Annotated in this window: 60 protein-coding genes and 1 pseudogene (2 of these 61 running past the window's edge); 42 read left to right on the forward strand and 19 right to left on the reverse strand. The window is 67.4% G+C overall.

Annotated features, from left to right (window positions below):
- Positions 1-321, reverse strand: the start of a protein-coding gene (locus ACO073_RS26145) for an EamA family transporter (RefSeq protein ID WP_422001668.1). The gene continues 558 nt to the left of window position 1, outside the view; only the first 321 of its 879 coding nucleotides appear in the window; it begins with the start codon at positions 319-321; its stop codon lies beyond the left edge, outside the window.
- A 43-nt stretch (positions 322-364) separates the two neighbouring features.
- On the opposite strand from ACO073_RS26145, the gene ACO073_RS26150 reads away from it, so the two are divergent.
- Complete coding sequence (locus ACO073_RS26150; protein ID WP_422001670.1) at positions 365-1,222, forward strand: branched-chain amino acid aminotransferase; 858 nt, start codon at positions 365-367, stop codon at positions 1,220-1,222.
- Positions 1,223-1,255: 33 nt separating this feature from the next.
- On the opposite strand, the gene ACO073_RS26155 is transcribed toward ACO073_RS26150, so the two are convergent.
- From ACO073_RS26155 to ACO073_RS26175, 5 genes are all read right to left on the reverse strand, one after another.
- Positions 1,256-1,750, reverse strand: coding sequence for an isoprenylcysteine carboxyl methyltransferase family protein (locus tag ACO073_RS26155; protein ID WP_422002221.1), 495 nt, complete (start codon positions 1,748-1,750; stop codon positions 1,256-1,258).
- Positions 1,729-2,787 carry a type III polyketide synthase gene (locus ACO073_RS26160; RefSeq protein WP_422001672.1) on the reverse strand — a complete coding sequence of 353 codons (1,059 nt, stop codon included), beginning with the start codon at positions 2,785-2,787 and terminating at the stop codon, positions 1,729-1,731. The genes ACO073_RS26155 and ACO073_RS26160 overlap by 22 nt, the downstream gene beginning before the upstream one ends.
- Before the next feature lie 140 nt (positions 2,788-2,927).
- Positions 2,928-3,941, reverse strand: a complete 1,014-nt coding sequence (locus tag ACO073_RS26165; protein ID WP_422001674.1) for a patatin-like phospholipase family protein — start codon at positions 3,939-3,941, stop codon at positions 2,928-2,930.
- A gap of 13 nt (positions 3,942-3,954) precedes the next feature.
- Positions 3,955-4,737 (reverse strand): 3-hydroxybutyrate dehydrogenase, encoded by a 783-nt coding sequence (locus ACO073_RS26170; RefSeq protein ID WP_422001676.1) that lies wholly within the window; start codon positions 4,735-4,737, stop codon positions 3,955-3,957.
- A gap of 68 nt (positions 4,738-4,805) precedes the next feature.
- Positions 4,806-5,477, reverse strand: a complete 672-nt coding sequence (locus ACO073_RS26175) for a peroxiredoxin-like family protein (protein ID WP_422001678.1) — start codon at positions 5,475-5,477, stop codon at positions 4,806-4,808.
- 139 nt (positions 5,478-5,616) lie between these two features.
- Between ACO073_RS26175 and ACO073_RS26180 the strand changes: the two genes are divergently transcribed.
- The 4 genes from ACO073_RS26180 to ACO073_RS26195 all read left to right on the forward strand — a co-directional run bounded on the left by ACO073_RS26180 (position 5,617) and on the right by ACO073_RS26195 (position 8,966).
- The gene (locus tag ACO073_RS26180; protein ID WP_422001680.1) at positions 5,617-6,495 is read left to right on the forward strand and encodes a LysR family transcriptional regulator; all 879 of its coding nucleotides are present in this window, start codon (positions 5,617-5,619) and stop codon (positions 6,493-6,495) included.
- A 246-nt stretch (positions 6,496-6,741) separates the two neighbouring features.
- Positions 6,742-7,206 (forward strand): cupin domain-containing protein, encoded by a 465-nt coding sequence (locus tag ACO073_RS26185; protein ID WP_422001682.1) that lies wholly within the window; start codon positions 6,742-6,744, stop codon positions 7,204-7,206.
- 14 nt (positions 7,207-7,220) lie between these two features.
- Positions 7,221-8,441 carry an MFS transporter gene (locus tag ACO073_RS26190; RefSeq protein WP_422001684.1) on the forward strand — a complete coding sequence of 407 codons (1,221 nt, stop codon included), beginning with the start codon at positions 7,221-7,223 and terminating at the stop codon, positions 8,439-8,441.
- Between the two features lie 24 nt (positions 8,442-8,465).
- Positions 8,466-8,966 carry a DUF302 domain-containing protein gene (locus tag ACO073_RS26195; protein WP_422001686.1) on the forward strand — a complete coding sequence of 167 codons (501 nt, stop codon included), beginning with the start codon at positions 8,466-8,468 and terminating at the stop codon, positions 8,964-8,966.
- Here ACO073_RS26195 and ACO073_RS26200 read toward each other — a convergent pair.
- Positions 8,953-9,876: a DMT family transporter gene (locus tag ACO073_RS26200; protein WP_422001688.1), complete on the reverse strand. Its 924-nt coding sequence runs from the start codon at positions 9,874-9,876 to the stop codon at positions 8,953-8,955. The genes ACO073_RS26195 and ACO073_RS26200 overlap by 14 nt on opposite strands.
- 79 nt (positions 9,877-9,955) lie before the next feature.
- Between ACO073_RS26200 and ACO073_RS26205 the strand changes: the two genes are divergently transcribed.
- From ACO073_RS26205 to ACO073_RS26235, 7 genes and pseudogenes are all read left to right on the forward strand, one after another.
- Positions 9,956-10,546, forward strand: a complete 591-nt coding sequence (locus tag ACO073_RS26205) for a TetR/AcrR family transcriptional regulator (protein WP_422001690.1) — start codon at positions 9,956-9,958, stop codon at positions 10,544-10,546.
- Positions 10,543-10,938, forward strand: coding sequence for a DUF1330 domain-containing protein (locus ACO073_RS26210; RefSeq protein ID WP_422001692.1), 396 nt, complete (start codon positions 10,543-10,545; stop codon positions 10,936-10,938). The genes ACO073_RS26205 and ACO073_RS26210 overlap by 4 nt, the downstream gene beginning before the upstream one ends.
- A gap of 11 nt (positions 10,939-10,949) precedes the next feature.
- Complete coding sequence (locus ACO073_RS26215; RefSeq protein ID WP_422001694.1) at positions 10,950-11,198, forward strand: hypothetical protein; 249 nt, start codon at positions 10,950-10,952, stop codon at positions 11,196-11,198.
- A gap of 12 nt (positions 11,199-11,210) precedes the next feature.
- Positions 11,211-11,606: pseudogene (locus tag ACO073_RS26220) on the forward strand (redoxin domain-containing protein); the annotation flags it as partial.
- Positions 11,607-11,635: 29 nt separating this feature from the next.
- Positions 11,636-12,100 (forward strand): glycine/sarcosine/betaine reductase selenoprotein B family protein, encoded by a 465-nt coding sequence (locus tag ACO073_RS26225; protein WP_422001696.1) that lies wholly within the window; start codon positions 11,636-11,638, stop codon positions 12,098-12,100.
- Positions 12,101-12,118: 18 nt separating this feature from the next.
- A complete protein-coding gene (locus ACO073_RS26230) occupies positions 12,119-12,802 on the forward strand; it encodes a hypothetical protein (RefSeq protein ID WP_422001698.1) in 684 nt (227 codons plus the stop codon).
- 123 nt (positions 12,803-12,925) lie between these two features.
- Positions 12,926-13,447 (forward strand): MgtC/SapB family protein, encoded by a 522-nt coding sequence (locus ACO073_RS26235; RefSeq protein ID WP_422001700.1) that lies wholly within the window; start codon positions 12,926-12,928, stop codon positions 13,445-13,447.
- A gap of 8 nt (positions 13,448-13,455) precedes the next feature.
- Here the strand turns inward: ACO073_RS26235 and ACO073_RS26240 are convergent, their stop codons facing one another.
- Positions 13,456-14,649 (reverse strand): acyltransferase family protein, encoded by a 1,194-nt coding sequence (locus tag ACO073_RS26240; RefSeq protein WP_422001702.1) that lies wholly within the window; start codon positions 14,647-14,649, stop codon positions 13,456-13,458.
- 335 nt (positions 14,650-14,984) lie between these two features.
- On the opposite strand from ACO073_RS26240, the gene ACO073_RS26245 reads away from it, so the two are divergent.
- Together ACO073_RS26245 and ACO073_RS26250 are read left to right on the forward strand one after the other, a co-directional pair.
- Entirely contained in the window at positions 14,985-15,827 is an 843-nt protein-coding gene (locus tag ACO073_RS26245; protein ID WP_422001704.1) for an LLM class F420-dependent oxidoreductase, read from the forward strand.
- A 310-nt stretch (positions 15,828-16,137) separates the two neighbouring features.
- On the forward strand, positions 16,138-19,596 hold the full coding sequence (locus ACO073_RS26250; protein WP_422001706.1) for a hypothetical protein: 3,459 nt from the start codon (positions 16,138-16,140) through the stop codon (positions 19,594-19,596).
- A gap of 63 nt (positions 19,597-19,659) precedes the next feature.
- On the opposite strand, the gene ACO073_RS26255 is transcribed toward ACO073_RS26250, so the two are convergent.
- Positions 19,660-20,049 (reverse strand): response regulator, encoded by a 390-nt coding sequence (locus ACO073_RS26255; RefSeq protein ID WP_422001708.1) that lies wholly within the window; start codon positions 20,047-20,049, stop codon positions 19,660-19,662.
- Positions 20,046-21,110 carry a sensor histidine kinase gene (locus ACO073_RS26260; protein WP_422001709.1) on the reverse strand — a complete coding sequence of 355 codons (1,065 nt, stop codon included), beginning with the start codon at positions 21,108-21,110 and terminating at the stop codon, positions 20,046-20,048. Before ACO073_RS26260 ends, ACO073_RS26255 begins: the two co-directional genes overlap by 4 nt.
- A 111-nt stretch (positions 21,111-21,221) precedes the next feature.
- Here ACO073_RS26260 and ACO073_RS26265 point away from each other — a divergent pair, with 111 nt between their 5' ends.
- Positions 21,222-22,121: a metal-dependent phosphohydrolase gene (locus ACO073_RS26265; RefSeq protein WP_422001711.1), complete on the forward strand. Its 900-nt coding sequence runs from the start codon at positions 21,222-21,224 to the stop codon at positions 22,119-22,121.
- A 39-nt stretch (positions 22,122-22,160) separates the two neighbouring features.
- On the opposite strand, the gene ACO073_RS26270 is transcribed toward ACO073_RS26265, so the two are convergent.
- Positions 22,161-22,613 carry a hypothetical protein gene (locus ACO073_RS26270; RefSeq protein WP_422001713.1) on the reverse strand — a complete coding sequence of 151 codons (453 nt, stop codon included), beginning with the start codon at positions 22,611-22,613 and terminating at the stop codon, positions 22,161-22,163.
- 351 nt (positions 22,614-22,964) lie between these two features.
- Here ACO073_RS26270 and ACO073_RS26275 point away from each other — a divergent pair, with 351 nt between their 5' ends.
- Both ACO073_RS26275 and ACO073_RS26280 read left to right on the forward strand, forming a co-directional pair.
- Entirely contained in the window at positions 22,965-23,120 is a 156-nt protein-coding gene (locus ACO073_RS26275) for a hypothetical protein (RefSeq protein ID WP_422001714.1), read from the forward strand.
- A gap of 266 nt (positions 23,121-23,386) precedes the next feature.
- The gene (locus tag ACO073_RS26280) at positions 23,387-23,599 is read left to right on the forward strand and encodes a hypothetical protein (protein WP_422001715.1); all 213 of its coding nucleotides are present in this window, start codon (positions 23,387-23,389) and stop codon (positions 23,597-23,599) included.
- Between the two features lie 64 nt (positions 23,600-23,663).
- On the opposite strand, the gene ACO073_RS26285 is transcribed toward ACO073_RS26280, so the two are convergent.
- The gene (locus tag ACO073_RS26285) at positions 23,664-24,392 is read right to left on the reverse strand and encodes an XRE family transcriptional regulator (RefSeq protein ID WP_422001717.1); all 729 of its coding nucleotides are present in this window, start codon (positions 24,390-24,392) and stop codon (positions 23,664-23,666) included.
- A 297-nt stretch (positions 24,393-24,689) separates the two neighbouring features.
- On the opposite strand from ACO073_RS26285, the gene ACO073_RS26290 reads away from it, so the two are divergent.
- Complete coding sequence (locus tag ACO073_RS26290; protein ID WP_422001719.1) at positions 24,690-25,121, forward strand: hypothetical protein; 432 nt, start codon at positions 24,690-24,692, stop codon at positions 25,119-25,121.
- Here the strand turns inward: ACO073_RS26290 and ACO073_RS26295 are convergent.
- The gene (locus ACO073_RS26295) at positions 25,096-25,668 is read right to left on the reverse strand and encodes a hypothetical protein (RefSeq protein WP_422001720.1); all 573 of its coding nucleotides are present in this window, start codon (positions 25,666-25,668) and stop codon (positions 25,096-25,098) included. The two genes, ACO073_RS26290 and ACO073_RS26295, sit on opposite strands and share 26 nt — an antisense overlap.
- A 72-nt stretch (positions 25,669-25,740) precedes the next feature.
- Here ACO073_RS26295 and ACO073_RS26300 point away from each other — a divergent pair, with 72 nt between their 5' ends.
- The 3 genes from ACO073_RS26300 to ACO073_RS26310 all read left to right on the forward strand — a co-directional run bounded on the left by ACO073_RS26300 (position 25,741) and on the right by ACO073_RS26310 (position 28,265).
- Positions 25,741-26,118, forward strand: coding sequence for a hypothetical protein (locus ACO073_RS26300; RefSeq protein ID WP_422001721.1), 378 nt, complete (start codon positions 25,741-25,743; stop codon positions 26,116-26,118).
- Positions 26,119-26,209: 91 nt separating this feature from the next.
- Positions 26,210-26,773, forward strand: coding sequence for a hypothetical protein (locus ACO073_RS26305; protein WP_422001722.1), 564 nt, complete (start codon positions 26,210-26,212; stop codon positions 26,771-26,773).
- Positions 26,757-28,265 carry a terminase gene (locus ACO073_RS26310; protein ID WP_422001724.1) on the forward strand — a complete coding sequence of 503 codons (1,509 nt, stop codon included), beginning with the start codon at positions 26,757-26,759 and terminating at the stop codon, positions 28,263-28,265. Before ACO073_RS26305 ends, ACO073_RS26310 begins: the two co-directional genes overlap by 17 nt.
- A gap of 39 nt (positions 28,266-28,304) precedes the next feature.
- Here the strand turns inward: ACO073_RS26310 and ACO073_RS26315 are convergent, their stop codons facing one another.
- Both ACO073_RS26315 and ACO073_RS26320 read right to left on the reverse strand, forming a co-directional pair.
- Positions 28,305-28,775 carry a hypothetical protein gene (locus tag ACO073_RS26315; RefSeq protein ID WP_422001726.1) on the reverse strand — a complete coding sequence of 157 codons (471 nt, stop codon included), beginning with the start codon at positions 28,773-28,775 and terminating at the stop codon, positions 28,305-28,307.
- A gap of 67 nt (positions 28,776-28,842) precedes the next feature.
- Positions 28,843-29,001, reverse strand: a complete 159-nt coding sequence (locus ACO073_RS26320; protein WP_422001728.1) for a hypothetical protein — start codon at positions 28,999-29,001, stop codon at positions 28,843-28,845.
- A 576-nt stretch (positions 29,002-29,577) separates the two neighbouring features.
- On the opposite strand from ACO073_RS26320, the gene ACO073_RS26325 reads away from it, so the two are divergent.
- Complete coding sequence (locus ACO073_RS26325) at positions 29,578-31,542, forward strand: portal protein (protein WP_422001730.1); 1,965 nt, start codon at positions 29,578-29,580, stop codon at positions 31,540-31,542.
- A gap of 47 nt (positions 31,543-31,589) precedes the next feature.
- Here ACO073_RS26325 and ACO073_RS26330 read toward each other — a convergent pair whose 3' ends face one another.
- Positions 31,590-32,879 carry a hypothetical protein gene (locus ACO073_RS26330; protein WP_422001732.1) on the reverse strand — a complete coding sequence of 430 codons (1,290 nt, stop codon included), beginning with the start codon at positions 32,877-32,879 and terminating at the stop codon, positions 31,590-31,592.
- 249 nt (positions 32,880-33,128) lie between these two features.
- On the opposite strand from ACO073_RS26330, the gene ACO073_RS26335 reads away from it, so the two are divergent.
- The 3 genes from ACO073_RS26335 (at position 33,129) to ACO073_RS26345 (ending at position 35,027) form a co-directional block, all read left to right on the forward strand.
- Positions 33,129-33,704: a hypothetical protein gene (locus tag ACO073_RS26335; RefSeq protein WP_422001733.1), complete on the forward strand. Its 576-nt coding sequence runs from the start codon at positions 33,129-33,131 to the stop codon at positions 33,702-33,704.
- 208 nt (positions 33,705-33,912) lie between these two features.
- Positions 33,913-34,602 carry a Kiwa anti-phage protein KwaB-like domain-containing protein gene (locus ACO073_RS26340; protein WP_422001735.1) on the forward strand — a complete coding sequence of 230 codons (690 nt, stop codon included), beginning with the start codon at positions 33,913-33,915 and terminating at the stop codon, positions 34,600-34,602.
- Positions 34,603-34,643: 41 nt separating this feature from the next.
- On the forward strand, positions 34,644-35,027 hold the full coding sequence (locus ACO073_RS26345; RefSeq protein ID WP_422001737.1) for a hypothetical protein: 384 nt from the start codon (positions 34,644-34,646) through the stop codon (positions 35,025-35,027).
- A gap of 397 nt (positions 35,028-35,424) precedes the next feature.
- Here the strand turns inward: ACO073_RS26345 and ACO073_RS26350 are convergent, their stop codons facing one another.
- Entirely contained in the window at positions 35,425-38,817 is a 3,393-nt protein-coding gene (locus ACO073_RS26350) for a TM0106 family RecB-like putative nuclease (RefSeq protein ID WP_422001739.1), read from the reverse strand.
- A gap of 662 nt (positions 38,818-39,479) precedes the next feature.
- Entirely contained in the window at positions 39,480-41,405 is a 1,926-nt protein-coding gene (locus ACO073_RS26355) for an ATP-dependent nuclease (RefSeq protein ID WP_422001741.1), read from the reverse strand.
- A 346-nt stretch (positions 41,406-41,751) separates the two neighbouring features.
- On the opposite strand from ACO073_RS26355, the gene ACO073_RS26360 reads away from it, so the two are divergent.
- Genes ACO073_RS26360 through ACO073_RS26385 form a run of 6 tightly spaced genes read left to right on the forward strand, consistent with a single transcriptional unit; the run spans position 41,752 to position 45,406 of the window.
- On the forward strand, positions 41,752-42,078 hold the full coding sequence (locus ACO073_RS26360; protein ID WP_422001742.1) for a hypothetical protein: 327 nt from the start codon (positions 41,752-41,754) through the stop codon (positions 42,076-42,078).
- Positions 42,062-43,069 carry a hypothetical protein gene (locus ACO073_RS26365; RefSeq protein WP_422001743.1) on the forward strand — a complete coding sequence of 336 codons (1,008 nt, stop codon included), beginning with the start codon at positions 42,062-42,064 and terminating at the stop codon, positions 43,067-43,069. The genes ACO073_RS26360 and ACO073_RS26365 overlap by 17 nt, the downstream gene beginning before the upstream one ends.
- Positions 43,070-43,106: 37 nt before the next feature.
- Complete coding sequence (locus tag ACO073_RS26370; protein ID WP_422001744.1) at positions 43,107-44,057, forward strand: DUF5309 domain-containing protein; 951 nt, start codon at positions 43,107-43,109, stop codon at positions 44,055-44,057.
- Between the two features lie 10 nt (positions 44,058-44,067).
- Positions 44,068-44,304 (forward strand): hypothetical protein, encoded by a 237-nt coding sequence (locus tag ACO073_RS26375; protein WP_422001746.1) that lies wholly within the window; start codon positions 44,068-44,070, stop codon positions 44,302-44,304.
- Positions 44,301-44,732: a hypothetical protein gene (locus tag ACO073_RS26380; RefSeq protein WP_422001748.1), complete on the forward strand. Its 432-nt coding sequence runs from the start codon at positions 44,301-44,303 to the stop codon at positions 44,730-44,732. Before ACO073_RS26375 ends, ACO073_RS26380 begins: the two co-directional genes overlap by 4 nt.
- Complete coding sequence (locus ACO073_RS26385) at positions 44,732-45,406, forward strand: phage adaptor protein (RefSeq protein WP_422001750.1); 675 nt, start codon at positions 44,732-44,734, stop codon at positions 45,404-45,406. Before ACO073_RS26380 ends, ACO073_RS26385 begins: the two co-directional genes overlap by 1 nt.
- A 40-nt stretch (positions 45,407-45,446) precedes the next feature.
- Here ACO073_RS26385 and ACO073_RS26390 read toward each other — a convergent pair whose 3' ends face one another.
- Complete coding sequence (locus ACO073_RS26390) at positions 45,447-45,731, reverse strand: hypothetical protein (protein WP_422001752.1); 285 nt, start codon at positions 45,729-45,731, stop codon at positions 45,447-45,449.
- Positions 45,732-45,785: 54 nt separating this feature from the next.
- On the opposite strand from ACO073_RS26390, the gene ACO073_RS26395 reads away from it, so the two are divergent.
- The 11 genes from ACO073_RS26395 to ACO073_RS26445 form a co-directional block, all read left to right on the forward strand.
- Positions 45,786-47,246 (forward strand): hypothetical protein, encoded by a 1,461-nt coding sequence (locus ACO073_RS26395; RefSeq protein WP_422001754.1) that lies wholly within the window; start codon positions 45,786-45,788, stop codon positions 47,244-47,246.
- Positions 47,243-47,869, forward strand: a complete 627-nt coding sequence (locus ACO073_RS26400) for a phage tail protein (protein WP_422001756.1) — start codon at positions 47,243-47,245, stop codon at positions 47,867-47,869. Before ACO073_RS26395 ends, ACO073_RS26400 begins: the two co-directional genes overlap by 4 nt.
- Positions 47,866-48,288 carry a hypothetical protein gene (locus ACO073_RS26405; RefSeq protein ID WP_422001757.1) on the forward strand — a complete coding sequence of 141 codons (423 nt, stop codon included), beginning with the start codon at positions 47,866-47,868 and terminating at the stop codon, positions 48,286-48,288. Before ACO073_RS26400 ends, ACO073_RS26405 begins: the two co-directional genes overlap by 4 nt.
- Complete coding sequence (locus tag ACO073_RS26410; RefSeq protein WP_422001758.1) at positions 48,285-49,355, forward strand: tail fiber domain-containing protein; 1,071 nt, start codon at positions 48,285-48,287, stop codon at positions 49,353-49,355. The genes ACO073_RS26405 and ACO073_RS26410 overlap by 4 nt, the downstream gene beginning before the upstream one ends.
- 91 nt (positions 49,356-49,446) lie before the next feature.
- A complete protein-coding gene (locus ACO073_RS26415; protein WP_422001759.1) occupies positions 49,447-50,376 on the forward strand; it encodes a phage tail protein in 930 nt (309 codons plus the stop codon).
- Positions 50,377-50,388: 12 nt separating this feature from the next.
- Positions 50,389-50,682, forward strand: a complete 294-nt coding sequence (locus tag ACO073_RS26420; RefSeq protein ID WP_422001760.1) for a hypothetical protein — start codon at positions 50,389-50,391, stop codon at positions 50,680-50,682.
- Between the two features lie 9 nt (positions 50,683-50,691).
- Positions 50,692-51,606: a hypothetical protein gene (locus tag ACO073_RS26425; RefSeq protein ID WP_422001762.1), complete on the forward strand. Its 915-nt coding sequence runs from the start codon at positions 50,692-50,694 to the stop codon at positions 51,604-51,606.
- A 9-nt stretch (positions 51,607-51,615) separates the two neighbouring features.
- The gene (locus ACO073_RS26430) at positions 51,616-51,819 is read left to right on the forward strand and encodes a hypothetical protein (protein ID WP_422001763.1); all 204 of its coding nucleotides are present in this window, start codon (positions 51,616-51,618) and stop codon (positions 51,817-51,819) included.
- The gene (locus ACO073_RS26435; RefSeq protein WP_422001764.1) at positions 51,816-51,995 is read left to right on the forward strand and encodes a hypothetical protein; all 180 of its coding nucleotides are present in this window, start codon (positions 51,816-51,818) and stop codon (positions 51,993-51,995) included. The genes ACO073_RS26430 and ACO073_RS26435 overlap by 4 nt, the downstream gene beginning before the upstream one ends.
- Before the next feature lie 9 nt (positions 51,996-52,004).
- Positions 52,005-52,274, forward strand: a complete 270-nt coding sequence (locus ACO073_RS26440) for a DUF6127 family protein (RefSeq protein WP_422001766.1) — start codon at positions 52,005-52,007, stop codon at positions 52,272-52,274.
- Positions 52,274-52,820 carry the 5' portion of a lysozyme gene (locus ACO073_RS26445; RefSeq protein ID WP_422001767.1) on the forward strand. Its footprint extends 221 nt past the window's final position, so 547 of the gene's 768 nt are visible here — the first part of the coding sequence; it begins with the start codon at positions 52,274-52,276; its stop codon lies beyond the right edge, outside the window. The genes ACO073_RS26440 and ACO073_RS26445 overlap by 1 nt, the downstream gene beginning before the upstream one ends.

Below are 52,820 nucleotides of genomic sequence, written 5' to 3' on the forward strand. Positions count from 1 at the left end.
CGGGGTGACGTTGCCGGCGGCGCCGGCCACCGCCGGTCCCAGCCGCTCGTTCGAGCGCACCGCCAGGATGGAGACGAAGACCGGGAAGACGCAGCCGACGGCGGCAAAGATGAGGGCTGCCGGCCAGTTGAAGGCCCGCCAGTCCACGAAGAAAGCGGCCGCCAGACAGGCCGCCACCATCGAGCCGCCGATCGAGTAGAGGGGCGAGCGCCACGACGGCACGGTCCGCAGCCCGTACTGGGTCAGGATCAGCGCCAGGGCGAAGCAGAAGGCCGCCCCCAGGGCGAGCAGCCCGGGGGCCAGGTTGGCCGGGTCGGTCATGGTCTGCTAGAAGCGCCGGCTTCCGAGGCGGAGACGAGAGACAATGGACACGCTCACCTACTGGAACGGCACCTGGCACGAGGGCAACCCGGCGATCCTGGGGCCCCGGGACCACGCCTTCTGGCTGGGCTCGATGGTATTCGACGGCGGCCGCGTCTTCGAGGGCTGCGGCCCCGATCTCGACCTCCATGCGGAACGGGTCGTACGATCGGCCCGGGCGCTCGGCCTGAAGCCGACCAAGACCGCCGGGGAGATTCTCGCGTTGATGCACGAGGGCGTCCGCCGCTTCGGTCCCAAGGCCGAGCTCTATGTCCGGCCGATGTTCTGGGCCACCAAGGGCGGTCCCGGACCGATCTCGGTCGACGGCGATTCCACCCAGTTCCTGCTCTGCGTCTATCACTCGCCGATGCGCGCCGGCACCCCGCTCACGCTCGGCCTGTGCCGCTCGATTCGCCGGCCGACGCCGGAGAGTGCGCCGACGGATGCCAAGGCCTCGTGCCTCTATCCCAACTCGAGCCGCGGCGTCGCCGAGATGCTGGCGCGCGGCTTCCAGAATGGCATCGTGCTCGACGCGGCCGGCAACGTCGCCGAGACCTGCAGTTCCAACCTCTTCCTGGCCAAGGACGGCACCGTGTCGACGCCGGTTCCCAACGGCTGCTTCCTGGCCGGCATCACCCGCAACCGCGTCGTCAAGCTGCTGCGCAACGCCGGCATCACGGTCGAGGAGCGCACGGTGACGCTGGCCGACCTCGACGATTGCGACGAGATGTTCACCACCGGCAACGCCGGCAAGGTCCAGCCGGTCAGCCGCTACGAGAGCCGCGACCTCCAGCCCGGCCCGATCGGCCGCCAGGCGCACGAGCTCTACATGACGTTCTCGCGCACGCAGCGGGTGATGTGAGGCGCGGAAGCGCGATGAAACCAGGAAGGTTGATCAGCGGAGCGCACCCCCTTCGGCTCGGACGCGCATCCACAGCACAGCGGCGTTGAGCAGCGAGAAGACCACGCCGAACCAGACCAGGCCGAAGGCCAGCGGCAGGACCAGTATCTCGCCGGCCACGACCGCGTAGTTGGGATGCGCCAGGAAGCGGTAGGGGCCGCGCCGCACCAGCGGTGCGCCCGGAAGGACGACGATGCGCGTCGTCCAGCGCTCGCCCAGAGTCGCGATCACCCAGACGCGAAGTGCCTGCAGGACGAGGAAGACGGCGAGCCACGGCCAGCTTACGTCGCCGTGCCCGTATCCGACGACGAGCAGCCACAGTCCGATCAGCCACGCGGCGTGCAGCAGCACGATCAGCGGATAGTGGCCGGGCGCCACCTCGCGGGCGCCGCGCGCCAGCAGGCGCGCGGTATTGCGGCGGGCCAGCACCAGCTCGCCCAGCCGCTGAAGCGTGACCAGCGCCAGGATCAGGCCGCCAAGGACAGGCAACTGCACGTGAAACCCGGACCCAGCGCGGTCAGCACGGTGCGGTGCGGCATGCCGCTGCGCACCAGCCGCTCCAGCACGAACAGCACGGTCGGTGCGGACATATTGCCGTACTCTTCGAGCACAGCGCGCTCATGGTCGAGAGCCCCCTGTCCCAGGCGCAGCGTCGCCTCCAGCGCCGTGATCACCTTGGCGCCGCCGGGATGGCAGGCGAAGCGGTCGACCGCCGCGCGGTCGACGCCGATCCGTGCCAGGATGCCCTCGACCGCCGCGCCGACCCTCTCCTCGGCGAAGGGCGGAATGGCGCGGTCGAAGATCACGCCCAGCCCCGTCGGGTCGACCTTCCAGCCCATGATGTCCAGACTGTCGGCCCACAGATGTTCCCCTGCCCCCTCGATCTGCGCCAGGCCATCCTCGCCGGTCCGCACGACGGCGGCCGCAGCGCCATCACCGAACAGCGCCGTCGCCACCATGTTGGCGCTGGTGAGCTGGTCCATGCGGAAGGCAGCAGTGCAGATCTCGATGGCCACCATCAGCACCGTGGCGCCGGGCCTTGCCCGCGCCAGCCGGCTGGCGATGGCGAGACCCGATACGCCGCCCGCGCAGCCCAGCCCGAACACCGGCACGCGCTCGACGTCGGCGCGGAAGCCAAGCCGGCCGGCGACGCGCGCCTCCAGGCTCGGCGTGGCGATGCCGGTGGACGAGATCGTGACGATCGTGTCGACCTCGGACGCCGCGATGCCGGCCTGGTCGAGGGCAGCGCCTGCTGCCGCGACGAATAACTCCTGGGCACCCTCGAGGTAGGCCGCGTTGCGCTCGGGCCAATCGAGATCGCCGAGATACCAGTCGAGCGGCTTCACCGTGTAGCGGCTGCGGATTCCCGCCGTGTCGAACACCGGCGCCATCCGTTCGAAGGCGGCATAGCGGTGGGAGAAGATCCGCCGCGCCGCCGCCGCAGCGTCCGACTGCAAGAGGCGGTGCGGCGGCATGGCCGGCGCGACGGAGAGAAGGGCGACGGGCAGGCACGAATCGGTCGGCATCGGCTTCCTTGCAAGGAGGGACAGTCAGGCCGGGCCCTCCTTCCCTAGGCCGGTCGGCCTTTCGATGCCAGACATTCCGCAAATCGGCCGGGCCGCCGCGCCATCAACTTAGCGCGACTCGGCGGACGCGCTGACGCCTTTCACAGGAACTTCTCCTTGATGTCGATGGTCGAGCGCTGGCCGATCGCATCGAAATGGCTGGCCAGCCAGCTTTCGGCGACGTCCCGGCCGATCTCCTTGAGATGGAGCAGGAAATCCATGCGGGCGTTCAGCTTGCTCGACACGCCGAGCCCGCGCATCCGCTGCTCCGCCTCGATCCAGTGCACGTTGACGCGCTTATACTGGTTGTTGTCGAGCTTGCCCTCGTCGATCAGGTCGGTGACGAAGGCGATGGCGCGCATCTCGCGCATCAGCGACGAGTTGAAGCTGATTTCGTTCAGCCGGTTCATGATCTCCGCCGCCGTCGTCGGCACGCGGTCGCAGCCCAGCGGATTGACCTGGACGATCACCACGTCGGCAGCTTCGGCACCATAGATCAGGGGAAAGATCGCGGGGTTGCCCATGTAGCCGCCGTCCCAGTAGGGCTCGCCCTCGACGGTGACGGCCTGGAACAGGAACGGCAGGCAGGCCGAGGCCAGCAGCACGTCGGGCGTGATCTCGCCCGACTTGAACACCCGCACCTTGCCGGTCTTCACGTTGCTCGCCGAGATGAAGAGCTTGACCGCCCGGCAGCCTTCGAGCCGCTTGAAGTCGACCGAGTTCTCCAGCACGCGGCGCAGCGGGTTGTAGTTCATCGGGTTGAACTGGTAGGGCGAAAGCATGCGGGTCAGCATGTCGAACGCCACGAAGGCGGTGGAATGGTCGAGGTTCCAGCCGGCCGTGGCGCGGTCGAAGGCACTGGGCTGGAGCGGCCCGTACTGCGCCGCCTGGCTGATGTTGCGCCAGAAGGCCTCGAGCGCGCGCCGCGCCTCGTCCCGGCCGCCGCGGCCCATTCCGTCGGCGAACACCGCAGCGTTCATGGCCCCCGCCGACGTACCGGAGATGGCCTCGACCTCGATCCGATCGTCCTCGAGCAGGCGGTCGAGGACGCCCCAGGTATAGGCCCCATGGGCGCCGCCGCCCTGCAGGGCGAGGTTGATGCGCTTGACCGACATGGCTTCGTCTCCGTCAGTGGGCGGTCCAGCCGCCGTCCATGGGCAGGGCCGCGCCGGTCACCGAGGCGCCGTTGTCCGAGCACAGGAACAGGGCGAGCGCCGCCAGCTCCGCAACCTCGACGAAGCGGCGGTTGGGCTGCTCCTTGAGCAGGACGTCCGACACGACCTTCTCGCGCGGGATGTCATGCGCGGCCGCCTGGTCGTCGATCTGCTTCTCGACGAGCGGCGTGCGCACGTAGCCCGGGCAGATGGCGTTGCAGGTGATGCCGTCCTCGGCCGTCTCCAGCGCCGTCACCCGGGTCAGGCCGAGCACGCCGTGCTTGGCGGCGACATAGGCCGCCTTGTAGGGCGAGGCGACCAGCGCATGGGCGGACGCGACGTTGATGACGCGTCCCCAGCCGCGCTGGCGCATGCCGGGCAGCACCATCTTGGTGGCGTGGAAGGCCGAGCTGAGGTTGATCGCCATGATGGCGTCCCACTTCTCCTCGGGGAATTCCTCGATCGGTGCCACGTGCTGGATTCCGGCATTGTTCACCATGATGTCGACGGCGCCGAACGTGTCGGCGGCCTGCCGCACCATGAGCTCGATCGCCCTGGGCTTGCTCATGTCGGCGGGCGAATAGACGATGCGGGCGTTGGTGCGCTGCGCGAGGTCCGACCGCGTCTTCTCGATCTGGGTCGCCTCTCCGAAGCCGTTCAGCACCACGTTGGCGCCCGAGCGCGCGAAGGCCTCGGCGATGCCGAGCCCGATGCCGCTGGTGGAGCCCGTAACGATGGCTGTCTTGCCCTGAAGCATGTGCAATCTCCCTCTCTTCGGTGACCGCACCTTGCGCGCCGGCCGCCCGCGCCGGAAATGCCGCCTGCCTACCGATTCGATAGCGCGTGCGCATCGCGCAGGGCCTCGAGCGAGGCGAGCAGCGCCTGCGGATCGGGCCAGCGCGCGGGATCGACGTCGCTGAATGCCCAGGCGACTCGCGCGCTGGGCTCGACGACGAACACGGCGGGCACGGGCAGCCGCCAGGTCTTGTCCTCGTGCAGCGTCGCGAGATCGCGCCCGCGGTCGCGATGGAGACGGATGTGGCCGGCCGACATCTCGTAGGCGAGCCCGCAGGTCCGGGCGAAGCCGTTGCCCGGATCGCGCAGCAGCGGATAGCGGACGCCGTGCCGGGCGGCCGACGCGGCCACCGTCTGGCGGCCGCCCGGCATCACGCCGACCGCCGTCGCCCCCAGCGCCTCGATCGCCGGCCGCGCCTCCTCCAGCGCCACCATGGTCCGCTCGCAATAGGGGCACCAGCCGCCGCGGAACAGGGCAAGGACCAGCGGCCCCCGGTCCAGCAGGTCGCCCGAGGCCCAGGACCGGCCCTCGCCGTCTTCCAGCGTGAAGTCGGGGAGGTAGTCGCCGACCGCCAACCCGTCCTCCGCGACCCGCAGCATGCGCAGGCGGTCCATCTCGTCCTCGAAGTCGGCCCGGTCGCGGGCCGAGAGCGCCGCTCTGTGGCGCAGGCTGAGCTCAAGCAGCGTTTGGGAAAGAGACATGCCGACTGAAGTCTGACGAACCCCCGGATCGGCTGGAAATACCTTCCGGTTTGGCTGTCGATAGCCGCAGGCTATGATGAGGTCGGGCATTATGCCGGGGCCTGCGAGGCCGCTCGCGGGGGGAGCTGCCACCGTGGAAATGCACCAGATTCGGTATTTTCTCGCCGTTTGCGAGACGCTCAACTTCACCCGCGCGGCGGAGGCCTGCAACGTGTCGCAGCCGTCGCTCACGCGGGCGATCAAGGGGCTGGAGGACGAGCTGGGCGGACCGCTGTTCCGGCGCGAGCGCAACAACACGCACCTGACCGGCCTGGGCGAGATGATGCGGCCGCATCTCGCGCAGGTGCTGATCGAGACCGACGCGGCCAAGGAACGGGCGCGCAGCTTCGCGCGGCTGGAAGACGTCGAGCTGAAGCTCGGCATGATGTGCACGATCGGTCCTCGCCGCTTCGTGCCCTTCCTGCAGAGCTTCCGCGAGCGCCATCCCAGGGTGAGGCTGGTCGTGCAGGACGGCGGCCACAGCGAGCTTCAGGAGCGGCTGGCGCAGGGTGTGCTCGACGTCGCCGTCTACGGCCAGCCCGAGGAGATCGACGAGCGCTTCCACGCGCGCCGCCTCTACGACGAGCGATTCGTTATCGGGGTCTGTCCCGGCCATCCGTTCGACCACCAGAACGCCGTGCGCGTGGCCGACCTCGACGGCCAGGCTTACGTCAACCGCCTGCAGTGCGAGTTCTTCGACCATGCCGGGCGGGTGTGGCGCGAGCACGGATCCAAGGTGAAGATGGTCTTCCGCTCCGACCGCGACGACTGGGTCCAGTCGATGGCGCTGGCCGGCCTCGGCTTCACCTTCATCCCCGAGCACGCCGTGTCGGTGCCCGGTCTGCGCGTGCGGCCGCTGATCGAGCCCGAGATCGTCCGCACGATCCAGGTCGTGACGGTGCGCGGCCGCCCTCACCTGCCGGCCGTCGGCACCTTCGTGCGCGAAATCCTCGCCTATCCCTGGGGCACCGCGGCGTAGAGCGTTTTCCCTTGAGGTCGAACCGCTTGCGGTTCCACCTCAAGGGAAAATCGCGCGCGCGGATCGGTGCTTCGGCGGGCCCATTCGGTCCAGCTGATTCCAGCCGGACCGAATGGGCTCTAGCATCGCCGCCGCCGAGGCTATCGAAACGATGGCCACTCGGCATTTCTGTCGCGCCACCCGTGCGCCGATGCTCCGTGCATCGCCGCGGCCGCTCCGGTCGCGGCCCAACGCACGGAGCAGCTCATGTTCATCCGCAGTCTCGTCGCATCCACCCTCGCTGCCGGCATGCTCGCCGCAGCCGGCCCCGCCTTTGCCGGCGAGTGCCCGGCCAACCAGATGCGCGCCGACGCCACCAAGGCCGTGACCCATGCGCCGAAGGGCGTGACCGACAAGGTCCTGTCGCAGATCGACCTCGCCGGCGAGAAGGTCGCCCTCAAGGGCCATCTCATGCGCGTCCGCCAGCTCGAGATCCAGCCGGGCGGCATCGTGCCCTGGCACAGCCATGGCGACCGGCCGGCCCTGATCTACATCGTCTCGGGCCAGATCTACGAGCACGCCAGCAACTGCGCCACGCCGATCCTGCACAAGGCCGGCGAGGTCGCGCGCGAGACCCATGCCACCGCGCATTGGTGGAAGAACGAGGGGACGACGCCGGTCGTGCTGCTGTCGTTCGACATCCAGCACGATCCCAACGACCACAACATGTGATCGGGAGGTCCGGCATGTCGGGTGTCCTGCGCGCGGTCACGATCGGCCTTACGGCCTTCCTGACCGTCGTCGATCTGTTCGCGACGCAGGCCATCCTGCCGGCGCTCACCGCGGCCTACGGCGTCTCGCCCGCCGCGATGGGCTTCGCCGTCAATGCCAGCACGATCGGGATGGCCGCTGGCGGGCTCGCCGTCGCCCTGTTCGGCCGATCGATCGACCGCCGGCGCGGCATCCTGGTGAGCCTCGTCCTCCTGTCCCTGCCCACGGCGCTCCTGGCCTCGATGCCGGCGCTGCCGCTCTTCACCCTGCTGCGTATCGTGCAGGGCATCTGCATGTCGACCGCCTTCGCCCTGACGCTGGCCTATCTCGGAGAGCACACCAGTGCCCGCGACACGGCGAGCGCCTTCGCCGCCTGCATCACGGGCAACGTCGCGTCCAACCTCTTCGGCCGCCTGCTGGCGGCGGGCGTGGTGGACCATCTCGGCCTCGCGGCGAACTTCTGGTGCTTCGCGGCCCTCAACCTCGGCGGCGCCGTGCTGGTCTGGTTCACCGTCGAACGCACGCAGCCCATGCGGCAGATGGACATGACCGGCGGCTCGCCGCTCTCGAGCTGGAGGATCCATCTCGCCAACCCGGCGCTGCGCGCCGCCTTCGCGATCGGCTTCCTGATCCTGTTCGCCTTCATCGGCACCTTCACCTACGTGAACTTCGTCCTGGTCCGACCGCCCTTCGGCATCGACATGATGATGCTGGGCGTCGTCTACTTCGTGTTCCTGCCGTCGGTGGTGACGACGCCGCTGGCCGGCCGGGCAGTCGCCCGCTTCGGGACGCGGCCGACCCTGTGGGCCGCCTTCGGTCTCGCCCTGACCGGACTGCCCCTGATGCTGGCCGGCTCGCTCGCCGCCCTGATGGCGGGTCTGACCCTCGTGGCGGCCGGCACCTTCTTCGCGCAGGCGACGGCCACCGGCTTCGTCGGGCGCGCCGCGTCCGTCGACCGTGGCGCCGCGAGCGGCCTCTACCTCGCGAGCTACTTCCTGGGTGGACTGGCTGGCAGTGCCGTGCTGGGCAAGGCGTTCGACGATCTCGGCTGGACGACCTGCGTCGCCGGCATCGGCGCGGCGCTGCTCGCGGGCGGCCTGCTCACGACGCGGCTCATAGCCCCCGGCCATCGAGCCGATGCCCCGTCGGCATTTCAACCCGCGACGGCCGGCCGCCAAGGTGGCGTCGCGCAATAGTGCGCTCCAACCCAGGGAGATCCCATGTCGAACCGCCTCATCCCGTTCTGCGCCGCGGCGCTCGCCGCCCTGTCCCTCGTCGCCACGTCGGCGCGCTTCGTCCAGGCGGAAGGTGCGCCGCCTGCGGCTTCCGCCTCGGGCGTGATCACCAATCAAAGCGCCTACGGCCTGGACGAGACCGTGGCGCGCCTGAAGAAGGACATCGCCGCCCAGGGCATCACCTTCTTCCAGGAGATCGACCAGTCGGCGCTGGCGGCGAAGGCCGGCATCACGCTGCGCCCCTCGATCCTGCTGGTCTTCGGCAACCCGCCGCTCGGCACCCAGTTCATCACGGCCAACCCCCAGGCCGGCCTCGACTGGCCGGTGCGGATGCTCGTCTATCGCGACGAGACCGGGACGGTGAGGGTCGCCTATACCGACTTCGGCTGGATCGCCCGGCGCCACGGCGTGGCCACGCGCGACGCCCAGTTCAGGATGGCGTCGGAGGTCGCGGCCTCGATCGCCGGCAGCGTCAGCGGACGCTGAGCCATCGGAAGAGGCCCACCGTCGTGAGCAGCCCGAGCGTGACCAGGCAAAGTCCCGCCACCTGCAGCACGCTCGGGATCTCGCCGACCAGCGGGATGCCGACCAACACCGAGACCGCCGGCACGATGGCCGGGAACAGCACGGCGCGGCTCACGCCCAGCAGCATCACCGCCTGGCTGTAGGCGACCATCGTGACCGCGCCTTGAAGCCCGCCCTGCACCAGGCCCTGGACGGCGAGCAGACCGAGTGGCAGCGCCATCAGATGGGCAACGCCCATGACCGCGAGGTAGGCGGGCGTCGAGATCGCGAAGGACAGGACCGACACGACCGCGGTCGCGCGCAAAGCCGGCACGCGCCAGTGGCGCAGCAGCAGGGTGAAGCCCGCCCACAGGACGCTGGAGGCGAAGAACAGAAGGTCGCCCAGCCACGCCTTCTCGCCGCTGGGCTGCGCCAGCCCGTCCCATCCGATCAGCACGATGCCGCCGAGCACGATCGCCGCGCCCGCCAGATGGTTGCGGCTCAGCCGTTCGCGCAGGAAGAACGCGGCACCGATCGTGCTGACGATCGTCACCGTCGAGGGCGCGATCACCGCGCCGTGGGCCAGCGGAGCATAGCCGTAGCCGCCGGTCTGCAGCAGCGCGAACGGCGCGCCGCCCAGTACGGTCAGAACGAGCGAGCGACGCCATCCGATGCCCGCGAGGTCGCGCACGCCGAAGCGCAGCAGCAGGGGAAGCATGATCAGCCCCGCGACGATGAAGCGGGCGAAGATCATGTCGACCGCCAGCAGCCCGGCGAGGATGCCGGCGCGCGCGCTGGCGAAGCTGAGCGACGCGCCCAGCGCCATGACCGCGCCGCAGAAGAAGCCCCAGCGCTCGCGTTTCGCCACGCGCTGCGAATCGATTGTCGTCATCGCCCCGGCGCTAGCACGGACCGCGCCAGCCGCCCAAGAATTTTGTAGCGCTCGTTCCAAAATGGGTGTCTGATGCGCCATGGCTCGACTGAAGGCCTTCGACGAGGCTCGGGCGCTCGACGCTGCCGTCGACTGTTTCTGGGCGCGTGGGTTCGAGGCGACGTCGGTGCGCGACCTCACCGAGGCGATGGGGATCGGCGGCGCCAGCCTCTACAACGCCTACGGCGACAAGCGCGCGCTGTTCGCGCGGTCGCTCGAGCGCTATGCCGACCGTTCGATGCGCCAGCGCATCGCGCGCATGGAGACCGGGCACCAGCCGCGCGCGGCGATCCGCGCCTTCATCGCCGAAATCATCGAACGCTCGCTCGACGACCGTGACCGCAAGGGCTGCCTGCTGGTGAACTCCGCGCTCGACGTGGCGCCGCACGATGCGGAGATCGGCAAGGTCGTCGCAGGCTATCTCGAGGAGATCCGCGCCTTCTTCCGCCGCAACGTCGAGGCGGCGCGCAAGGCCGGGCAGATCCCGCGCCAGGCCGACGCCGATTCGCTGTCGAGCCATCTGCTGGGCGTCGTGCTCGGCATCCGCGTACTGGCGCGCACCGGCGCCGCCCGGCCGATCCTGGAAGGCGTGGCCGCGCCCGCCCTCGACCTGCTGGAGAAGCGGAGATGATTGCCCATCTCAACGAGAAGACCCTGAAGGACCTGCCCGACGCGGGACCGGTGACGATGCTGAACCTGATGCGCTTCCGCGAGCGCTCGCTCGACGGAAACGGCAGCGGCTGGGACGCCTACCTGCGCTACAGCGCCCTCGCCATCAGGCAGATCAAGGCGCGCGGCGGCACGATCATCTGGACCGGCGACGCCGAGGCGGTGGCGCTGGGCGAGGCCGATCGGCACCGCTGGGACTATGTCGCGCTGGTGACCTACCCGTCGCGCGCGGCCTTCCTCGACATGATGGGCTCGTCCGAGTACGCGGCGGCCAATGTCGAGCGCGAGAACGGCTGCGCCGACCACGCCATCGTCGCCGTCCGCGAGACCTACCGGAAGTTCGATCGACCCTGAGGGAGAATCCGATGTCACTGTCCGAAAAGCTCGCCGCCACCCGCGCCGCTTCGGAGAAGCGCATCCCGCCCGATCGCGCGGCCATCATGGAGCGGGCCACCGAGGATCTCCGGCGCTCCGGCATCCTCGATCGCATCGTGAAGGTCGGGGCGGCGATGCCCGCCTTCGAGCTGCCGGGCTACGACGGCCGCCGCGTCTCGTCGGACGAACTGCTTGCCGGCGGCCCGATGGTGCTGTCCTTCTTCAGAGGGTCGTGGTGACCCTATTGCCGGCATGAGCTGGACGCTCTGCAAAGCATCTACACGGACATCCTCGGTCTCGGCGCCTCGCTGATCGTGATCTCACCCGAGCTGCCGGACCGCATCGCCGACATGGCGTCGAAGCAGAAGCTCGCCTATCCCATCCTGTGGGACGAGAAGTCGGCGGTCGCCGAGGCGTTCGGCCTCGCCTTCGTCCTTCCCGAGGACCTGCAGGAGGTCTATCGCGGCTTCGGCAACGACCTCGCGGTGCGCAACGGCGATCCGTCGTGGCGCCTGCCGGTGCCGGCGCGCTTCGTCGTCGACGGCCAGGGCATCGTCCGCGGCGTCGAGGCCGACCCGGACTACCGCTTCCGGCCGGAGCCCGAAGCGACCCTCGAGGTCCTGCGCAAGGTGGTGGCCGCCGGCTGAGCAGGCCGGCGGATCTGGGAGGAACAGTCATGGTCAAGCGTCTCGGCGACATGCCCGAAGTGGAAGCCCGGCATCTCGCGCGCATCGAGTGCCCGACCTACGAGGACACGCCGCCGCTCGCCGGCAAGCCGCTGGCCGAGCGGCGGGTCGCCATCATCTCGACCGCCGGTCTGCACCGGCGCGGCGACCGTCCCTTCCGCCCGGGCGACGGCAGCTACCGCGTGATCCCGGGCGAGACGCCGGGCGCCGACCTGGTGATGAGCCACATCTCGGTCAACTTCGATCGCACCGGCTTCCAGCAGGACCTCAACGTCGCCTTCCCGATCGACCGGCTGCGCGAGCTGGTGGCGGACGGCACGGTGGGATCGATGGCGTCGGTCCACTATTCGTTCATGGGCGCGTTCCCGCCCGAGGCCGCGCGACCGCATGCCGAGCACCTGTCGGGCCTGCTCAAGGCCGACAGGGTCGATGCCGCCCTGCTCGTCCCGGTTTGACCCGCCTGCACGCGCGCCGTGGGCGCGCTCGGCCATTTCCTGGAGCGTGCCGGTATCCCGACGGTGGGCATCAGCCTGGTGCGCGAGCATACCGAGACGATCCGCCCGCCGCGCGCCCTGTGGGTGACGTTCGAGCTCGGCCGCCCGCTCGGCATCCCCGACGACGCGCCGTTCCAGCGCCGCGTCGTGAAGGCGGCGCTCGACCTCCTGCAGCGGACCGACGGGCCGCTGATCGCCGACTATCCCGAGCATGTCGCGGAGGAGGCCGACTTCACCGGCTGGGCCTGCCCGATCAATCTGGCGCCGGCGTCGGTCGACTCGCTGGGCGCCGAGATCGACCGGCTGGCCGCCTGGCACGACCGCGCCGTTGCCGCGCGCGGCCGCACGACGGTCGGCGTGTCCGGCCTCGACATGCCGGCCGCCGGACGGCTGGTGACGGATGCGCTCGAGGGCGAGCTGCCGCCGGCGCAGGCGCTTAAGGAGGCGATCGACGATCTCAAGGCCTACTACCTCGAGGCCGCCACGTCCTTCCCCGACCCCGGATCGTCGCGGACCCGCAAGGCCTGGCTCTGGGAGGAGACCAGGCTCGCGAGCGTGCTGCTGGCGCTGCAGCCGAAGCTCGCCGCCAGCGAGGATCCGCAGCACAAGGTGCTGGGCAACCTCACGCTGATCCCGGCGACCGAGCGCCATCGCCTGGGCTGAGCGGCGCTGGGACCAGGTTCCACGGGGTCGCGGCGGAAGGGAGCGCAACGAGTGGCGGCGTCGTGCGTTGTCGCCGAGGCAAAGCCTGCGCATCCCCCTGTCGCCCCTCTCCTGCTCCCTCTCATGACCGATCTCCTCGACGAATTCGGACGGCCGACCTGGCTGGACTTTTCTGTCATCGCGACGCGGCTGCTCTTCGCGGCGCTGCTGGGCGCGGCCATCGGCTTCGAGCGGGAATGGCGCAATCGTCCGGCCGGGCTCCGCACCCACGTCCTTGTGTGTGTCGCGGCCGCCACCTTCGCCGTCCTGGCGATCGAGATCGTGCACGCGCCGGTCTTCGACCGGGAGGGCATCCGCACGGACCCGTTGCGCCTCGTCGAAGCCGTGACGGCCGGCGTCGCGTTCCTGGCCGCCGGAACGATCGTCCTGACTCGCGGCCAGGTCCATGGCCTGACGACCGGCGCCGGCATGTGGCTGGCGGGCGCCGTCGGCCTCGCCTGCGGGCTTGGCCTCTGGCAGATCGCCGCCTTCTGCACGGGCCTCGTGGTCGCGGTGCTGAGCCTCCTCCAGGTGCTCACGCGGAAGCTGGAGCTCGTAAAGGAGACCCAGGAACCCGCCGCACGCGATCGGCAGGACGACACTTAGCAGAGGCGTTACTCCGCGGGATGGCCGCGAGCCATCAGGGGGCGCTCGATCCCGAGCAGGCGGTCCGCCGCGGCGCGCACGAGCCGCCGGCCAGGGCGCTCGACCAGCTGATACATGCCCGTGGCCAGCGCGGTGGCCATGGCTGAAGCGATGACGAAGTTGACGGCCTGCGACGCGGCGAGACCGAGGCTCCAGGTGTCGGGCGTCCCGGAGAAGCCCATGTGCGGCGTCAGGAAATGGAACAGGTAGAGCGAGTACGAGACCGTTCCCACGAACACGATCGCGGGTCGCGAGAGAAGCCAGTTGGTCGGCGTGCGGCTGGTGCAGCCCATCATCACCAGCGCCGTCGCCACGGACACCAGGAGCGCCTGGTCCAGGGCGCCGACCGCATGGCCCGAGGCGACGAGCCCGTAGGCGAGGACCAGCGCGAGGCCGCCAGCGGTGCTGGCGGCGGACTGCATGGCGGCGGGTACATGTCGGCGCAGCCGGCACGCCACGACGCCGAGGGCGAACTGCATCGACACGCCGTACGGCGACCCCAGGAAAAGCCAGTGTCCCCAAACCCCCTCGTTCCAGTCGGATGCCACGACAGGGTGGAGTTTCCAGGCTTCGTGGAGGAGCAGCCAGGTCGAGAGCAGGAACAGCGGGGCGAGCACGGACAGCCTCAGCCGCCAGCGCGGCAGCGCCGCCACGACCGCGGCGCCGATGGCGAAGCCGACGTAGAGGCCGGCCTCGACGCTCAGGCTCCAGGCGACATGGAAATGATCGTCGACCGGCACCATGCCGGCCAACCGCACGGGGAACCAAGTGTAGACCAGCAGCAGGCGCGACAGGACATACTCGCGCACCTGGTTGTCTCCCAGATCGTGCAATGCCGGCGTGCGCAGCAGGATCACGACCGCGAAGACCAGGAAGGCCGGATACAGGCGCGCCACCCGGTAGAGAAGCAGACGCGCCGTGAGAAAGACCGGTCGGTCGCGCCAGTCCCAGTCGCCGTAGCTCAGGGTGATGACGTAGCCGCTCAAGGTGAAGAAGATCGCCATGCCGATGCCGGACGTGCCGGCAAGCTGTTCCAGCAGCGGCTGCGGTGTCGGCCCGATTCGCGTCCACTTGGCGAAGTGGTCGACGACCACCAGCAGGGCCGCCAACCCTCGCAATCCGGTCAACGAGGGGATCTCGTTGGCGCTGCTCGCAAGCGTCATGTGCGTCGATCGATCGTCGAAAGCATCGCGGGCAACGGGACGGAGACAGGATCGTTGCGGCCGGGACATCCGATCTCCCCGCCCCGTGAACCCGTGCCTCCCACCCCGGGATCAAGATCCGCCAAAGGTTTCTCGCCGGAGACGTCCAAGGCGCTGGCCGGTGTCGTCGGCCTCCCCTGTGGGCTCATCTCTGGCAGATCGCCCCCTTCTCCAAGGGCCTCGTCGCGGCGGATGGTTAGTTGCAGACGGCTGGGCCGGCGCGTCCGGCATCGGCCTGATCCCCGACCCGCGCTCGTGTAGACTGTCTCGACAAGCAGGCGACGAGGAGGTTGGGGATGCAGATCGGTATCACGATGTTCGCGACGGACTATGCGATCCCGCCGCAGGAGCTGGCCGTCGAGGCCGAGCAGCGCGGCTACGAATCGCTGTGGTTCCCCGAGCACAGCCACATTCCGACCAGCCGGCGCTCGCCGTGGCCGGGCGGCCCCGATCTGCCGAAATGGTACTACGACACCTACGATCCGTTCCTGGCGCTCAGCGCCGCCGCGGTGGTGACGAAGACCATCAGGCTCGGCACCGGCGTCTGCCTGGTCGTGCAGCGCGATCCCATCTACTGCGCCAAGGAGGTGGCGACGCTGGACCGGCTCTCCGACGGCCGCTTCCTGTTCGGCATCGGCGGCGGCTGGAACGCCGAGGAGATGGAGGACCACGGGACGGTCTTCGCCACGCGCTTCAAGCTGATGCGCGAGCGCATCGAGGCGATGAAGGAGATCTGGGCCAGGTCCAAGCCGAAATATGCCGGCGATCTGGTGAAGTTCGACGAGATGATGCAGTGGCCCAAGCCGGTGCAGAAGCCGCATCCGCCGATCATCGTCGGCGGCGGCTTTCCCCACGGCGCCCGGCGGGCCATCGCCTATTCCGACGGCTGGATGCCGATCGGCGGCCGCGGCGGCGACACGCTCGCCATGTTGCCGCCGTTCCGCCAGCTCCTGAAGGAGGCGGGCCGGCCGGAGTCGGAGGTGCCCATCACCATCTTCGGCGTCGGCATGGACGGCGATGCGCTGAAGCGCGCCCGCGACGCCGGCGTCTCTCGCGTGGTGTTCGGCGTGCCGCCCGAGGCGCGCGACAAGGTCCTGCCGCTGCTCGACAAGGGCGCCGCGCTGATGCGCGACGCCTGAGGCGATCGCGGCCGGCGCTTCGCGCGCAAGGCGTGCCGTCGTTCGGCGCGCCGCTCGCGCGTGCCAGCCCGCCTCATCTCATGCCGCTCTGGCGGCTCGTCGGGTTTCGGTCCGACAGGCCCGGTTTCGAATCGTCCGGCGCCGCTCATCGTCGGAGCGGCGGCCGTGCGTTTTCTCACAGACCCACATCGCGTCGCGTGATCTGCTCTGCCTGCCATATCACGCGTCGACATGCACGCATCAGGAGTATCCGGAAGAGTAAAGCAATGCGCTGATGTAGCGAGGCTGACGCCGCTGGGGGGCTGGTCGGATGTCGGGCGATCGAGGCTTTTCGTTTCCCATCACCGCGATCAGCGTTGCGGCGCTGCTCGTGTCGGGTACCTACCTGGCTCCGCACGCGCTCGAGGCGCTGCGGGTGACGGAGTCCGATGCGGTCAAGGTCAGGCTGGCGGATCCGCCCGTCGAGGCGCGCCTGTGGGAGGATCCCCTTGCCGCCCTCGTCCGCCATCGCGCGAAGCTCAGGGAGGGCTGCCCCGACGGAACGAAAGGGGCGGCCGCCCGGGATCCTCGCTGCACGGACGGCAAATGGGGGGCGGACGCGCTGCCGAAGGAACTCTGGGCCAACGACGCCGACGTGACCCTGATCGCCGCCTTGCTGCCGGGCACGGGGTTCGTCGGCGTCGAGGAATCGCGCCGACGCCTGCGCCATGCCCTGCTCGCCGGCCTGGGCGCCCGGGAGTTCGTCCCTGACGACAGCGAGGGCATGCGCCTGCTGTCCATTTGCCAGGCGTTCAACCCCTGCAAGTCGGAGCCGGACCCGGCAAAGACGCCGACGGAGCCTCCCGCGCCGGCTGCGCCGTCCGTGTCGTTTCGTAGCGCGCGGGTCGAGGTTGTGGTCTCGCTACACGGGCGAATTCCGACGACGACCGACGCGCCTGCAGCCGGGACCGCCTCGCCGCAGGGACGGGAAGCGACGGTAAAGTCGAAGACCCACGCCTTCGACATCGCCTTCGAGACGCTGAGCGCGGGCGGGCAAGGTCGGCCCAGGCACGCGGTGGTGCTGTGGATCGACGACACGAAGTTCGGAAGGCAGTGGCTCAGCAGGCTGGCAGGCCTGCTGGATGCGGTCTCCTCGCCGGGCGGATCGAACGTGCGGTTGCGTGTCGTGGGGCCCTTCAGCTCCGACAAACTGGTGGATGCGCTGGCCGACGACTATGGCTCGATCTCTGCCGAGCAACGGTCGGCGCTGGCCAACCTGCAATTGATCAGTCCCTATTCGACGGCATCGGCAGAACAGCTCCGGTCGGCAGCGGCGAAGCGCCTCACAGCGGCCTCGCTGTCGGTAGACGTCACGGAGCCTTTCGCTTCCTGCGCTGGCGGAGCCGTCGACTGCATCGACGAGGCCTTCAAGGAGAGGTTGGGAACTGTTGGGCAGGTGCGCCTCGGGCCCGTCCCGGACGAAAGCATCCTCGCCGAACCCTTCTTCGTCCGCACCATTGGCCGCGACCTCCGCCAGATCGACCTCCTGGTCAAGGAGTTGCGCGCCCGCGGTGTGGACGGTCGCGAGAGCCACCGGGTTGTGCTGCTGCGCGAGTGGGACTCGATCTATGCCCGCAAGTTCGCCGAGGACCTGAAGGTGCGGCTCGCCGAGGAAACGGAAGGGAAGATTGAACTGGAAATCCACTCCTACCTGCGCGGCCTCGACGGTGCCACCGCCGACGGCGCGCCGAAGCTGCAACGGCTGGTGCCGCGTGGCGACAAGGATCGCGACGACCGCAAGGCCAGGGTGGAGGTCGAGTGGCCGGAAAGCCGCGATCAGCGCGACTATGTGCGCCGCCTAGTGGCCGAGATCGAGGAGGGGCCCCGGCGGGACGACCGGACGAAGGCAAAAGGCAAGGTCATGGCGGTCGGCATGATCGGCGCCGACGTCCACGACAAGTTGATCCTGGCCCAGGCGTTGCGCGCGGCGTTCCCCGACCGCGTGCTCTTCACCACCGATCTCGATGCGCGGTTCATGCATCCCGAAGTCCTGGGCTACACCCGCAACCTCATCGTAGCATCGAGCCTTTCCCTGGTTCCCGACCCTGTCCCGACCGTCGGCATCGCACCGTTCCGTGAGGCCTACCAGACCGCAGTCTATCGCGCTGCCTACTATGCCGTGGGTTCGCCGTCGGCCGCTCCGCCCGAGCCGCGTGGCCGCTTGTTCGAGATCGGCGGCGATGGCGCGGTCGAGCTCGACATGGACGAGAAAGTCTCGAAACCGGAGTCGGAAAGGCGCCTCCGATACGCGCTGGTCGCGCTCGGCGCCCTGGCGGTGCTGGGCTGGGTCATGCTGTTCGGCAAGCCGGCGCCGGCCATGAAGACAGCGTTGTCGAGAGACGAAGAGGTCGACGAAGTGCCCAACGGCCCGTCGACCGGCCTGCTGTCCGGCCTTCAGGCCGCGGCCTGGGGCTTTGCGCTGGGCGTGGTCGTCGAGCTGGGATGGCCCGGCACGGTCGGCCTTTTCCGGGCGCTGGTGCTCGCGGCCGCACTGGCGCTCGCCTTCTGGTCGGTCGTCTATCTCATGCGCCGCGTCGGCCGAACCGCGGGTTGGTACGTGGCGGCGCTGGTCGGGCTCGTCCCGTTGATTCTGATCGCCGCGCTGGCCTCGTGGGCCTGGACCCTCCTGCCGCCGCTCGACCCCACCGGCGCGCGTGAGCCACTCGCGCCGGGCAGCGGCATCAGCACCTGGCCCTCGCAACTTTTGCGTACGCTGGGCGTCGTGCTGTTCGCCTGGTTCCTCGACTTCGCCTGGAACGGCAGCACCGCGGCCGCCCGCACGATCGACCGGAGCTACTTTGCGGCCGGGCCCCGTTCCGCGCCCTTCACGTTCTGGCGGCTCAACCCGGGCAAGGAGCCGCACGAGATCGGCGGCGACGGATTGTGGTTGAGCTATCGTGGCGTGCTCGGCAACTGGCCGCGGCTCCTGCGTATGGTCCTGTGGTTCGGGGCTGTCTTCGTCGTCCTCGCCGGGGAGGGGGCGATGCTGGGGGGCGAGACGCCGGAACTCCCGGCACGCGGCGTGGACGATCGCCGCCTGTTCCTGATCACCACGTACCTGCTCGTGTTCGGCACGGTTTTCCTGCTCATGCTTGTGGCGGATACGACGGTGCACACTTGGCGCATCGTGGCCATTCTGAAGAAGGGCCGCACGGTCTACCCCGGCAGCACCGTCTCTTCCTACTGGACCCGGCTCGGGCTGCGCCCCCTGCAGCCGCAGGTGCAGGCCCGCGTCGAGGACCGCGGCGGGAGCAGCGGCGCGCCGGAGCGCAACTCCCTGCTCGACGACTGGATCGATGCCCGGCTGCTTGCGGCGCACACCGAGAAGATCGGGCCGCTGATTTTTTACCCCTTCGTCCTGATCGCATTGCTGATCGTCGCCCGCAGCCGCCGGCTCGACAACTGGGCGCCGGGCGGCTTCGTGATGGTGGCACTCGCGACCTATCTGCTTTGGGCCGTGGCCATGGCTGCGATGCTGAACATCATCGCCGAGATCGCGCGGCGCGAGGCCGTGGACAACATGCGCGCCGACCTTCGCTGGATGGAAGGCCGCGGCAAGCCTTACGAGAAGGTGATTGGCCCCTTCAAGGGCGTCATCGACGACGTGGTCAACCTGCGCCAGGGTGCCTTCGCGCCGTTCTTCGAGCAGCCGCTCGTGCGGGCGATCCTGGTTGCGCTGGGCGGCGCGGGCGGCATCCAGCTTCTGGAGATGGTCGTGTTCGGGCGGTAGGGCGGCCGTCCACGGCAGTCGCGCGCGGGAATGAGAGGAGGCGGAGCCAAAGGCGATTCCACCTCAACGCGTTTCGCCCCGTGGGCCCGCTTCCTGCCGTTCGCGGAGCAGGTCCGTCAGCACCTGGCGCAGCGTCTCGAAGTCGACAGGCTTCTGTAGCAGCGGGCGTTCGGACAGCGATGGCGGCAGCGTCGACCGGTCGAAACCCGACACGAACACGAACGGCACGTCGCGCACCGCCAGCGCCTCGGCCACGGGAAACACCGGCTCGCCGGCCAGGTTCACGTCGAGCACGGCGGCATCGATCTGCGCTTCGTCCGCGATCAGCGCCTGCGCCCGGCCGAGGCGCGGCGCCGGTCCCACGACGACGGCGCCGGCCAGCACGAGGTAGCGACGGAGGTCTTCGGCCAGCAGGTACTCGTCCTCGACGATCAGGATTCGCCGGCCGATCACGGCACCTCCGTCAAAGGGACCGCGATCGTGCAGCGGACGCCGTCCCGCCCCAGCGTGTAGGTGGTCCGGGCGTCGAGCTGGTAGGGCAGCGCGCGCTCGATCAGCTCCCGCCCGTAGCCGGAGCCCGGTTCCGTGGCGGCCGTCGTCGCGCTGTGCTCGCGCCACTCGACCTGCAGCTCGGGTCCCTCCTCGCCGGCCTCGACCTGCCAGCGGATCTCGAGCGAGCCGCCGCCGGCCGCGAGGGCGCCATGCTTCACGGCATTGGTGGCGAGCTCGTGCACGGCGAGGGCCAGCGTCTGCACCTGGCGCGAGCGCAGGCCGATGCCGGCCGGACCGTCGAGCACGACCCGCGGCGATTCTCCCGCGCCGTGCGCCTGCAGCTCGTCGCGCAGCAGCGCGTCGAAGGCCACCCTGTCGCCCTCCCTGAGCTGCGACAGCAGCCCCTGCGCGCGCGACAGCGCCGCCAGGCGGCTCGCATAGAGGGTCTCGAACGCGGCCATCGTCGTCGTTTCCCGCGCCGTCGTCTCGACCAGCGCCTGCACGACGGCCAGCACGTTGCGTGTGCGGTGCTGCAGCTCGCGCACCAGCACCTGCAGCCGCTGCTCGCTGTCGCGCAACGCCTCGTCGGCGCGCCGGCGGGCGGTCACGTCCTGGCCGACTTTCAGGAAGCCCTCGATCCCGCCCGTGCCGTGGATGGGCACGACCCGCCCCTCGATGAAGACGCGCGACCCGTCCTTGTGCTGGTGCCAGCGCACGTCGGGCGCCTCGCCCTCGCGCGCCGCCTGCGCCCTCTCCCGCGCCGGCGCGCCGGTCGCCCGGTCCTCAGGGACGAACAGCACGTCGGCCGGCTGGCCGCGGATCTCGTCCGGGGCCCAGCCGAACACCGCCTCGGCCCCGCGATACCACTCCGCGACCCGGCCGTCGGTATCGATGGTGAAGATGGCGTAGTCGCGCGTGCTCTCCACGACCGCCAGGTGGCGCTCCTCGCTGCGGCGGAGCGCCTCCAGCGCCCGCCGCGTCTCGGCCCTCGGCTCTCCGTCCTCGCCGGTTGCGGCGGTCATGTCGGTTCCTGCGCTGGCTGCGTGCTATGGTGCGAACGGCCGCTCCGGGCCGCGGTTGCCCCGGCCGTTCCGGCCATCGCCGCCCGGAGCCGCGCCGGAAAGGGAGGATCCATGCTGCAGTCCTCGACGCTTCTCGCCGACGCCCTGGCCGACCGTCTCGTCGAGGCCTTCGAGCGCAGCTACGGCGGCTCGGCCCCGGAACAGTCGGAGATCCTGGGCGAGGCGGCGCGCCTGGTGATCGAGCGCCTGTCGCTGAGCGACGCGCTCTACCACAGCGCCGAGCACACCGCGCTCGTGACCCTGGTCGCCCAGGACATCCTGCGCGGCCGGCGGCTGGGCCAGCCGGTGCCCGTCGACATGTGGCTGCACGTCGTCCTGGCCGCGCTGGCCCACGACATCGGCTATGTCCGCGGCATCTGCCGCGGCGACACCCCCGACCGGTTCGTGGCCGGCCTCGACGGCAGCACCGTCACCCTGCCGCGCGGCGCCTCCGACGCGGCCCTGTCGCCCTGGCATGTCGACCGCTCCAAGCTCTTCGTCCTGGAGCGCTTCGCCGGCCACCCGCTGATCGACGCCGAGCGCCTGGCCCGCAACATCGAGCTGACCCGCTTCCCGGTGCCCGACGACGGCGACCATGCCGAGACCGGCACCGAGGCCGGGCTGGTGCGCGCCGCCGACCTGATCGGCCAGCTCGGCGATCCGCTCTACCCGCGCAAGCTGAACGCGCTGTTCCACGAGTTCGAGGAGATCGGCGTCAACCATCAGCTCGGCTACACGACGCCGGCCGACGTCGCCGACCGCTACCCGGCCTTCTTCTGGGCCCGCGTCGAGCCCTATCTCGGCGAGGCCATCGAGGCGCTGGACATGACCGGCGAGGGTCGGCAGTGGCTGGCCAACCTCTACGCCCATGTCTGCGTCATGGAGCACGGCCGCCGCACCAAGGGACCGCACGCCGCCGCGCCGGGCCGGCCGGGCGGCCTCGTCCTGCGCGAGCTCGGCCGCCTGCGCTGACCATTGGAACGCTGGAGAGAGTAGACCCCGGGCGGCCGCTCAGTCGGCGGCCGTCGCCGCGGCGATCAAGTCCCGGGCGGGCGGGAGATGCGGCAACAGGCACTGGGGATCGATCGGCCGGCGCACGATGGGGATGCGGGCGAGCGGGGACATCCAGGGGATGAACGGCGTCGTCTCCGCCACGATCACCATGCGCGTGTCGCGCGCGTGCAGCAGCAGCCAGCGGGCGACGTCCAGCCCTTCGCTGCGCGCCGGCAGGTTGAGCTCGGAGACGACGACCCTGAACGGTGGCTTCTCGCCGGCCTTGCCCTGGCCCAGCGCCTCCAGCGCGGTGCGCACGCAGCCCACCTGGCAGGATCCGAAGCCCAGGCCGTTCAGCAGGGCGACCAGCGTGCCCGACACGCGATCGCTCGCGACCACGAGCGCCTGCGGACGGTGGACGGCCGTCTGCACCCTCTCGATCCTTCGCCCGGCCGGGATCCTGTTCGACATGACACTACTCCGTGACGCTGTGCGGCCCGTAGCGCTGGCGGACGGTCGGAACCTTGCTGGCTTCGCCGCCGCCCGGCTGCCGGGATTGGCGCCGGACACGCCGGTCCCGCTCCCGCAACGGGAGGGGAACGGCGGTCTGCGAACTCGTACGCGATCGGATACGCATCGAAGCTTCCCTGTTTGACGTCGCCGGCACCGGTCCGGCCTGTTGGCGGGCGAACGACCTCACCACGCAAAAGGCGTGCTTCGGTCACTCCAAGATCACTGGACCCACGCGCCATCATCGCACAGCCGGACGGGGACAGGACCGGTCGGATCGAGCAAGTGCGAGGTCGATTCGCGACCCGCGAGATGTTCATCGTTCATCATCGTCTCGGCATCTTTTTCATCGCCGATGCGACATTGGCGCGATCCATCGGCGGACTCTTCGCGAGAGTCGCTGACGACGTCGCCAGCGGGACGTCGAAAAAAGTCGATGGCATGGGCAACGAACGCCCCAGGGCGTGAAGCTCGACGCGACGTCGCCGCTCGAGGTTCGTCGCTCGACGATTGTCGTCGATTCGGCGCGTCGACGAAGCGGAAGAGAAGAGCGCCGGTGTCTGTCGCGGAGAAACGGTGCAGGAAGGCTGACCCATTCGCGACCCTCGCGCTTGTCCGAATCCGCGCGGCCTCCTTCGGCGCTAGTATCGCGGCGGGGCGGAAGTTCCGACGGTGCATTGGGTGGTGCCGGATCGGAATTCCCGGCGAGCGGCCGAAAATCGCTGTGGGAGGCGATGGCGATGCTGGTGTGGGCCAGTTGCCTGATGACGTTGCTGCTTGTGGGGTTGACGAGGCGTGCCATCGCGCGGGGCACGCTTCGTCCCGCTCGCTTCTGGCTGGTGGCGGCGGTGCTGTGCCTCGCGCTCGCCCTGGCGGGCGTGGGGAACGCACCGTCTTCCGCCCACGGCCTCCACCCTGTCGCCGAACTCGGCGACGACGGGGACTGATTTCTGCCGGATCGCCGCGTTGCCGGAGCGCGGACCGTTCTTCCGCGGCGCGGCCCGGTCTGCTTCAGTTCGCCCGGTTGTACTTGCCGATCACCAGGTGGGCCTTGCCCCATTCCTTCCGCGGCAGCGTGTAGGTCTTGGGCGGATTGTACTGCTTCACCGTCCAGCTCTGCTCGTTGACCCGCACCAGTCGCTTGATCAGCACATAGCGCGTGCCGTCCTTGTCCTCTTTCAGGAACACCGCATCGTCGCCCGGCGACACCGAGGCCGACGGATTGACCAGCAGCAGGTTGCCGCGCTCGTACGCCGGCTCCATCGAATCGCCCGACACGAAGCAGCCATAGGCCTCGCGCACGCCGGCGAGCTGCGCGTCGCGCGGGATCCACGCCACCGGTTCGCTCGACAGCACCATGGCGCCTTCGCTGCCGCCCTGCGCCGACGAGAAGACCTCCAGCGGCGGGCGGGGCCCGGAAGCCGCTGCCGCTGCCGCGCCGCCGGCGGCGCCGCCACGCCGCGAGCTGACCTCGGCGAAGGCGAATTCTGGCGACTCCTCGCCGAAACCCTCCGGCGGCCGCTTGTCGCCTCGATTGCTCTGCAGCCACGTCACCGACACGCCGAGGGCTTGGGCGAGCTGCACGATCGACTTCGGCGCCGTCTCGCCGCGCCGCTCGATCTGGGCGATGCCGCCCTGCGTGATCGGATAGCCCACGCGCGTCACCCGCCGCGCCAGCTCGGCCTGCGACCAGCCGTGAGCCTCGCGCTCGCCCTTCACCCGTTCGCCCAGTGTCGACATGTCTGCACCGCCCATCTTGCAACAACGGTCATTATGAAGCAATAACTGACGTCATGTCAACGCGGCGGCCGCACCGCATGCCACGCGGCGCGGCGGTGCCGGGACCCGGCGCGCGCCCCTTCAACGTCATCGGAAGAAGGGCCGGCACCCAAGGCCGTGCGACCGGTTCGTCGATGACCGTGAGGCCGCCGTCATTGCCTGCAATGTCGTCAGTGCTGGCGACGGCGTCCCGGTGCCGCGGCCTGCCGTCAAAGACTGGATCGAGACTCCGCGTCGGCCCGGCATTACCCAGTCCCCATGCTGGAGCCGCTTCCCGTTCAGACCTTCGGCGACATTGTCCGTCATGGACTGGAGCTCCATGTCTATTGCGCCCGTTGCTTCGCGTTGCGCCGAATCGATCTCGAACGGCCGGCACTCCTCGACCGCGGCTTCGCGACCTCCCGCTTTCGCTGCGCACGCTGCGGCGCCCTGGGCATGCCCAAGGTGCGGCCGCCGGCACCGCTCCCGGTGGGCGGCCCGCAGATGCTCGCCTTCCTGTGGTGCGATTTCTGTCTGTGGCAGATCGATCATGTTCCGGTGGACCGCCCGCCGTGGTCGCGGCAGAGGCCCTACCGATGTCCCGGTTGCCGGGGGACCGTGAAGTGGCACTTCGCCGGCCCGACGTGGCGGCCGGAGAGGGCCGAGCCAAATGATGAGAAGCCGGTCAGGGGCTTGCGAGCCCAAGATTGAGCATCGTCAGTTCGGCGGCGCGCACATCGACGTCTATGCGGACATTTACCCATGCGGCTGGGTCAGGGGTTGGCTCCAACGGCGGCATCAGGAGCGGCCCCGTTTTGATCGAAAGTTCGCTGATGAGATAGTCGTCTTCGAGCAAACAATAGAGTGGGTCCGGCAGGTTGCCCGGGGGATCACCCTTGTCGCTGTCGAGCGGTCCTCTCAGGCCGTCTAACAGAGTCTTGATTCGGTTATCGAGATCCCCCGCATTGTTGACGATGTTTCCAGGCTCATCGCCTCGGAGGATCTGAATATCGAGCGCCGCTAGCATCTTTACTTCGGCGACTACGAGAGGAACGACCCGTCGCTCCTTAATTTCACGTGGGAACCAGGAGACGAGGGTAGACCGTTCTGATAACGGCGGCCGCTTCCAGAGAAGGGCCAGTTGTGCGCTAACAACTCGGCGAATAGCCCAGATTTCGGGGGCTCGACGGACCTTTGTTCGATAGTCATTGCCGTTCGACGAGTGCAGTTCCCCATCATACCGCAGCGTAAATTTCATCGCGGAAACCTACCTTTCCGGGTCGGAGGGCATTTCGACCGCACCCTAGACATAGCACACACACTCCACTGCTTGATCAATAACGGCCGTTATGTCATCGTTCCAGTCATGTCCTCGGGTGCATTTCCAAGTCTTCTGCCGAAGCCAGTCCTGCCCGGCTGTTTGCCTTGCTTTCGGCCGATCGAGACACCATCACCAGAAGCGGCACGACTGCCACCTCGCCGAAAGCGCTGGGACGCTCGCTGTGCCGAGATCCTGGCCAGCGACACCAGCCGGTCCAATGCCGAGGTCGCCGCGCTGATCGAGGCGGCGACCGGGCTGCGCTTCAGCGTATCCGTGATCTCACGCCATCGCAGCACGCTCGGTCTCGACGCGCCCCGGCACAATGACTGGACCTCGCCGCTGCGCCGCTGGCAGCCCTGGCAGGGGCACGCCGCGCGCCGGCGGTAGGGAGGGCTCGGGGCGCCCGCGATGCCCTTGACTCCTTGGCGCAATCTTGTGGCCTATCCCTGCCGATCGTCACCACCCGAGGATCGGCACCATGGCCTCACCCGGCCGCCCCACGCGGTACACGCCCAACGCCTGCGACGTCGCGCGCCGCGCCTGCATGCTGGGCGCCACCAATGACGAGCTGGCCGGGCTGCTCGGCATCAGCCGCGCCACCCTGCACAACTGGATGGACCAGTATCCGGCGCTGAGGCAGGCGGTCGACGAGGGCAAGCTGCATGCCGACGCACAGGTTGCCGAGAAGCTCTACCAGCGGGCCATCGGCTACCAGCGCCCGGCCGTGCGCTTCTTCGCCAATCCCGATGGTCCGCCGACCGAGATCAACTACACCCACCACCACGCGCCCGACACGACGGCCGCCATCTTCTGGCTGCGCAACCGCCGCCGCGCCGACTGGCGCGAGCAGGTCGAGCACCGCCACAGCACCTCGCATGAGCTGCTGGTCATCCTCGAGGCCGCGCGGCTGCGGGCGCGGCCGGGGCTTCCGATCGACGACAAGGCCCTTGCCCTGCTGGCGCCCGGTTCGCAGGCGTCCGCCGGACCCACGGACCTCGACACCGCATGGGGGAAGGGGGAGGTCGATGACCACGACGCCTGACGCCCCCGCCGAGCTGCATCGGGACATCGGCGCCTTCGGCCTCGATCCACTGGGTTACGTGCGCTTCGCCTTCCCCTGGGGCGTGCCGGGCACGTCGCTGGCGGCGGAGACCGGTCCGGAGCCCTGGCAGTGCGAGCTTCTGCAGGCTCTGGGGGAGGGCCTAGCCCGCGCCGGCGGGACCGACGCGGCACTGGAAGCCGCCGCCGTCCGCCTCGCCGTCGCGTCGGGCCACGGCATCGGCAAGTCGGCCCTGGTGTCGTGGATCATCCTCTGGGCGCTCTCGACCATGCACGACACGCGCGGCGTGGTCAGTGCCAACACCGAGGCGCAGCTGCGCACCAAGACCTGGCCCGAGCTCGCCAAGTGGCACGGGCTTGCCATCAATCGCGACTGGTTCGCCTACTCGGCGACGGCGCTGCAGTCGGTGCTGCCGGGCCACGAGCGGACGTGGCGCGTCGACTGCATCACATGGTCGGAGAACAATACCGAGGCCATTGCCGGCCTGCACAACAAGGGGCGCCGCGCCTTCGCCCTGCTCGACGAGGCCTCGGCCATTCCCGACGCCGTGTGGGAGACGATCGAGGGCGCCCTGACCGACGCCGGCACCGAGCTGTTCTGGTGTGCCTTCGGCAACCCCACGCGCAACACCGGCCGCTTCCGCGAATGCTTCGCCGGCGGACGCTTCGCCCATCGCTGGCGTCACCGCCAGATCGATTCCCGCTCGGTCGGCATGACCGGCAAGGCGCAGATCGCTGAATGGGTGAAGGACTACGGCGAGGACTCCGACTTCGTGCGCGTCCGCGTGCGCGGCGAGTTCCCGCGTGCCGGCTCGATGCAGTTCATCGATGGCGAGCGTGTCGACGGCGCGATTGCCCGCGAGCTGGTCGAGGACCCGACAGCGCCCCTCGTCATGGGCGTGGACATCGCCCGCCACGGCGCCGACCAGACCGTGGTCCGCTTCCGCCGTGGCCTCGACGCCCGCTCGATCCCGCCGGTCAAGTTCCGTATCCCCGACCTGATGCTGATCGCCAGCCGCGTCATGGAGCTGGTCAACGGCCACCGGCCGGATGCAGTCTTCATCGACGGCACCGGCATCGGCTGGGGCGTGCGCGACCGCCTCGCCCAGCTCGGCTGCCCCGGCCTGGTCGGCGTCGACTTCGGGGCGAAGGCCGACAGGACAGACGGCATCACGGCGCGATACGCGAACAAGCGGGCCGAGATGTGGGGCCTGATGAAGGATTGGCTGGCGGCCGGCTGCCTGCCCGACGACCGAGACCTCGCCGCCGACCTGACCGGCGTCGAATACGGCTACGACGCCTCCGACGCGCTGCTGCTGGAGCGCAAGGACGACATGAGGAAGCGCGGGCTGGCGTCACCGGATGATGGGGACGCAATGGCGCTGACGTTTGCCCATCCGGTGTATCGGCAGGATCCAGCGGAGGAGCGGCGAATCGAGGAGAAGATCCAGCGGATGAAGCGGCGCTTCTTGTGACAGCGGCACAATCGGTTGCTGTGGCTCGATCAGGCCCCTTCAAGGGCTATTGTAGCACTGCCACATCATCGCAACCCGGTTAGGTCCGGACGGATGGGCCACATCTCCAGGATTGTTCGCGAACATCTGCATAAGCAAGTTGAACGCTTGCGGCGGAAACCAACCTTGCTGTTTGCCTGTCTTTACTGACCAGCAATCCGCAGCGACTTCGTTTGCACCCACTACACTGTGTCCACACTCATGCCCAACCCAATACAATTTCAGCACCGTTGGCAGTTGATTGAGCACCATCGGGTTCAATCGGATGACGCCCATTCCGTTGTTCATCCCAACGTCGGGGAGCGTCGGATCTAGTACGAATGTGTTTGCGCCGCAGACAATTGGAAACCCATCTACGGAGAAGGTTCCTGGCGGGAAGACCTGCGCCTTCGACTGCGTAGTTGATAGGGTCGAACCTGCGAACAGGAGGACCGCTGCAATCCGCCGAAAGATGTTGAGCCTATAGCTCACTGGCGCTTCCATGCACGGCCGGATTCCATAGCGGACTACTTCAGAAATAGCCGTAGGAAGGGCCTGCTCACTTGCTTGCCGGAAGCGTCACGGTGGGACTCGCGGTCACATTGCCGTTGACGCCCACGCCGCCAGTCGCGTTGCCGGAATTACTCTTCGCTGATCCGCCGCAACCGGCAAGCGTAATGCCTATTGCGCAAGTGATGGTAAAGAACAGCGCTTTCATGGAATGTCTCCGTCTACATCGCAGTGCCGGCGATCGGCCCATACATTGAGGGGCAGTAACACGCCAGACCCTTCGCCAACGTTCCTGGCAACATGCACATGCCGAACGGAGTACCGCAGCGATTGGCTAGGTCCGTTTTTACTAACGTTACTGGAATAGATAGGCCCGTGCCTCCAGTTGGATTTCCGCCATCGCTATTCGCATCGCCGCCACACGCAGTTAGGTTTACGCTTACAAACAGCGCTAGAAGCACTGAAAAGCTAACAATGAGCCTTGCTGGCGCAGGAAGAGACGACATTCCTTTGCTCATTCCTCAAACAGTTGAGGCAGCTTCAGATTACTTCTCTGAATAGTAAAGCAAACAAAAGTTGCACGAGTCAAGCGACATCTCTTCAACCAAAGACGTAAATGAACGTTTCCGGTGACCGTTCGGCAGATGCGTTGTGTTAACCTCTTTCCGCGCTTTTGGGATCGCCATAACTGCCTCCCAACTGCTGTCATGGGCACTCCAAGTGCGCTTGACTCCTTGACGCAATCTTGTGGCCTATCCCTGCCGGCTCCACCGAGGACCGGCCCGTGCCTCCTGCCTCTTCTTCATCGCGCTCGCTCTCCGACGCCGACCTGCTCTCCCTCCTGCGCCGCGAGGAGCAGGCCGCCGCCGGCTACCAGGACTCCGCCCTGTCGGCCCACCGCCAGCAGGCGATGGCCTACTACGACCGGGAACCCTACGGCACGGAGGAGGCCGGCCGGTCCCAGGTCGTGACCTCCGAGTTCGCCGACGCCGTCGAATCGATCATGCCCGGCCTGATGCGCGTCTTCACCGGCAGCGACTCGCTGGCCACCTTCGCGCCGCTGGCGCCGGGGCAGGAGCGGTGGGCCCGCGAGGCGAGCGACTACGTCCCCCATGTCCTGATGCGCCAGAACGACGGTTTCCGGATAGTCTCCGGGCTGCTGAAGGACGCCCTGATGCATCGCCTGGGCGGCGTTGCCGTCGACGTCGAGACCGAAGAGGACACCACCGTCGTCCCCCTGCAGGACTTGCCGCCCGACGCGGTCGACCTGCTGATCGCGGCCGCCGAGGGGCAGGGCGCCTCGGCTGCGGTGGATGCCGAGGCGGCGACGCTAGCGATCACCCGCCCGCGACGCCGGGTGGTCGTCGAAGGAATCGCCCCCGAGGACATCCGCTTCAGCCCAGCCGCCCGCGACGAGGACTCGGCCTCCTTCGTGGGCTTCGTCAAGCGTGCCTCGGCATCCGACCTGGCCCGGCTCGGCCTGTCGCCCGGCGAGATCGACGACCTGCGCTCCGATGGCAGCGAGACCTCGGTCGAAGAGGCGCAGCGGACCGACGGCCTGGTCGGAAGCGACGCCCGCGCCCTCGACGGGGACAGCGAGCGCCCCCTCTGGCTGGTCGTGGCCTGGATCCGCGCCGACGACGACGGCGACGGCATCTCCGAGCGGCTGCGCGTCGTCTACACCCATGCCGGCGGGACCGCGGGCCGGATCGTCGAGCGCGCCCGCTGGGAAGGGCCGGCGGGCGTGGCGCTGGCGACGCCCATCCTCATGCCGCACGCGCTGGTCGGCCGCTCGCTGTTCGACCAGACGAAGGACCTGCAGGAGCTGGGCTCGGTGCTGACGCGCGGCCTGCTCGACAACCTCTATGTCGTGAACCAGCCGCGGCCGGTCATTTCCGACCAGGTAAACATCGACAGCCTGATCGACTGGGTCCCGGGCTCCCCCGTCCGCCTCAAGCCCGGCGCCCGGCCCAGCGACAACCACGTCACCTGGCTGCAGGTGCCCAACATCACCGGCGGCGCCCTGGCGGCGCTGGAGCACTTCGCGACCGTGCGCGAGAATCGAACGGGGGTAAGCCGGTACAACCAGGGCCTCGATGCTGAAAGCCTCAACAAGACGCTGGGCGGGCTCGACCGCATCATGTCGGCCAGCCAGCAGAGGCAGGACCTGATCGCCCGGGTTTTCGCGGAAACCGCCATCAAGCGGCTGTATCGCCTGATCTATCGCGCCATCAAGCGTGCTGCCACCGGGCCGATTTCCTATTGGACGGGCAAGCGCGATCGCTTTGCCTCGTGCGATCCCAGCCAATGGCCCGACGAGCTCGAGCTGTCGGTGGATGTCGTCGGCATTTATAACCGTGAGCAGGCCCTGGGCCACCTCGCGACCATCGGAGGCCTGCAGGAAAAGCTGGTCGCGTTGCAGGGCGGACGTGCCAACGGCCCCTTCGTGACAGCCGAGAATATCGCCGCCGCCGCGCAGAAGCTGACCGAGGTGCTGGGTTACAAGACCGCTGGCCTCTTCTTTGAGCCACCGGACCAGGTAGCGGCGGCTCAGGCAGAACCAACGCCACAGGCAGTTGATCCGGCGCTCCAACTGGCCCAGGCTCAAATCGAGATACAGCGCGAGCGGGCGCGAGCGGAGATCGCAATTCGCCGCGACAAGACGCAGGCCGACATCGCGATCGCTGCGTTCAAGGCTCGGCAGTGGGCTGAAATCGAATGGAGAAAGGCAGCTCGTGTGGCTGGGTAGTGCCCGTCGCTCGATCCGCCGCGTCCGCGGGTACCGTAAGAGAGTTTCTAGCCGACCTCTCGGTGCTCTGGATGTCGAATACTCAATTCCCGCGAATAGCGACCGAGGCCAGAGTCTCCCCACCGTGACCGGCTCAGCGATACCTGTATGCCGTCAACCACGAAGGCCTCCGGCTCGGCGGCCAGAGCACCGACGTAGGCCGTTGTCGCCCGTTCATCCCCCAATGCTTTGGTAAGCAAAGTCCGTGCGCGTTCATCGAACGCACGCTGCACTTCCCCTGTGTCACTCTTCTCCGAGCCATCGACTTCGAGACGTAGCCGCGTTACCGCCCGGTCATTGCCATTCAGGGAATAAGAAGCCCGGTCGGTCAAAACTTCTTTGTTCAGCTGCACCGACGGCGTGTGTGCGAACCAGTCACTTCGAGTACGGTGATAGTCGTCGGTGACGAGGCCATACTCTTTAAGAAAAAGCCGCGCCGCGTACGGCGACCAACCCTCCGCATGCGAAACGGCAGGCGGATTCTTTTCGAGCCTGAGGAGATTCTTGATTTCGCGAATAGCGGTATTGATGCCCTGTTTGTCAGTGATGTCGCGCAGCCAGATGTCCCGCGCGAGGCGTCGCACACCGTCGATGTTCCAGCCGAAGGCGACCAAGGCCCTCCATCGTGCATAGCGGGCAATGGGGGCCTGAACTGGCCGTACTCGGAGAGAGATGAAGGCTTCCTCGTAGACCAAGAAGACAGCAAGTAGGAAGATAAATGGTACGAACATTAGCCAAAGTAGCAAAGGCAGTCCGAACTCGCGCAGTGTCGTCAACGACCAGAATGTAGTGACGCTGCTAGCAACCAGCCAACAGCTGACCCCAAAAATGACGAGACCTGTAGTTATCTGGAGCCCGCGCAGCAGCTTCAGCACTTGGGGGATGCCGGGCTGGTCTTTCTGATGTTCAGCAACGGTCGTAAGTACGGTAAGGAGCGCCAGCAGCGGAAGCATGAGAACTTCGATCCACAGCGGGAAGCTTACCAGCTCGACTACAAATAGGATAACGGCAGAGAGCTTGAATGCATCACGCACGAGCTTGCGAAGTATATTTGGTTTGTCCTTGAGCTGGACTGCTTCGAAGACGCTGCCGAAACCAACCGAGAGCCACCACAGCAGCGTTGATTTAAGATTTGGCCATTCCCAAAGGTTCAACTTCGCGAGCAGCCAGACACAGACCGCTACGTAAAGGGACATGAGCAACCAAACGAATGCGAGCTTTGGTACAAAGAAGGCCCGCACAACCCTGAGCGCGAGAGGGCGTCCCTTTCTCCACAGCAACACGGCGACAAGCGCCAAGCTCAGATAGACTAGGGCGGCAATCTCGCGATTGCTCAGCTCAATTCTAAAGTCCCCAGGTAAAGACATATGCTAACCCGCACCCCACGGGCGACGACAATTGCCCACTTCTCTTGTGTTGGCTAGAACGGGAAGCCTCCGTTGTTCTATTTGCGGTCAAACAAAAGTGGGAGTTGAAGGGTAGAGAGATTGGCCCTTACACTCAACCGGCGCTAAACATGATTGCTGAGGACAGTATTTAGGCAACTCATGCGGAAGAAAACCAATCGGGGCCTGCCAATCGCCCGCCTACTGATGGTCGTTAGCAGCTTGGCGCCACTGTTCGTGCTATGGGCTATCCGTGGCGCGTCACCAGTCCCGGATTGCTACTGGATCGGAGGCTGCCTTGCGCTCGCCGTCCTTCCGACAATGGCGCTGATCGGACGTTGGCTCGTAGCCATTCGCCGGAATGATCACCGGATCCTGATCGTCACCGCTGCTCGGGACCATAGCGATCATCTCTTGATCTATCTCTTCACGATGCTCTTGCCGCTCTACGCCGCCAACTTAACGAGTACGCGTGAATTGATCTCTGTGGCCACTGCCTTTGTATTCATCGTTTTTCTCTTTTGGCACATGAATCTTCATTACATGAATCTCGGCTTCGCGATCCTCGGCTTTCGAGTCTACACCATCGACTTGAAGGGCGCGGACGGGGGCGAGGGTCGGTTTCATGTCATACTGCTTTCGAAGCGAATGAATTCTCCGCAGGCAGGAGCGCTAATCCACGGCCTGCGCATTAGCGACACTGTCTACGTTGAGAAGGCGTCGGCCCATGCACCCTGACTTCAATTTCAACCACATTGTGTCAGTTGAGTTCTGTGTAAACCTTAGGGACACGAACGGGCAAGGGACCAACTACTTGGTCCCGACTGACCGCTCCGTCCAAGACGCCCTAAGCCAAGTATTGGAGGCTACAACGGTTGCTCTAGCGCCGAACGATGGGAGCTGGCCAACGTTCGAATTCTCTGAGAAGTATGCCTCAAGGGAGAATTTGCGCGCCGATCTGTCGGCCGGTGAGATGGCAGTAGTCAAGGCGCTGTACGACGATGAAGGCTGGCCTACTAGCACCTCCGCACTCGCCGATCCGGCGCATCTGGTTTACTACTTCGGTGTTTTCCGCGACGATAAAGACCGCAAGTTGTTGGGGGTTCGGAAGGCAACGCAGTTCAAGGGAGCCTTTAAAGGTCGCTACGTGTCGATCATCGACGATACGTTGCGCATGGTCGCTGACAAAGTCTTCAAGCTCGATAGCGAATTCGACTTTCTCGTTAGCGCGCAGCACGTCTACATACTCCATCCAACCGCGTTCGAACACATTGCAAGAGTTGAAGCATACGCGGCGGAGCGCGCCAAGGAAAAGACATTGGCGCTTGGCAGAGTCGTGACGTTTGTCGATTTCGAGGCACTTGCCGATTACGTGGAGAAGCACAAGCGAGCCGCGCGATTGGTTGCCGCTCTAAGTGTTCGTGGCGACTTGGGCACCGTGACCAAGACCATGTTTAAGAGGGCCGCGTCGCAGACCGGTGTTGTCCTTCGGCGGGCGGGCGACAAGATTGTGCCCGCTAAGGGAAGCGAACTTGGCTGTCTCGAGATACTGGACCATCGGCGGTACACTACTGCGCTGCGGCCAGGTCCTAAGCTTGCCTTCGTTGCGAGTAGCCGACGCCCGATCAGTCACTAGCACGGCGGCATGGCTTGCCCTTAGACCAGGAGCCCCACCACATGGTGGCTCTGCAGAGCGGCCGGCCCGACGGCCCCTTGGTGACGGCGGCCAACATCGCGAGTGCTGCGCAGAAGCTCACCGAGGTACTGGGCTACAAGACGCCGGGCCAATTCTTCCAGCCGCCCGGCGCCCCGGCCTTCCCAGCGCCGCCGACGGTCGAGCCGGCGCTGGTCCTGGCTAAAGCGCAGATCGAGGCGCAGCGTGAAGCCGCGCGCGCCGACATCGAGATTCGGCGCGACGAGGCGCCGACCGACATGGCCATTTCAGCATTCAAGGCTATTCAGTGGGCTGAGATCGAGCGGTTCACGGCCGCCGCCAAAGCCTCCATTGGGCAGCGGGGCAATAGCAACGATAGGCTCGTCAAGCGCAAGTGGGTATGGTAGCGTTAACAATAATGCAACCCCGACGGGCATAGTGGCAGACCATCCTACCCTGGTCGATCAATGGCTTGCCGCCCTCAAGAGCAACCCCGTAGTCGCGGCAATCGTGGTGGCCGCAATCGTCGTTGGCGCTTCCTGAGAGCGCTGACTTTTCACGGCGATTGAAGCAGCTGAGTACCCGCAAGCTTGGGAAACGCCCAGCCGGCCGCCAGTCACTCGTAGTTTGGACGTTGATGCTCGAACGCCCTAAACGCCCCCTCGATTTCATCGATTAGTCGCTGATGCTGCTGAGCCAAGAGACGTGCTTCATCCTTGCTGCGGTGGAGCAACCTCGGAAACTCGGCAGTTGATCTCCCTTTGTCGGCAGGCTTGTTTGATCCTCGCCAGGTTTATCGCCAATTCAGTCGACGGATGTTGAACGTTCGAGATAGCGGCAGAAGGCATTCGCTAGTCGCATCTGCCCTGGCGTCCGGCACTCCGCCTCAAACACGGCCGGGGCAGCCACCAGCACGCAGAGACACTTCGCGCGCGAAGTCGCGACGTTGAGGCGGTTCGCGCTGTACAAGAATTCCATGCCCCGTGGCGCGTCGGCGTGGCTCGATGTGGTCATCGAGTAAATGACAATCGGCGCCTCTTGCCCCTGAAACTTGTCGACCGTCCCGATGCGAGCGCCGTGAAGGCGATCCTGTAGTTCGAAGACTTGGGCGTTGTAGGGGGCGATGATCAGGATGTCTTCCAATGAAACCGGTCGCTCGAAGTCATCCCGATCGACCCAGGTCGTGCCGGACCTCAGAATTCGCTCAACGAGTTCCTTGATGGCCTCCGCTTCTTCCGGTGAAGAGCTTTGGTTCCCCTGGTGCGGGACAGCCAGGTACCGCAGCCCCGACCCACTGATCGGTCCGGTCGAGCGGATGGCCTGGCGCTCCAACCCGGGATGCGCGAACAGGCGCCCCTCATAGAACATCTCCGACGTGAAGGAGCAGATGTCGGGATGCAGGCGCCATGTCTCCGCGAGGAAGAGGCCGCGGTCGGCGGGTATCGTCGCATGCTCTCCGAGAATATGGTCGAGCGCCGACACATCGGTGCCTTCCGGATGGCTTCCCTGCATGGGCTGCTCGAGCTGACGCGGATCGCCGAGCAGCACGATGCTCTCCGCCGCCTGCGAAACGGCCAGGACGTTGGCGAGGGACATCTGCGCCGCTTCGTCGATGAACAAAACGTCGACGGCCTCGGCGGCGTCCGCTCGGGCCCAAAGCCATGCCGTTCCCCCGGCGACATCGTGGGTGTCGGCGATAGCGGCGAGTAGCTCGTCATTCTTTGTCGTGAACTCCAGGGCGGCGGTATCGGCCTCCGTGTCGGACACCTTCTGGATGCACCGCACTGTCTGTCGCCTGGCTCGCGCCGCCTCAACGACGCCATCCAGGAGATTGCGCACGACCTTGTGGCTGTTGGCAGTCACGCCCACTTTCTTGCCGGCCTGGACCAGGGCGCAGATCATCTGGGCGCCCGTATAGGTCTTGCCGGCACCGGGTGGACCCTGGATCGGCAGACAGCCGGCGAGCTGCGGGGCCAGGCGTACCGCCGCCTCCACCGGCGTCTCATCCTCTCTTTGCAGCTCTTGTCCGCCATGTTCCGGTGCCACTCTCAGGAGCAGGTCACGGGCCGCTCGATAGGGGCCGTTGCCTTCGATGCCGTTGGCGGCGACATGCTCGCCGATTCGCACCAGAGCCTCGGCCAGGACCTTCGAATCGATGACTTTGTGAGCGTAGACGGCACTCGCGTGAACGTCCTTGGTGTCCTGCCGCTTCTTGATGTCGACCGTCCTGCCCTCGACGGAAATGGCGTCCACCTTGCCGAACTTGTTGCCTTGGTTGTGGAGCTCTTCGTCGCCGCGCAGCTCGGTCTCCTGGGCGGGAAAGCTGTAGCGATGAACAGGCGCGCGGGTCGTGCCGCCGACCTGCTCCAAGAAGGTCAGCCCCGAAAGGGCAGCCCGCTCGTCCAGGAGGTCCTCCTCGGAGAGGCCGCCGAGGCGGAAGTACTCCCACCAGGCGGTCTTCTCCTCGCGGCGATGCCAGTCGAGAACGTGGGCCAGCAGCCACCGCGCCTTTTCCTCGTCCGACCGCTCTCCGGGTTCGACCGATATTCCGGCAGTCAGCCGCCCGACCAGCATGGCAACTTTCTGTTGCCACTCGCTCAGCGCTTCGCTGACCGCGCCGTCCCCAAACACCGGCCGCGGGATGTCGGCGCCGCCCGCCATCGCCGCGGAGCGTACGCCTTCCAGCCAGTCGCGCAGGCCCAGCGCAGAAAGACAATCGTCCTGGTTATAGGCTTGGACTAGCGCCCGGTCCTCGTCCCGGATGCCGTCGATGTAGCCCAGTTCCAGGCAGGCTTGCAGGTTGGTCATCAGCCGACCGACATCGGCCAGGGGCGCGCTGCGCTCGAAGCCGTAGAGCGGTTCCAGTCGCTTGATCGAGTAACTCTCGATGCTGGCACGAATGCTGTGCCGCGTAACGGCGTACAGATCGACGAAGGCGCCGCTCCTCAGGAGATGGTCGATCTCGTTCTCCCGAGTTGCGTAACGGCCCATGAGGCGCTTGAGGGCCGCGGGCTCGTAGGGAGCGTAGTGGTAGATGTGGAGATCCGGCCATCGTTCCAGGCGCTCCATGACGAGGTCGATGAAACTTTCGAAGGCGGCCTTCTCGGCCTCGCGCGTCAGGGCCCACTCCCCGGTGTAGGCTCGACCGCCGGCCTCGTCGCAAAGCACGTAGCCGAAGAGATACTCCAGGCCGCCGCCGCTGACGAACGGGTCGCCCTCGAAATCTAGGAAGACATCGCCCGCCGAGGGCGCCGGCAGAGTGCAGAGGCCGAAGCCCGGAACGATGGGCAGCACCTCGTGCAGCACTTGGCCCTTGGCTCGCCCTTCGACCTGAAGGCGCGCCTGTTCGCGAATCCGCTCATAGCTCGCCTTGGCACCGCGTTCTGGCTTCCAGGGCAGGGGAAGGGGAACCGCCGCGAGCGCCGTGGTCGTCCCCACCGCGTGACGGCCAAGCTCGCCGATCTGGCCCTTCGATATGCCCGCTACCAGGGAGAGGTGATCGTCCGCGCGCCGCCGGCTCTCGCAGTCCTGCCGCCAGCGACAGATCTCGCAATGGGCCGTGGGCTCGGGATAGAGGCGCGCGTCGTCCTCGGCGGCGACGGCCTGCTCGAGGCGCCATCGTACCCAACGGTAGTAGGCGGCGAAGTCCGCCACCCGGTACTCCTGGGCCTCAAAGCCTGTTTCCGGTGTGACTACGTAGACCTTATCCGGAGGAGCGCCCTGAACTGATCCCAGCAGGTCGGCATAGAGGGTGAGCTGGAGAAGGGTGCTTCCCTTGGTTTCCTGTGACAGCTTGGTATCAACGATCTCGTAGGTCCACGCCCCGAGCCTGCTCGGCTTCTCGACGCGCAGGAGCACGTCGGCGCGGCCGACCCATTCGCCGGACTGCAACGCCGCTTGGGCGATAACGTCGGCACCCTCCTTTATGGCCGCAATCGTTGCGGCCACGGAGGCCGAATCGATGCCGAAACCGTCGATTGTTGTGATTTCGCGGCCTAGCGCGCGCAGGTGATCGAGGTATCCTTGTTCGTGTCTGCGACCGCGCTCGATGAGCACTTCTCGCGCCGGATCGTAGTGGCTGGACTTCGAAAGCGCGCCTCGAGCTACGCGTAGATCCAGCTGAGTTAGGTAACGACAATTGATATGACCGATGAGGTCCGAGGCGCTCAGCCGAAGCGATTCACCGAAGAATTCCATTTGGTTCTCCCAATCGACAGAGACGTCACGCGCTAAGCCCGTTGCCATCTTTTGATGGCAAATGGCGGGTAGAATGCATAAACGGCAATACAATCCGGCATTTGCACGGGTTGTGCCATGTGATAGAAGGACCCGCAAAGGAGCACATCATGTCCTACGCTACGATTCGGCAGGCAATCCTTGACCGATGCTGCCTGTCTGCGAACTACCGAGGTGAATTGCGGCACTTCGCTCCTCATGCGCTCGGACGGAGCAATAGTGGCGAAACCAACGTCATGGCCTTTCAGTACGGAGGTAGCAGTTCCAAGGGATTGCCACCGGGCGGCCAATGGCGGTGCTTCCGCGTTGAAGATCTTTCCGGGGTCTACCGCAACGATGACCCGTGGCACACAGCGCCCGATCACAGTAGGCCGAATACTTGCGTTACTCGGGTCGACGTCCAAGTTTAACAGCGACGCGATATTCGTCCTGCCGAAGGCCGGACTCCCTTTCTTTGCCAATGATTCCCGAACGATGGTCTTGTTGCATTTCTCACTGTTGTTGGGTGCGCGTTTTCTGCTGCTGGAGCTTCAGCGGCTAGCCGAAGGTTGAATTCCATTGCAAGGGTGGCTGTTGGGCACACAGCGCGACTGCAATCTCCAGCCTTTCCCGACGCAGCGCGCTCAGATGCACTTCGTAAGGTCGAGAATGTCCTGGCAAGCGCGCTCGAGGTTGGAAGAGCGGAGCCCCTTTCCCCACACGAACGCCAATCTTGTCCCGATGTGCAGCGTGTTCTTTTTAAGGTGACCGGCGTGCCCATAAAGCTTGTCGGCCTCTGCCTGCGCGGCGGCCCAGTCGGTTGAACCAATATCCTCCTCAACTACGGCACCAATGTCTGATTTCCATAACACAAAGCCCTTGCCCCAGACTGTCGCAGTGGGAAGCGGGCTGTCATTGGAAGCTCCCAATAGCGTCAACAGTGCTTTGTTGTCCTTTTCATGTTTGCTTCTACTTCCACTCTTGTCTGGCTTGTCGGCGTCCGAATCAATCACAACGAAAGTTGGAATTTTTAGGTGCTTGGCGATTATGACGGGCTGAAGCATCTCGCTCTTTCCGTTAACAGGCACTATGTGGCAGCCAAGTCGTCGGAATTCTGACCATTTGCCCATGAGGTTCAGATAAGCCGTGATGTAAGCGACATCTTCGAGCCCCTCGACTAGTACAAGTCGACGCGCAAAGAAGATTTCGTTTAGCGCAGGTTGCAGTGCTTGGTGGATTCTGGCTAGCGTACTGGATATGGCTCTTGGTGGCTCACCCGTGGTTTGTGAGATGGTAGCTGCGACATCGCCATAGGACATATATGCAACTTCGGAACGTCTTTTTTCGGATTCTCGTCTGACAAGTCGAACATTTTGAAAGCCTTGGCCGGATACAAAGAACGGGCTGTGCGTCGACACAACAACCTGGGCGTTGCCTTCGCTTAGTTCATGCAAGACTTCGGCAAGGTGACGAGCTTGAGGCGGATGCTGATAGAGTTCTGGTTCTTCACATCCGAGAATAAGAAGAGGTCCTGCGTCGTTCGTAGAGGCGAGCTCTTGAAGCAGTGCGAGCAAGTAGGAGCGCTGCAGGCCGTGTCCAAAACGGCCCAACTCACCTTCGAAGTTTCCCTCACCCGCGATGAGTTTCGCGAAGGGCTCGTCGACGCGAACGCTCGTTTCGGGATTCTGGCTCCACTCAAGCCGTACTGTCGCTTCAGGATGCGCCCATTGAGCCAGCCGCATTCCTAGAGAAGATGACAGTCCTTGGAGAACATTCTGACTGCTCAGAAGCAGCCTTTCGTACTCTGCTTGGGCTTGAGCCTTCAGCGCTTTGATGGCCGCGCCAAAGTTGGCCTTTGAGCGAACCGTTCGAGCTAGCAACTGTCCCAGAGCCGTATTTCGTGCCTCGATCTGCTCCGCAGTTGCATCCTTGACCGCCGGCACGTACACCCATTGCACGTACTTTCCTAGTCGATGGGCGCCTTTCGTGGCTCCATAAAATTGATCTTCGCTTGCTACCAGCTGGCATTTCGCCGGATGGGCAGCTTCATAGTCGCGTAGCACCGAAGTCATCGCATCCTTTGTTTTTGCGCCAGCGACATCTGGTAGCTGCTTTCTGATTTCAGCGAACAGATCCTTCAGTTCGGATACTGGCCTCCTATCATTGAGAGCTTTGAAGTACTTTTTGAAAGCCGGCATCACCAGCCGTTGGCCTATTTGCCGAACTACTGCTGAGCCGGTTGCTTTGTCGAAGGAAGCAACCGCGGACACGACGAGTTTGCCTTGTCGATAGTAGTCGGCGAAATGCACCTGGGCGTCGGCGTCCAAGCCCGCAAAGGTGACAGTCACCTCGATTGGCTCGTTGGTGTTCCTCTGATGGAAGTCCTCTTCGGACAATTGCGCCAAGTCGGTCGTCGCATGAGTGGTTTCCCTGAAGAAGATGTTGAGCGCGCAGAGGATTGTTGACTTGCCTGCGCCGTTTGCGCCGACGAGGCACGTGTACTTGTTGAAAGGCACTGTGACGTCAGCGAAAGACCTCAGATTCTTTATCCGAACGGACTCGATGTGCATGATGCCCCCGCATCGCTTCTGGTGGACTGTCTTGCGCGGAGTCCACACCAACTTTGATTTTCCCTTCCCCCCTCTATATCAGCCCGAACGGCTTCCAAAGAGCAATAGTCGGGGCTGCCGCAACCGCGGCGCGCGGCTCGGTTCGCAGGCCCGCTCACTTGCGGCACAGGCAGGTCCAAAAGAAGAAGATGTGGCCATCTGCGAGACGCCGCACGGTTTCAACCTGTTTGGATGTCCAAGGGAGGTGGAAGGCAGTTGCATTGTCGTTTTCCTGAGAATCCTGTTGACTCCTTAGCGCAATCTTGTGGCCTATCCCTGCCGACGCTCACTGCGAGAGGTTCGGCACATGGCCCCCGGCGGCCCCACACTCACCGACAATCCTGACGGCAACGCCGTCACCGCGCACGACCGCGAACAGAAGTATCGCCGCGCCCGCGAGGTGCTGGCCGAAGCCGGCTGGCTGTTCGACGACTTCGTGAACGGCGAGATGCGCCGGGTGCTGACCAGCGACCCCGACGACATGACGACGCGCGAGGTCGCATACACGAGAGCGCGTGTCGCCACCGAGCTCAAGGCTGGTCTCGCGGGAATGATCGAGGAGTTCGAAGCGGACGCTCAGCTCAAGGAACGCCGCGACCTGATAAAGGAGAGCCTCTATGGCCGGCGATCCTGAGACGGTCGACGCCGTGTTGGTGGATGTCGCCGACGCCGCGGCGCTCATGGCCGATGCGACGTTGCCGACGAACGAGGCGGCAGGGGCCGCATCGCCGGGGACGGCGGATACTCCGATGGCGGCTGGAGGCGAGGGTGCGCCCGCGACGGCCGAGCCGGTCGACGCCGATGCGGTTTCGCCGGCGCCGGAGGACGGTTCGGCCGACGACGCGGTCCCCGACTTCTGGGCTGACGCCGACAAGGGTGCCTGGGCCAAGGTCCCGGCCGACCTGCGCGCCGTTCTCGCCCGGTACGAGCGGCAACGGGCCGACTCGGTGGCCGAAACGACGCGCCGGGCGGGCGAGGAGCGCGATGCGGCGGTGCGGGCAGCCGAGGCCGCCCACGCGCTGGTCGCCCAGTCGGCCGACTGGTGGCGTCACAACGGGCTCGCCCTGCGGCAGGCCTTCGCCGACCGCTGGTCGCGGATCGACTGGAAGGCGCTGGCCGAAAAGGATCCGGCCGAGGTCGGCCGCCTGATGCAGCAGCGCCAAGACGAGGAGGCGCTGCTGGCCGAGGCGGCGCGGGTCGAAGCTCGCCGCGCCGAGGAAGGCAAGCTCGCCAGCCGCCTGCCCGACTGGTTCGGCACCCCGCCGGTCGCGGAGCGCACCTGGGGCGAGCTGCGCCGCTATCTATTCGCCAAGGGCATCGCCGCCGACCGCATCGAGGCGGTGCACGAGGCCCCCATCGTCGAGATCGCCCTCAACGCCATGCGCTTCGAGAACGCCCAGGCGCTGGCCCAGCGCGTCCGCCAACGGTCACGGAACGGTTCCGAGACGGCACGCGCTGCGGCTGGTCCTGCGGCGGCGTCTCCGGTGCGCGTCTCCCCGGGTCCCGCCCACCTGCCCGGGGACCGCGCGCCGGAGGCTGCTCGCGCGGTTGGCGACCGCTTCCGCCGCTCCGGCGGGGCGTCGATCGCCGACGCTGCCGAACTGATCCGCCTCAGCGACCTGTAATCAGGCGCGCAACGACCTCTAGTCCCCGAGGAACCGCATGGCCGCACCGACCAACACCTTCATCAGCAACAGCGCCGTGGGCAACCGCGAATCGCTGCACGACATCATCGGCATCCTCAACAAGGACGAGACGCCCTTCCAGTCGGCGATCGGTGCGGGCAGCGCCGATGCGACCTACGAGGAATGGCAGCTCGATGCGCTCGGCAACGCCGACACCGCCAATGCCCATCTCGAAGGCGACGACAGCACGGCGGTTGCCGTCACGCCGACCAGCCGCGTCGGCAACCGTACGCAGATCTTCAAGAAGCCCTTCACGATCTCCAACACCCAGGAGGTGGTGAAGAAGGCGGGGCGCGATTCGGAGATCAGCTACCAGGCCGCGCTGGCCGGCCGCCGCATCAAGATGGATCTCGAGGCAGTGTGCTGCCAGAACCAGGCGTCGCAGGCCCAGTCCGGCGCCAACCCGCGCAGGCTCGGCGGCTTCGAGTCCTGGATCACCTCGAACGTGAGCCGCGGCGCTGGCGGAGCGTCCGGCGGCTTCACGGCGGGCAACACGGTGGCGGCCACCGACGGTACCCAGCGGGCCTCGACCGAGACGCTGCTCAAGGGCGTGATCCGTGCCGCCTGGACGGCCGGCGGCAAGCCGACCCTGCTGCTGATGGGCGCGGCCCAGAAGCAGACCTTCTCGGCCTTCACCGGCATCGCGACCCAGTTCCAGGAGCCGAAGGGCAAGGCCGCGACCGTGATCGGCGCCGTCGACCGCTACGTCTCGGACTTCGGCACCTTCAATGCCGTGGCGAGCCGATACCTGCGGGGCCGCGAGATCGAGGTCGTCGATCCCTCGCTGTGGCGCCTGCTGTGGCTGCGCAAGTGGAAGAAGGAGGAGCTGGCCAAGACCGGCGACGCCCGCAAGTTCCACCTGATCGGCGAGGTCACCCTGGAAAGCCGCAACGAGGCCGGCAACGGCATCGTCGCGGACCTCACCTGAGGAGCGGCGCATGACCGGCAAGCCCGAGATCGCAACCGCTCTCGCGTCTTCCCCGACCGAGATGGCCACCGTCGTGATCACCGTCGACCACGTCTACCTGCCGCTCGACGATGAGGGCGCCGGAATATTGGACTGGGCGGTGTCCAATAATTCGACGACGAAGGTGGCGCGCCGCACGCGGCTCAATGTCCCGCTCGACCTCGCCTGCTTCCTCTGTGATCGTGACCAGGCGGAGATCGTGTCGTGAGCCCGCGGCTTCTCGGCTTCGACCGGGCGACCGGGCTCGCCCAGTGGTGGCTCCAGGACGGCGAGGGCAACTGGGCCCAGATGGCGTCGCAGGTCGCCGCGCCCATCCTGGATCTCAACCGGGAAGCCGCCAATCACTGCGATCCGTGGAACGCCGCGCGCGACGTCCGCATGGTCGCCCGCATTCCGCTGATCGTCATCGCCAAGTGGCGCAACGAGCTCGGCGTCGACTACTGGAACCCCGATCACCAGCAGAAGGTCGAGGCCCTGCTGGACGATCCCGACTGGCGCTGGCTGCGCACCGACGGTGCTGCGAGCAACATTCTCCTCATTGCTGGGGGCGCGCTACTCCGTAGCGCTCATGGGGTGCCGCGGGGCGAAGAAGACGCGCGATCGGAGTCGCGTGCGCCCGGCAAGGAGGCGCTCTGATGCCCGCCCAGATCACCACCTATGCCGGGCTCAAGGCCGGCGTCTCGGCCTGGCTGGCGCGCAGCGGCGACGCGCTGCTCGACAGCCGCTTCGACGACTTTCTCGCGACGTGTGAGCGGCGCCTGTACTACGGCCACGCCACCGACGATCCGGGCAATCCGCTGCGGTCCGAGCCGCTGCGCATCGTCGAGATGGAGACGGTGGACGATGGCTTCGTGCTGCAGGCCGAGGTCGCTCAGCCGCCGGACTTCCTCGAGCTGATCTCGGTCCAGCTCGCCGGCCCGGACCTTCCGCTGCAGATCGTGAGCCAGCGCACGCTGGACGGGCTCGGCGGCTCCGGCGGCCAAGGGCTGGGCGGCGTGCGCCTGATCGCGGTGTCGGGCACTGGCTTCCGCGTCAAGGACGATCCGGCCGGCGCGACCGCGGCGCTGCGCTACTACCGTCGGCTTGCGACGCCGGCGGGCGCGGCGGCCAACGAGATCCTCGCGCTCTATCCCGATGTCTATCTCTACGGCTGTCTCGTGGAGGCCGCCATCTTCACCCAGGACGAGGCGGCGGCGCAGCGCTACCTGCAGCTCTACAACGCCTCGGTGGCCGGCCTGAACGCGCGCACGCAGCGCATCACGGCGTCGGCCGCGCCGGTGATCCGCCTGCGGGCGGGGATGCTGCCGTGAGCGCCGCTGTTCGATCCCGCGTCGGCGGTCTCGGCTGCCGTCAGCCGCCGTGCCGGCGCTGCCAGCCGGCCAGCTGGCCGTCCAGCAGGGTCCGCGCCGACCGGAACGACGGATGCATCTCGTCGAGCTCGGTATCCTCGAGACCGGCCAGCGCGGCGTCGAGGATGTCCGTTCCCTCGGCGTGCGTGATCAACCCTTTTCGTTCGAACTGCAGCAGCATTTCCGTCGCGATCGCCATGGCGGCGATGCCCATCGCCGCCACCTCGGCCAAGGCCATTGGCTCCGGTTTCTCCGCCATCACCACCCCATTGTCCACGAAGCCCATCCCAAGGGGCGAGAGTATGCCGACCGTGATGCGGCGAGTCGATGGAGAGTCCGCATGACTGCCATCCCATTTGCAGAATGGCGCCCCGACATGCCGGCCCTGGGCCCTTGGGCGCGCGAGGCGCTGAACGTGGTTCCGGCCGAGGAGAGCTACGGGCCGCTGAACGGGCTGGCCGGCGTGTCGACGGCGCTGGACGCGCGGGCCCAGGGCGCTGCCTGGTTCCGCGGCACGGACGGCACCACGCGCATGTTCGCCGGCGATGGTGCGAAGCTCTATCTGCTCTCCGGCTCGATGTGGAGCGACGTGTCCCGTCTCGTCGGCGGTGCCTACGCCCCGGGCGGTGACGGCGCGTGGCGCTTCGCCCAGTTCGGCCCGCTGGCGCTGGCGGTGAACGGCGTCGACGCGCCGCAGAAGTTCGATCTCGCCACGGGCACGCGCTGGGAAGCGCTGGGCGGCACGCCGCCGGTCGCGGGTTTCGTGACCACGGTCCGAGACTTCGTGCTGATGGGCAAGGTCGGCAATGCGCCCCAGCGCGTGCAATGGTCGGGCATCAACAATGCCGAGCTCTGGGGCACGGTGACGGCGAGCCAGGCCGACCTCCAGGACCTCCCCGACGGAGGAAACGTCACGGGCCTGGTCGGCGGCGAGACCGCGCTGGTCTTCCAGGAGACCGCGGTGCGGCGCATGACCTACGAGGGCCCGCCGGTCGTGTTCCGCATCGACAGGATCGCGAACGACGTGGGCTGCAGCGTGCCGGGCAGCGTCGCCGGGCTGCTCGACATGGCGTTCTTCCTGCACAAGTCCGGCTTCTACATGGTGCAGGGCGGCCAGAGCATCGTGCCGATCGGCCGCGGCAAGGTCGACCGCACCTTCTGGCGCGACTTCGACGAGGCCAACCAGTTCCGCGCCTCCTCGGCGATCGATCCCGTCCGCGGCCTCTATGTCTTCGCCTACCCGGCGAACGGCAGCGACGGCACGCCCGACCGGCTGCTCATCTACAACTGGCGGACCGGCCGGTGGAGCCGCGCCGCCCTGTCCTGCGAGATCGTGTTCGGCGGTGTCAGCCAGCGCTCCTGGACGCTGGAGGAGCTCGACGCCTTCGGCGGGCTCGACACGCTGCCCTACTCGCTGGACAGCTCCTACTGGACGGGCACGCTCTCGCTCCTGCTGTTCGGCTTCGACACCGGCCATCGCAGCGGCTCCTTCTCCGGCGCGACCCTCGAGGCCGTCTGCGAGACGGCGGAGTTCAACCCGGGCGAAGGGCGCCGCGCCGTCGTCCGCGGCTGCCGGCCGCTGATCGACGGCGGCGCGCCGCAGGTCCAGCTGGGCGCGCGGGAGACGCAGGGGACGCCGGTCGCCTGGGGGCCCGCGGTCGGCCTGACGGCGGCCGGCCTCGCGCCGGTCTACGGCAGCGGCCGCTACTTCCGCGCCCGCGTCGTCCTGCCCGCGGGCTCGGTGTGGACCAACATCCAGGGCATCGACGACCTCGACGTCCGGGCGGGAGGCGCGCAATGAGCCTGCCCGCCCTTCCCGTCACGGCCGACACGCGCTCGATCACCGAGCGGGTGAACGTGCTGATCCGCGACTACAACACCCTGTCGGGCGTGCCGGCCGGCTGCGTCCTGCCGTTCGCGGGCGCCGTCGCGCCCGACGGCTGGCTGCTCTGTGCGGGCCAGGCCGTGTCGAGGACGACCTATGCCGACCTGTTCGCCGTGCTCGGCACGACCTATGGCGGGGGCGACGGCAGCACCAGCTTCAACCTGCCCGACCTGCGCGGCCGCGTCGCCGCCGGCCGGGACGACATGGACGGTGCCGATGCCGGGCGGCTCGCCGGAGCGGTCGTGGGCCGCACGGTGCTGGGCGGTACCGGCGGGGCGGCGACTCACGTCCTCGGTCTTGGCGAGATGCCGGCGCACAGTCACGGCGTGAACGATCCCGGCCACGTCCACAGCTACGGCGCCGGCCAGGTGCCGAGTTCGTTCACGCCGCGCGGCACCAACGGCGACGGCACGAACTTCAACAACAATCCGACGACCAACGCTGCTGTCACCGGCATCTCGGTGCAGAGCGCGGGCGGTGGCGGTGCGCACAACAACACCCAGCCGACCCTGATCCTGAACTACGTGATCGCGACATGAAGGCGACCCTCGTTTCCCGGCACGACCTGCCGCGCGCCTGGCCGCATCTGTGGCCCCTGCTCGAGCCGGCCGTGCGGCGCTCTGCCGACGTTCCGGCACCGCGGCCCCTGGCGCGCCTGATCGCCGGCGAGGCCCAGCTCTGGGCCGTCGTCGAGGCCGGCCGGCCGATCGCCGCCGTCGTCACCCAGATCACGCTGCAGCCCGAGACGCGCTGCCTCGTGTGGCTGGTCGGTGGCCGGCGGCTGCGCGACTGGGCGCCATTCTTCGTGGCCCGGCTCGAGGCCTGGGCGCGCGGATGGGGCTGCGTGTCGATCTGGGGCGCCGGCCGGCCGGGCTGGGCGCGACTCGTCGCGGCGATGGGCGGCGTGCGCATCGCCGACGTCGACGGACAACCGGCATGGGAACGGAGGATGGCATGAGCAGCGGCGGAACGAGCGGCCAGCAGGTGCAGAACACCTCGAACAACAGCGTCAACGGGCCATCGCCCGTCATCGCGCCCAAGCTGGAGGCCCTGGAGGGCGACCTCTGGAAGTACTGGGCGGACCACGCCAACGCGCCGGGTTACTTCCCTGGCGGCACGGTGGCGCCGCAGGGCGAACGCACGGCGTCGGCGAACACCGCGCTCTGGCAGCGCGGCGCGGCCGGGCCGTCGCTCACCGCGCCTGCCTACGGGTTCGTCAACGACACGCTCGCCGGCAAGTATCTCGATGTCGACGGCAACCCCTGGTTCCAGAAGGCGCTGGCGGCCTCGTTCCGGCCGCAGACGGAGCAGTTGCGCGACATCACCCTGCCCGGACTCGACGCCAGGTTCTCGGGCGCCGGGCGCTACGGCAGCGGCAACCACCTCGACACGTCGTTGCGGGCGATCAAGGACCTGGAGCAGACCCAGGCGGATGCCGCGGCGCAGGCGGCGGCCGGCGTCTACCAGGGCGAACGCGCGAACCAGGCCGCGGCGGCGGGCCTGCTGCCCGGCCTGCAGGCGATGGACTTCCAGAACCTCGACGCGTTGCAGAGGGCCGGGATGCTCGACGATGCCCATGCCCAACGGCTGCTCGACGACGCCAACAGCCGCTACGCCTACGAAACGACGGCGCAGCCCAACTGGATCTCCGACTTCGCGAGCCGCATCCTCGCCGCCTACCCCGGCGGACAGACCAGCAGCAGCGGCACCACGACGTCGTCCAGCCAGTCGTCGAGCCATCCCAGCGGCCTCGACACCTTCATGAGCCTGGCGCGCCTCGGCCTGCAGGCGGCCCCGATGTTCGGCTTGAGCGACGCCCGCCTGAAGGACGTGGCGGGAAGGGTCGGGGCCACCGACGAAGGCCTGCCGCTCTACCTGTATCGCTTCAAGGGCGACGACCAGCCCCGCATCGGGCCGATGGCCCAGCAGGTCGCGGCGATGCGGCCCGAGGCCGTGCGCCGGCACCCGTCGGGCTACCTGATGGTCGACTACCGGAAGGCGACGCCGCCGGGAGGCCTGCTGTGAGGCCGAAGAGCGGGCTTCCGCCCGCCGTGCCTGGGAAGACGGGACACCCCGTTTTCGCTCGAAGCGATGCTGCAGTCGCGGGAGGCGGTCGATGACCGATATTCCGGCGGCCAACTGGAACGAGGACGACGCCGCGAACGCCACGGCGGCGCCGGACGGCGCCCCCGAGGGGATGGCCCCGAGCGGCGTCAACAACGTGCTCCGGGCCCACCAGGGGGCCGTGAAGCGCTGGTACGGATGGTCGACGCCGAAGACGACCGGCGGCAGCTCGACGGCCTACACCCTCACCTATGCGGTCGCGCCGGCGTCGCTCGTCGACGGCATGACCCACCTGGTGCAGTTCCACGTCGCCAACGGGGCCGGCGCGACGCTCAGCGTCGACGGGGTGAATGCCATTCCGCTTCACTACTACGCAGCCGACGCCTGGCGGGTGGCGCCGCCGGGCCTCGTCGCCGCCGAGGAGATCCGGACGGTGGCCTACCACGCCAGCAGCGGCGCCTACCGACTCCTCGGCCCCGACGTGACCGGCGACATCGTGCCCACCGCCCGGTCTTCCGCGCGCGCGGGAACGCTCCTCTGCTTCGGCCAGGCGGTCGCGCGCACGACGTACGCCGGGCTCTTCGCGGCGATCGGAACGACCCACGGCGCCGGCGACGGCAGCACGACGTTCAACCTCCCCGATCTCCGCGGCCGCGTCGTCGCGGGGACGAGCAACATGGGCGGCGCCGATGCCGGCACCCTGGCCGGCGGCGGATCGTTGGGCGCGGCGCTCGGAGGTCAGGTCAACACCGCGACGACCAATGTTGGCGGAAGTGCATCGGGCGTTCTCACTGGCCAGACCAGTGGCCCGACCAGTGGTCAAGGGAACTGTGTCGGAGGAGGGAGTGGGCAGGCCTCGGACTGGAGCCATGTGCACAACGTCACTGTCAGCGGCTCCTTGGGCATCAGCGCGAGCGGCGTATCCAGCGCGTTCAGCATCGTGCAGCCCACGCGCGTCCTCAACTATGCGATTCGAATCTGAAGGGAGCAGCCGATGAGCGCGATCTCCACGAACCAGCTTCCCGCCGCCTACTGCGGCAAGGACCAGCTCACTGCCTTGTCGACGGTGAAGAGCCTGTCACCGCCGGCAAACGCCCGATGGGCGATCCTGGTGCCCGAAAGCCAGGCCATCCGGATCAGCCTCGCCGGCGGCTCGCCCGGCACGCCGACCGCTGCCGACATGCTGATCGCGGTCGGCCAGCCGGTCGAGATCACGACGTCCCTGGCGGACGTGCGCGTTCTCGAGGCGGCGGCGAGCGCCAAGGTCAACGTCTGGTACTTCGGGTAGGAGGTCACGATGCGAATCGGCACGGCTCCCGTCTCGTCGGCCGCGATCGCCGCGGCGCTCGGCTTCATGCCGCTCGACAGGGCGGGCGACACGATGACGGGAAAGCTCACGGTGAATGTTGCCGCCGGCGATCCGCTCGACATCCAGATCGGCGGAACGTCCCGTCTGCAATATGTCGCGGGCATCGAGGCCCTCAAGGTCGCGTATGCCACCGGGTGGGGCGCGCAGCTCCGCTATGTCGGCATGTCGACCCGGTCGACCGGCTATATCGGCTGGTCGTCGTCGGACAGTGCCGACGGCACCATCGACCTCGGCCTGTGGCGGGACGCAGCGAACGCGTCCGGCCAGCGCAACGGCGTGAACCCCCAGGCCTGGCGCCTCTACAACACCTACACCGATGCCTCGAACTACGAGCGCGGCGAGATCGCCTGGGTGGCAAACGCGCTGACGCTCCGCTCGGTTTCCGCGGGAACGGGGAGCCCGCGCCTGGTTCGCGTGGGCGGCAGCAGCGTGATCGAGGTCGACGACAATCTCGGGCTGATCTCCGCCTATCGTCACGGAACGTCCTCCAGCACGATCTTCGCCGTCCTCAGCAGCGGCATGACGGGTACCGCGATCAATCACACGCGCCTGGCGCCCAGCATCAACCAGTCGTCGGGCAGCTATAGCGTCCTCGACATCAACCCCACCGAGACTGCCATCGGTGCGGGCCCGCACTACCTCGTGAAGGGGCGCATCGGCGGAGGCGCCATCGTCTTCGGCTTCGACAATGCCGGTCGTCTGCTGATGCAGGAGAGCGCCGATCCGGTCGCGCCACCGGCCGGCAACGCGACCCTCTACGTGCGCGACAACGGCAGCGGCAAGACGCAGCTGGTCGCGCGCTTCCCGACCGGCGCCGTCCAGGTCGTCGCCACCGAGCCCTAGGAGACCGACATGTCCGTTCAGCAGGATCTCGACGATTTCGCCAACCTCATCGCGCGCCTCCCGGCGGAGCAGCAGGCCGCCCTGGAACGGGCGCGGGCGGCGTACAACGCGGCCTACCCGAACGCCGCGCTCGCGACGTCCGAGGCGTACTGGCGGTTCGTCTTCGTTCGCGCCAGCGAAAGCTATCTCGTGCAGTACCCGGAGGCCCCGTGAGCGGCCCGACGATCCCGCGCGGGGGTGCCCGCTTCCTCGCCGAGCGTATCGGCCAGGACGCGCTGGCGATCGCCGAACTGATCGATCTGCTGGCCGAACGCGAGGCACGCCTCGCCGAGCTCGAGTCGAGGCTGGCGCGATTCGAAGCCGGCCAGCCCGATCCCGCGCCGGCCTAGGAGAATGGCATGGCCACTTCGCCCTACGACGAAGTCTCGCTGCCGCGCCCGGCGCTCGACGCGATGCTGGAGGACGCGGCTGAACGCGGCGCCCGCAAGGCGCTGGCCTCGGTCGGGCTCGACGATCCCGCCGCGGCCCAGCATGTGCGCGGCCTGCGCGACCTGTTCGACGCCTACCAGTCCGTCCGCAAGGGAGCACTGCGGAAGTTCGGAGAGATCATCGCCTACATGATTGTCGGCGGACTGGCCCTGCTTGCCTACACGAAATGGAGGTCGTGATGCCCCGTGAGATCAACCCGGCGGGTTATCGCCTGATTGAGGAATTCGAGGCCGGGCCGCTAGGCAACGCGCGCCCGGCGCTCGTCCCGTATCGCTGTCCCGCCGGCCGGCTGACGATCGGCTGGGGCCACACGGCGGGCGTTCGTCCCGGCATGGCGATCACCGAGGCGGAGGCCCATGCACTCCTCGACGCCGATCTCGACGCTGCCGAGTCCTGCGTCGAGGGCAGCGCGATGCGGCGGCCGACCGACAACGAGTTCGCCGCCATGGTCTCGCTGTGCTTCAACATCGGCGAGGCGGGGTTCCGGAGCTCGACGGTGCTGCGCCTGCACAACCGGGGCGATGCGGCGGGTGCCGCGGCTGCCTTCGGCCTCTGGCGCAAGATGACCGATCCCGAGACGGGTCGGCTCGTCGACAGCGCCGGCCTGATCCGGCGCCGCGGCGTCGAGGCCGACCTGTACCTGACGCCGGCGATCGAGGCGCCGTCGCAGGCGATGCCGCAGGTCGTCGCGGCGGAGCGGCCGGCGGTCGCGAGCAGGACCGTGA

The organism is Reyranella sp. (assembly GCF_965229815.1).
Classification (GTDB): domain Bacteria; phylum Pseudomonadota; class Alphaproteobacteria; order Reyranellales; family Reyranellaceae; genus Reyranella.

What these genes read in the sequence shown, in the direction of transcription:
- ACO073_RS26395 (WP_422001754.1), top strand. Translation starts at nt 45,786, where the DNA reads ATGACTGCCATCCCATTTGCAGAATGGCGCCCCGACATGCCGGCCCTG.
- ACO073_RS26275 (WP_422001714.1), top strand. Translation starts at nt 22,965, where the DNA reads ATGTTCATCGTTCATCATCGTCTCGGCATCTTTTTCATCGCCGATGCG.
- ACO073_RS26175 (WP_422001678.1), bottom strand. Translation starts at nt 5,477, where the DNA reads ATGTCTCTTTCCCAAACGCTGCTTGAGCTCAGCCTGCGCCACAGAGCG.
- ACO073_RS26360 (WP_422001742.1), top strand. Translation starts at nt 41,752, where the DNA reads ATGGCCCCCGGCGGCCCCACACTCACCGACAATCCTGACGGCAACGCC.
- ACO073_RS26160 (WP_422001672.1), bottom strand. Translation starts at nt 2,787, where the DNA reads ATGCCGACCGATTCGTGCCTGCCCGTCGCCCTTCTCTCCGTCGCGCCG.
- ACO073_RS26180 (WP_422001680.1), top strand. Translation starts at nt 5,617, where the DNA reads ATGCACCAGATTCGGTATTTTCTCGCCGTTTGCGAGACGCTCAACTTC.
- ACO073_RS26265 (WP_422001711.1), top strand. Translation starts at nt 21,222, where the DNA reads ATGCTGCAGTCCTCGACGCTTCTCGCCGACGCCCTGGCCGACCGTCTC.
- ACO073_RS26235 (WP_422001700.1), top strand. Translation starts at nt 12,926, where the DNA reads ATGACCGATCTCCTCGACGAATTCGGACGGCCGACCTGGCTGGACTTT.
- ACO073_RS26335 (WP_422001733.1), top strand. Translation starts at nt 33,129, where the DNA reads ATGCGGAAGAAAACCAATCGGGGCCTGCCAATCGCCCGCCTACTGATG.
- ACO073_RS26310 (WP_422001724.1), top strand. Translation starts at nt 26,757, where the DNA reads ATGACCACGACGCCTGACGCCCCCGCCGAGCTGCATCGGGACATCGGC.
- ACO073_RS26210 (WP_422001692.1), top strand. Translation starts at nt 10,543, where the DNA reads ATGATTGCCCATCTCAACGAGAAGACCCTGAAGGACCTGCCCGACGCG.
- ACO073_RS26280 (WP_422001715.1), top strand. Translation starts at nt 23,387, where the DNA reads ATGGCGATGCTGGTGTGGGCCAGTTGCCTGATGACGTTGCTGCTTGTG.
- ACO073_RS26320 (WP_422001728.1), bottom strand. Translation starts at nt 29,001, where the DNA reads ATGAAAGCGCTGTTCTTTACCATCACTTGCGCAATAGGCATTACGCTT.
- ACO073_RS26165 (WP_422001674.1), bottom strand. Translation starts at nt 3,941, where the DNA reads ATGTCGGTCAAGCGCATCAACCTCGCCCTGCAGGGCGGCGGCGCCCAT.
- ACO073_RS26205 (WP_422001690.1), top strand. Translation starts at nt 9,956, where the DNA reads ATGGCTCGACTGAAGGCCTTCGACGAGGCTCGGGCGCTCGACGCTGCC.
- ACO073_RS26290 (WP_422001719.1), top strand. Translation starts at nt 24,690, where the DNA reads ATGCTGGAGCCGCTTCCCGTTCAGACCTTCGGCGACATTGTCCGTCAT.
- ACO073_RS26390 (WP_422001752.1), bottom strand. Translation starts at nt 45,731, where the DNA reads ATGGGCTTCGTGGACAATGGGGTGGTGATGGCGGAGAAACCGGAGCCA.
- ACO073_RS26250 (WP_422001706.1), top strand. Translation starts at nt 16,138, where the DNA reads ATGTCGGGCGATCGAGGCTTTTCGTTTCCCATCACCGCGATCAGCGTT.
- ACO073_RS26270 (WP_422001713.1), bottom strand. Translation starts at nt 22,613, where the DNA reads ATGTCGAACAGGATCCCGGCCGGGCGAAGGATCGAGAGGGTGCAGACG.
- ACO073_RS26375 (WP_422001746.1), top strand. Translation starts at nt 44,068, where the DNA reads ATGACCGGCAAGCCCGAGATCGCAACCGCTCTCGCGTCTTCCCCGACC.
- ACO073_RS26295 (WP_422001720.1), bottom strand. Translation starts at nt 25,668, where the DNA reads ATGAAATTTACGCTGCGGTATGATGGGGAACTGCACTCGTCGAACGGC.
- ACO073_RS26425 (WP_422001762.1), top strand. Translation starts at nt 50,692, where the DNA reads ATGCGAATCGGCACGGCTCCCGTCTCGTCGGCCGCGATCGCCGCGGCG.
- ACO073_RS26365 (WP_422001743.1), top strand. Translation starts at nt 42,062, where the DNA reads ATGGCCGGCGATCCTGAGACGGTCGACGCCGTGTTGGTGGATGTCGCC.
- ACO073_RS26285 (WP_422001717.1), bottom strand. Translation starts at nt 24,392, where the DNA reads ATGTCGACACTGGGCGAACGGGTGAAGGGCGAGCGCGAGGCTCACGGC.
- ACO073_RS26370 (WP_422001744.1), top strand. Translation starts at nt 43,107, where the DNA reads ATGGCCGCACCGACCAACACCTTCATCAGCAACAGCGCCGTGGGCAAC.
- ACO073_RS26185 (WP_422001682.1), top strand. Translation starts at nt 6,742, where the DNA reads ATGTTCATCCGCAGTCTCGTCGCATCCACCCTCGCTGCCGGCATGCTC.
- ACO073_RS26400 (WP_422001756.1), top strand. Translation starts at nt 47,243, where the DNA reads ATGAGCCTGCCCGCCCTTCCCGTCACGGCCGACACGCGCTCGATCACC.
- ACO073_RS26190 (WP_422001684.1), top strand. Translation starts at nt 7,221, where the DNA reads ATGTCGGGTGTCCTGCGCGCGGTCACGATCGGCCTTACGGCCTTCCTG.
- ACO073_RS26170 (WP_422001676.1), bottom strand. Translation starts at nt 4,737, where the DNA reads ATGCTTCAGGGCAAGACAGCCATCGTTACGGGCTCCACCAGCGGCATC.
- ACO073_RS26345 (WP_422001737.1), top strand. Translation starts at nt 34,644, where the DNA reads ATGGTGGCTCTGCAGAGCGGCCGGCCCGACGGCCCCTTGGTGACGGCG.
- ACO073_RS26385 (WP_422001750.1), top strand. Translation starts at nt 44,732, where the DNA reads ATGCCCGCCCAGATCACCACCTATGCCGGGCTCAAGGCCGGCGTCTCG.
- ACO073_RS26405 (WP_422001757.1), top strand. Translation starts at nt 47,866, where the DNA reads ATGAAGGCGACCCTCGTTTCCCGGCACGACCTGCCGCGCGCCTGGCCG.
- ACO073_RS26410 (WP_422001758.1), top strand. Translation starts at nt 48,285, where the DNA reads ATGAGCAGCGGCGGAACGAGCGGCCAGCAGGTGCAGAACACCTCGAAC.
- ACO073_RS26245 (WP_422001704.1), top strand. Translation starts at nt 14,985, where the DNA reads ATGCAGATCGGTATCACGATGTTCGCGACGGACTATGCGATCCCGCCG.
- ACO073_RS26430 (WP_422001763.1), top strand. Translation starts at nt 51,616, where the DNA reads ATGTCCGTTCAGCAGGATCTCGACGATTTCGCCAACCTCATCGCGCGC.
- ACO073_RS26215 (WP_422001694.1), top strand. Translation starts at nt 10,950, where the DNA reads ATGTCACTGTCCGAAAAGCTCGCCGCCACCCGCGCCGCTTCGGAGAAG.
- ACO073_RS26195 (WP_422001686.1), top strand. Translation starts at nt 8,466, where the DNA reads ATGTCGAACCGCCTCATCCCGTTCTGCGCCGCGGCGCTCGCCGCCCTG.
- ACO073_RS26440 (WP_422001766.1), top strand. Translation starts at nt 52,005, where the DNA reads ATGGCCACTTCGCCCTACGACGAAGTCTCGCTGCCGCGCCCGGCGCTC.
- ACO073_RS26415 (WP_422001759.1), top strand. Translation starts at nt 49,447, where the DNA reads ATGACCGATATTCCGGCGGCCAACTGGAACGAGGACGACGCCGCGAAC.
- ACO073_RS26420 (WP_422001760.1), top strand. Translation starts at nt 50,389, where the DNA reads ATGAGCGCGATCTCCACGAACCAGCTTCCCGCCGCCTACTGCGGCAAG.
- ACO073_RS26305 (WP_422001722.1), top strand. Translation starts at nt 26,210, where the DNA reads ATGGCCTCACCCGGCCGCCCCACGCGGTACACGCCCAACGCCTGCGAC.
- ACO073_RS26355 (WP_422001741.1), bottom strand. Translation starts at nt 41,405, where the DNA reads ATGCACATCGAGTCCGTTCGGATAAAGAATCTGAGGTCTTTCGCTGAC.
- ACO073_RS26150 (WP_422001670.1), top strand. Translation starts at nt 365, where the DNA reads ATGGACACGCTCACCTACTGGAACGGCACCTGGCACGAGGGCAACCCG.
- ACO073_RS26225 (WP_422001696.1), top strand. Translation starts at nt 11,636, where the DNA reads ATGGTCAAGCGTCTCGGCGACATGCCCGAAGTGGAAGCCCGGCATCTC.
- ACO073_RS26240 (WP_422001702.1), bottom strand. Translation starts at nt 14,649, where the DNA reads ATGACGCTTGCGAGCAGCGCCAACGAGATCCCCTCGTTGACCGGATTG.
- ACO073_RS26200 (WP_422001688.1), bottom strand. Translation starts at nt 9,876, where the DNA reads ATGACGACAATCGATTCGCAGCGCGTGGCGAAACGCGAGCGCTGGGGC.
- ACO073_RS26260 (WP_422001709.1), bottom strand. Translation starts at nt 21,110, where the DNA reads ATGACCGCCGCAACCGGCGAGGACGGAGAGCCGAGGGCCGAGACGCGG.
- ACO073_RS26350 (WP_422001739.1), bottom strand. Translation starts at nt 38,817, where the DNA reads ATGGAATTCTTCGGTGAATCGCTTCGGCTGAGCGCCTCGGACCTCATC.